Genomic DNA, 55,139 nt, shown 5'->3' on the forward strand with positions numbered 1-55,139 from the left:
CTGTAAATGGGGGAAGGTGTGTTGTCTGCGCTGATGGCGGCTTGGTTTGCTTTGTGCGCTGGCTTGCCTGCATCGCAGGCAAGCCAGCTCCCACAGAAAAGCAGATCTCAGGTGTATGCAAATCCGCTTTTCGCTTTTGATCCAACCACTCAGGTCGGCTACTAGGCTGCCGTAAAGAGACACCTCAAAAAGGCACCTTCCCCAAAATCATGTCGCGATACATCACAAAATCCCCCAGCAAACTGTAGAAGGGATGTTGAAACGTTGCAGGCCGGTTCTTTTCGAAGAAGAAGTGCCCGATCCAGGCAAAGGTGTAGCCGGCGACCGGTAATGCGAGCAGTAACCCCAACGAGCCACGGCCAATGGCATAAGCCAGAATCCCAATCACCAGGGTGGTGCCAATAAAGTGCAGGCGCCGGCAGGTGCTGTTGGCGTGCTCGCTCAGGTAATAAGGGTAGAACTCAGCGAAACTGTTGAATTGCTTGACGTTTTCCACAGTGATCGGCCCTGGGCTGGTGATGCCGCCCAACAGATGTTCGGCGGGGAGCTTATTTGAGTCTAGAGTGATCAGTGGTAACAGCCAGTGACAATAGATGCCACTTTAGTATCCTTGGCTTCCTGGCTGCCGTTTAAGCCTGCTTTTTTCAAGAAGACGCCATGAGCGAACGAACAACTTCTGCAAGCTGGGCAATGGGCATCGTCAAAGCGTTGGAAATGGACGGCCTGGATTGCCGCGTCCTGTTCAAGCAACTGGGCCTGGACTACGCCGCGCTCAGTGACCCTGATGCACGTTTTGCGCAAGACTCCATGACCCGGCTGTGGCAGCGCGCTGTCGAGCTGTCAGGCAACCCCGCGATCGGCTTGAACATGGGCAAGGTGGTGCGCCCGGCGTCGTTTCATGTGGCGGGTTACGCCTTGATGTCCAGCAACACCCTGGCCGAAGGTTTTATGCGCCTGGTGCGTTACCAACGCATCATCGCCGAAAGCGCCGACTTGAGTTTTCGCCTGTTACCTGAAGGCTATGCGCTGATTCTGACGGTACATGGCGATCACCTGCCGCCGACCCGGCAAAGCGCTGAAGCCTCGTTGGCCAGTGCCCTGGCATTATGTGGCTGGCTGACTGGCCGCACCCTGCAGCCACGCAAGGTAATGTTGCAAGGTGACCAACCGGCCGATCTGGCGCCCTATAAGCAAGCATTCCATGCGCCTATGGAGTTCAATGCGCCCTATGATGCGCTGATTTTCGAACAGGCCGACATGGATGCACCGTTGCCCACCGCCAATGAGGCGATGGCGCTGCTGCATGATCGGTTTGCCGGTGAATACCTGGCGCGGTTTTCCGAGAGCCGCGTGACCCACAAGGCGCGCCAGGTGCTGTGCCGCTTGTTGCCCCAGGGGGAGCCCAAGCGCGAAGTGGTGGCACAGACCCTGCACTTGTCTCAGCGCACGTTACAGCGGCGTTTGCAGGAGGAGGGCACCAGTTTCCAGACGTTGCTCGACGATACGCGTCGCGAGCTTGCCGAACAGTACCTGGCGCAGCCGAGTATGACCTTGCTGGAAATCGCCTACCTGTTGGGCTTTGCCGACCCGAGTAATTTCTTCCGCGCGTTCCGCCGCTGGTTCGACGTCACGCCCGGCGAGTACCGGGTGCGGCTGCTGCAGGCATCGACGGTCAGTGGCGCCAAAACGCCGGAATGCACAGAACAAACACGGTAATAATCTCCAGCCTTCCCAGCAGCATGCCGAATGACAAGATCCACTTGGCCGCATCCGGCAGGCTGGCGAAGTTACCGGCCGGGCCGATGGTTTCGCCCAGGCCCGGGCCAACACCGGACACGGTGCTGGCGGCACCGGTCAGTGCGGTCATCCAGTCCAGACCCAGCAGTGACAGGGCCAGGGCGATGGCGCAGATGGTGATAGCGAAGAAAAACGAAAAGGTCAGGATCGAGCGCACGATCTCTTCGTCGAGACGGTGGCCGTTGTACTTCTGCTTGATCACTGCGCGTGGGTGGATCAGTTGGTTCAGGTTGGCCTTGAGCAGGATGTAGGCGACCTGGAAGCGGAAGATCTTGATCCCGCCCGCCGTCGAGCCCGAACAGCCGCCGATAAAACCCAGGTAGAAGAACAGCATCAGCGAGAAATTGCCCCACAGGCTGTAGTCCCCCAGCGCAAAGCCGGTCGTGGTCACCACCGACGTAACGTTCAGGGCAACATGGCGCAGGGCATCCAGCCAGTGCAGGTTGGTCGTCCACCAGTACCAGGTGCCGAGTACCAGCCACGTCACGATCAGCAGACCGAGCAAGCCTTGCACTTGCTGATCCTTGATCAGCGCCCGGCGGTTGCCGCGCAATGTGGCCACATACAGGGTGAACGGCAAGCTGCCGAGGATCATCACCACCACCGCTACCCAGTGCACCGCCGGTTGTTTCCAGTGGGCCAGGGATTCATCGGAGGTGGAAAACCCGCCGGTGGAAATTGCTGACATCGCGTGGTTGATCGCATCAAACAAGCCCATGCCGGCCCACCAGAACGCCAGACTGCCCAGGATGGTGATGCCCACATACGCTGCCACGATCAGGCGCGCCACCATGTGCGAGCGCGGCATGACTTTTTCTGAGCGGTCCGAGGATTCGGTCTGGAACAGGCGCATGCCACCAATGCGCAGCAGCGGCAGGATCGCCACCGCCATGCCGATAAAGCCGATGCCGCCCAGCCAGTGCAACATTGAACGCCACATCAGGATGCCAGGGGACATGCTGTCCAAACCGCTCAGGACGGTGGAGCCGGTGGCGGTGATGCCCGACATGCTTTCAAAGAACGAATCGGTGTAGCTGATGTGCTGGGTCAGCAGAAACGGCAGCGCGGCGAAGATGCACACCACCAGCCAGCTGGTGACGGTCAGCAGGTACATGTCCCGGGGGCGCAGGTGCACGTGTTCGGGGCGGCCGGGGATAACCAGGGCCAAACCCGCAAGGAAGGTGATCATGCTGGCCCACAGGAACGAGGGCAGGTCGCTGGTGCGTTCGAAGATCACCAGGGTGGCCATCGGGATGACCATGGCGATCGCGAGGGTGATCAGGAAGATGCCGATGATGAAACCGATGATACGCAGGGTCGGCAACGCCATGAAGAAAGCTCGGGTTTGAGAGAGTGGCGCCATTCTACCTGCGGTGCGGGTCTTGTAAACCGGGGTGTACGAGGCGAAGCAGTTCGACTGTGTGAGCTGGCTTGCCTGCGATGGCGACCTGTCAGCCACCCATCTGTAGCAGACCCATCGCTATCGCAGGCAAGCCAGCTCCCACAGTGGGTATGGGAAGGGGGGAACGCGCACAAAAAAGGCGACCCGAAGGTCGCCTTATTCAGCGCAGGATCAATCAGAACTCGTGATCAGCGTTATCCGGGTTCAAATCACTGATGCCCAGCTTGCCCGCGGCGGTTTCGATCGCGCCGGTCTGCTTGACCAGTGCCGCAATCGCGTCACGCACGATCTGGTTGCCCTTGTCGTTACCGGCCGCGATCAGTTGGTCGTAGTGCTCACCGGCGTTGGCCTGGTCAACCATGACCTGGATCTTCGCTTCGGTCGACGCCAGGTCGGCCTTGAGCGCCGAGTCGGCGGCTGGATCGGCCTTGGCCACCAGCGACGAGAGGCTTGCGCCGGTCATTTTGGTGCCGTCGGTGCGGGTGTACTCGCCCAGGTAGACGTTGCGGATGCCCTTGGCGTCGTAGAAGTGCGAGTTGTGGGTGTTGTCGCTGAAGCAATCCTGTTCGTCTTCCGGCGAGTTGGCTTCCAGGGAAACCTTCATGCGCTCACCGGCCAGTTCGCCCAGGGACAGGCTGCCCATGCCGAACAGCATTTTGCGCAGGCCGTCGGTGGCAGGTTCTGCTTCCAGAGTGGCGCGGTAGTTGTCGTCGACCTTGGGTTTCCAGTTGCCGACCATTTCTTCCAGGTCGCTGACCAGCAGTTGGGTCACAGCGCGCAGGTAAGTGCGACGGCGCTCATTGTTACCGCCGGTGGCACCGTCGCCGGTCATGTAGTCGGATGCCGGGCGGTTGCCTGCGCCTGGGCCGGTGCCGTTGAGGTCCTGGCCCCAGAGCAGGAACTCGATGGCGTGGTAGCCGGTGGCGACGTTGGCTTCGGAACCGCCCAGTTCATTGAGGCTGGCGAGTTTTTCCGGGGTGATTTCCTTGACGTCGACCTTGTCTTCGCCCACCTGGATCTCTGTGTTGGCGATGATGTTGGCGTTGGCGCCCGGGTTACCCAGCGCGTGCTCGTAGGATTTGTCTACGTAGTCGATCAGGCCTTCGTCCAGGGGCCAGGCGTTCACTTGGCCTTCCCAGTCGTCGATGATGGTGTTGCCGAAGCGGAACACTTCACTTTGCAAGTACGGCACACGGGCGGCGACCCAGGCGTTGCGGGCTGCTTTCAGGGTGTCGTCGCTCGGGTTGGCGAGGAAGGTGTCGATTGCGGTTTGCAGGGTCTTCGCGGTGGATTCGGCGTCGCTGTACACCGCGAACACCATGTCGGCGTAATGCGCGACAACGGCCTTGGCGGCTGCTTCGTCGACCTGGCCGGCAGGCGTGGCAGCCGCTGGAGCGGTGGTGCTGACTGCCGGGGTCGGCGCGGCGGCCTTGTCTTTACCTTCGCCGCAACCGGCGAGAGAAATGGCAATGGCCAGCAGACTGGCGGTGGCCAGGGGCATACGAATCATGGCGAACATCCTGCTTCGGTTGTTGATAGGGCGCGCGGGGAAGCGCAAAAACTGCGACATAATGCGAAAGATTTGCATTTTGTGTAAAGGTTTATGCGAGGGAAATATTTGGTATCGATTTGTCGGTTCAGAGAATCGCCGCGTTGTTGCGCTCGGACTGTTTCAAAAACGCCGCCAGCTCACGGGCCTGCAGCGGTTTGCTGTAGTGGTAGCCCTGGCCCTCATGGCACCCTTCGGAAATGATATAGGCCTCCTGCTCGGCGGTTTCCACGCCTTCGGCAATCACCTGCATGCCCAGGCTTTTGCCCAGTTGGATAATGGCGCGCACGATGGTTGCATCGTCGTCGTCATCCAGCAGGTCCTGGACGAAGCTCTTGTCGATCTTGATCTTGTCCAGCGGCAGGCTCTTGAGGTAGCTCAAGGATGAATAGCCGGTGCCGAAGTCATCAATCGCGATCAAGGCACCGGAGCGGCGCAGGCTCAGCAGGTGCTGGGCGGCGGTGCTGATGTCCTCCATCAGGCCGGTCTCGGTCACTTCCAGCTCCAGGCTGCGTGGCGGCAGGCGATAGATCTGCATCAGGTTGTTGACCACCCGTGGCAACTCGGTGTGGTGCAACTGCACGGTGGACAGGTTGACCGCCATGCGCAGTTCGGTGAAGCCCAGGTCATGCCATTCGCGCAACTGCCGGCAAGCCTGGTCCAGCACCCATTCACCAATCGGAATAATGGTGCCGTTCTGTTCCGCCAGCGGGATAAACAAGTCCGGCGGCACCAGGCCGTGTTCCGGGTGCTGCCAGCGAAGCAACGCCTCTACGCCCACCACACGGTGGTCGCGGTAGCTGATCTGCGGTTGGTAGACCAAGTGGAACTGCTCGCGACCCAGGGCATCGCGCAGGTCTTTTTCCAGTTCGCGGCGCCGGCGCATTTCGCTGTCGACACTGGCGATATAGAACTGATAGCGGTTGCGCGAGCGGCTCTTGGCCAGGGTCATGGTCTGTTCGGCTTTTTGCAGCAGCTTCTCGGTGCTGTCGCCGTCCTCCGGGAACAGGGTGATGCCGATGGTGGCGCGCAGGCGAATCTGGTCCTGGTCGAGGGCGAATTCGGCTTCCAGGTCGTCGAGGATACTTTGCGCCAGCTCGGCGGCCTCGTAAGGCTGGTCGATATCGGCCTGCACCAGTGCAAACTGGTCGCCGCCCAAGCGGGCGAGGGCGCCGAGGCGGCCGCTGTGGGCGCGCAGGCGGTCGGCCAGGGCCAGCAGTAATTTGTCGCCGGCCTGGTAGGTGAACTGTTCGTTGACGCTTTTGAAGTCATCCAGCCCCACGCACAGCACCGCCACCCGGCGCTGTCGGCGGCCGGCATCGGTGAGGATCTTGTCCAACTGCTCCTGCAGCTTCTGACGGTTCGGCAGCCCGGTCAGGAAGTCGTACTGGGCCATGCGCAACAGGCTCGATTCCGCCTCATGCCGCAAGTGCGTATTGCGCTCGATGGACTCGAGCAACTGGTTGGCAGTGTTGATCCACAGCCCCAGCTCGTTGCGTTCATGGCCCTTGAGCTGGGGGATCTTGTGTTCGCTGGGGCGGTCGGGGTTGATTGAGGTCAAGTGCTCGATAATCCGCGACAACGGCTTGGTCAGCAGCCAGTGATACACCAGGTACAGCACCAGGCCCATGGCCAGGGCGCGCAGCACGCCGGAAATAAAGATGATCACCGAGCTGACAATAAAACCTTTGCCGTAGGTGGCTGTGTCGAGGGTAATGCTCAGGTCGCCGTAGTACTCGCTATAGGGGCCTTTGCCAACCAGTGCAGTCGTAAAGGTGCGTTCCTGGCCAAGAATCAGGTCGGTCAACCAGCGGGTGGGTGATTGCTGCAAGGCGCGGCTTTTTTCCGCCAGCATGGTTTCGTTGGGGTGGCCGATGGAGGCCATGCGCACGGCGTCGTCCTGAAACAGGCCCTCGATCACCTGCATGCCCATCTCGCGGTCCAGGCTGTAGACAGCCTGGGTTGAGGGGTCGCGAAACATGTCGAGGATCCGCTGCGCGTCACCGGCCACGGCCTGACGCGTCTTGTAGGCATCAAACACGATCTGCGCCACGCTCAGCGTCACGCCCACGATCAATGCCGAGAGCAGCACAACCCGTAGCAACTTCACCGACAAGCTGTTTTTGAGTTCCAGCTTCAAAGGGTCATTCCTTGTTCCGTGCGGGTAGCCTCAATATGCCATGAGTATTGGCAATCTCGGGATGGCAGTCAAAGGGACATTGCTGCTAAGGCTTCTGGAGGCTGTAAAGGGCGTGTCTGGAAGGAAGAGGGCGATGATATCCATCGCCCTCGGGTACCGCGCAGGAAAGGAAGGGAATGCCTTCGACATCCCGACATCGAGTGTTGCGGGCTTAAGATAATTTGATCGAGTTTTCGTTTACGTTGTTGAACGTGATCTGATGTTCGTTCTTCTGGTGGGCATCACCGCCGATTTTACCTTGCGCCCTGCCGGCGGCCTGACTGGCTGAATTGACCAGCGTGCCCAGCAAGTCCATGCCCTTGCTCACCAGGTCCATGCCTTTGCCTGCGAGTGGCAACACTGAAGACACAGCTGACATACCCATCGATAACGGATCCATTGCGGACTCTCCTACAGGATAAAATGAGAGAGTTATTTCTCTCGCATGCTGGGTGGCCTGTTCCTCTCGGTGAGTTCCACACATTCTGCATTACGTCCAGTTTTCGTCGGCCACAAAAAAGCCCGGCAATTGCCGGGCTCTTTCTACTGCAAACGTTGCTCAGGCAGTAAAGGTTTTGCCTTCGAACTGCTCAGCCACGAACTTCCAGTTGACCAGATTCCAGAACGCTTCCACATACTTTGGACGCACGTTGCGGTAGTCGATGTAGTAGGCGTGTTCCCACACGTCGCAGGTCAGCAGCGGGGTGTCGCCGCTGGTCAGCGGGTTGCCGGCGCCGATGGTGCTGGCCAGGGCCAGGGAACCGTCAGCTTTTTTCACCAGCCAGCCCCAACCGGAACCGAAGGTGCCGACGGACGTCTTGGTGAACTCTTCCTTGAACTTGTCGAACGAACCGAAGGCTGCGTTGATGGCTTCAGCCAGTGCGCCGGTCGGTTGGCCACCGGCGTTTGGCGCCAGGCAGTTCCAGTAGAAAGTGTGGTTCCAGACCTGAGCGGCGTTGTTGAAGATGCCGCCCGAAGAAGACTTGACGATTTCTTCCAGGGTCTTGCCTTCGAACTCGGTGCCAGGCACCAGGTTGTTCAGGTTCACGACATAGGTGTTGTGGTGCTTGTCGTGGTGGTACTCCAGGGTTTCCTTGGAGATGTGCGGCTGCAGGGCATCGTGTGCGTAGGGCAGCGGCGGCAATTCGAAAGCCATGATGATTCTCCTAATCAGGTCAGTTGCGGTGAGCGCAAGGCCGATCACGGGCGGCCAAACAAGCGCCGGGGAGTTTGTACTCTTTGCGGCGCAGGGTCCGGATCATAGCACCGGGGGTGCGGCAAAACCACGCAACAACTGTGTGGGATAGAGGTTCCAGAGCGTTTTGGAATATTCATCCGGCACTGATCAATTGGTAGGCCACGCTGAACATCATCACCGCGACCAGAAGGTCGAGCAGGCGCCAGGTCGCCGGGCGCGCCAGCCAAGGTGCCAACCACGCCGCGCCGAGTGCCAGGGTGGCGAACCACAGGAACGAGGCGCTGGCAGCGCCGGCCACATAGGCGCCGGGCTCGGTTTGTTGCGCGCCCAATGAGCCGATCAGCAGCACGGTGTCCAGGTACACATGGGGATTGAGCAGCGTTACTGCCAAGGCACTGAGCAACACGGCGCGCAATGAACGCACCTTGAGGTGTGCCCCCTGTTCCAGGCTTTGTCGGGAACACGCTCGACGCAACGCCAAGGTGCCGTACCACAGCAGGAATGCCGCACCACCCCAGCGGGCAACGGCCAGCAGCAGCGGGTTTTGCGCCAGCACGGTAGCCAGGCCAAATACCCCGAGTGCGACCAGAATTGCATCACACACGATGCACAGCGCCGCCACCGGCAAGTGATGTTCACGGCGCAGGCTTTGCGCCAATACAAACGCGTTCTGGGTGCCGATCGCCATGATCAGGCCGAGAGCCACCAGCAGCCCGTTTACGTAGCTTTGCCACATAGCCATTACTCCGCGTTTGCTGCCAGTTGGCGCAATACATCCATGGCCCGCTCGGCATCGGCGCGGCCTACGAACAAGTGGTCGTGATAAAACCCGGCAATCACGTTGCAACTGATACCGGCGCTGCCCAGCGCGCTGGCAAACGCCGCCGTCAGGCCCACGGCTTCAAGGGCCGAATGCACATTCAGGGTGATCCAGGCGGCCACATAGTCGAAGGCCAGCCCGGCGTGTTCCGCCTGCTCACGCTCCACAATCAGGGTCAAACCTTCCTGCTCGCGAAAGCTGCCGATGATCTCGCAACCTGCCGGGATACGTGAGTCGGGCAGAGTGCAGAACACGTAGTCGCCTTCGTTTAGATGAGGGCTCATGCTGCGCAGCAGGGTTGCCAGGGCGGTTTCGCCAGCCATGTGTGGATTCCTTTAATAAAGAGAAGCAATGCTGGTCATTCTCCCGGCCCACGCTGTATAAGAAAAACCAATATTGCTGATCGCTCATTAGAGAAACTGATGTTCGACTATAAATTGCTTTCCGCCCTGGCGGCGGTGGTGGAGCAGGCCGGCTTCGAGCGTGGCGCGCAGGTACTGGGGCTTTCTCAGTCAGCGATTTCCCAGCGCATCAAGTTACTGGAGGCGCGTATTGGCCAACCGGTGCTGGTGCGGGCCACGCCACCTACACCCACCGACATCGGGCGACGTTTGCTCAACCATGTGCAACAGGTGCGCTTGCTCGAGCGCGACCTGCAAAGCCAGGTGCCAGCGCTGGACGAGGAGGGCATGCCCGAGCGCCTGCGCATCGCCTTGAACGCCGACAGCCTCGCCACCTGGTGGGCCGAGGCCGTCAGCGACTTTTGCGCCGAGCAGCATTTGTTGCTGGACCTGGTGGTGGAAGACCAGACCGTGGGCCTCAAGCGCATGCGCGCCGGTGAAGTGGCGGCCTGTATCTGCGCCAGCGAACGCCCGGTGGCCGGGGCGCGCAGTCTGTTGCTCGGTGCCATGCGCTACCGTGCGTTGGCCAGCCCTGCATTTATAACGCGGCATTTTCCCGAGGGCGTGCGTGCCGATCAGTTGGCACGCACGCCGGCGCTGGTGTTCGGCCCGGACGATTTCCTGCAGCACCGCTACCTGGCATCGCTGGGCGTGGACGGCGGTTTCGAGCACCATTTGTGCCCGTCCTCCGAAGGTTTTATTCGCCTGACCGAAGCCGGACTGGGTTGGGGCCTGGTGCCGGAATTACAGGTGCGCGACCAGTTGCAAAGCGGCGCTTTAGTCGAGTTGTTGCCAGATAAGCCCATCGACGTGCCGTTGTACTGGCATCATTGGCGCAGTGGTGGGCAATTGTTGGGGCTGCTGACCGATCACTTGGCCCAGGCCTGTGGCCAATGGTTGGTGCCGTTGGACTGATGGCGTGCGTCAAGGCAACAGCGATGAAAAACGAAAGAGCATGGGGTAACAAATGAAAATTCTGGTCACCGGCGCAAGCGGCTTCATCGGCGGGCGTTTTGCACGTTTCGCCCTGGAGCAGGGCCTGGACGTGCGGGTCAACGGGCGGCGTGCCGAAGGTGTGGAGCACCTGGTAAGGCGCGGCGCCGAGTTTATCCAGGGTGATCTCAATGATGCCGACCTGGTGCGCGAGCTGTGCCGCGATGTCGAAGCCGTGGTGCATTGCGCCGGCGCCGTCGGGTTGTGGGGCAAGTACCAGGACTTCCACCAGGGCAATGTGCTGGTCACCGAAAACGTCGTCGAGGCCTGCCTCAAGGAGCGTGTCGGGCGCTTGGTGCACTTGTCGTCGCCGTCGATCTACTTTGATGGCCGCGACCACCTGGGGCTGACCGAGGAGCAAGTGCCCAAGCGCTTCAAGCATCCCTACGCCGCCACCAAATACCTGGCGGAGCAGAAGGTGTTTGGCGCCCAGGAGTTCGGCCTCGAAGTACTTGCGCTGCGCCCGCGTTTTGTCACCGGGGCCGGCGACATGAGCATCTTCCCGCGCCTGCTTAAAATGCAGCGCAAGAACCGCCTGGCTATCGTCGGTGATGGTTTGAACAAGGTCGACTTCACCAGTGTGCACAACCTCAATGAGGCACTGCTCAGCAGCTTGCTCGCCACCGGCTCGGCGTTGGGCAAGGCCTACAACATCAGTAATGGCGCGCCGGTGCCAGTGTGGGATGTGGTCAATTATGTAATGCGCCAGATGGACATGCCCCAGGTCACCCGGTATCGGTCGTACGGTTTGTCCTACAGCGTGGCGGCGTTGAACGAGGCATTCTGCGCAATGTGGCCGGGCCGCCCGGAGCCGTCGTTGTCGCGCCTGGGCATGCAGGTCATGAACAAAGATTTCACCCTGGACATCAGCCGTGCCAGGCATTATCTCGACTACGAGCCCAAGGTCAGCCTGTGGACGGCGCTCGATGAGTTCTGCAGTTGGTGGAAAGCTCAGGAGCCGGGGCTGAAATAAGCTCACAACCAGCAACACATCGGGAACCGAATTCAGGCTTCCGGGTCGATCAATGCGGCGCCAACGGGGTTTATACTCCGCTCGCTCGGCTTTTCCGGTCGCCATCTCACCGATTCAGGGTTGATTCATGCGTAACGATGCCAAAGACGATTTCGACAACGTTCCCAGCCTGCGGGCTGACATCGGGGACGATGATGATTTCGAGCCGACTCCCGCCACCTCCGTGCGCTCGCGCACAACCAAGGTGGTCAAGGTCAAGAGCGCCAGCGCCGGCCCCCTGTGGGCCTTGGTCGGCGCGCTGCTGATCGCCTTCGCCGGCCTTGCCTGGTGGAGCTTCCAGCAGATTTCCCTGATGGGCCAGCAGTTGGTCGCCACCCAGGAAAGCTTTGCACGCATCAGCGAAGAAGCGGCGGGGCGCCTGCAAGACATTTCCGGCAAGGTGGTGGCCAGCGAGGCCAACGTCAACAACGGCAGCGAAGCCCTCAAGTTGCAGATCAAGCAGTTGGAAACCCAATTGCTGGAGCAAGGCAAGCAGCAAGTCGGCGTGGCCGGGCAGGCAACCGAACTCGACCAGCGCCTGGCACAGATGAGTGCCAGCACCACTGAACTGTCGAGCGCGAATGCCAAGCTGCAAGGCCAGGTGCAGGCGCTGACCGATGCCGTGGCCACACTTAAGGCGGCGCAGGGTGAGGTCAAGGATCTGTCTGCCGACGTGGCGGCCCTTAAAAAGCAAGGCAACCCGAGCGCGGCCATCGCCCGCCTGGAACAGGACCTGGTGGTGCTCAAAAGCGCGCAGGAGAACCAGCCCGCCAATAGTGATGCGCCAACCAATAAAGAGTTTGATGTGTTCCGCATCCAGACCACGCGCAACATCACCACGTTGCAGAGCCAGGTGCAGAACCTTAACCAACAGCTCAACGCGCCAGCGCGGGTCACCCCACTGGGCCAATAACCCAATGATCGTTCCCACGCTCTGCGTGGGAATGCCGCCATGGACGCTCCGCGTCCCGCTGTGGCGCAGAGCGCCACGGGCTGCATTCCCACGCGGAGCGTGGGAACGATCGACGGGCTCTGCGTGGGAACGATCAAATGTCACCAGGTGGTGACATTTCCCATCCCCTTCGTTACTTGCCCCCATCGCGCCCTTGTTTAGACTCCGGTCATCCCATAAAAAATAAAAAGGGCTACCCATGACCATGCAACCACTGCCTGCCAGCAGTTGGCTGAACGCACCTGCCCATCACGCCTGGCTCGCCAGCGAAGGCCAACGCCTGCTGGCGTTCGCCAAAGCCTCACGTCTGCCAGACGGCTTCGGCAACCTTGACGATACAGGCCAACTGCCGGCCGACGCCCACGCCGAAACCATGAACACCGCGCGCATGATCCACAGCTTTGCCATGGCCCATGCCATGGGGGTGCCGGGTTATGCCGACCTGGTTGCTCATGGCGTTGCCGCCCTCAGTGGCCCCTTGCGCGATAGCGAACACGGCGGCTGGTTCGCCGCGCCCAACGCCTTGGATGGCAACCGTGGCAAAGCCGCTTACCTGCACGCGTTCGTTGCCCTGGCTGCCAGCTCTGCCGTAGTGGCCGGCGCACCCGGTGCGCAGAACCTGCTCAACGACGCTGTGCATATCATCGACCAGTTCTTCTGGAGCGAGGAGGAGGGCGTGATGCTCGAGTCCTTCGCCCAGGACTGGAGCGGCGTCGAAGCCTATCGCGGCGCCAACAGCAACATGCACGCCACCGAAGCCTTCCTGGCACTGGCCGATGTCACTGGTGAAACACGCTGGCTGGACCGCGCGCTGCGCATTGTCGAGCGCGTTATCCACACTCACGCTGCCGGCAACCAGTTCATGGTAATCGAGCATTTCGACACGCACTGGCAACCCTTGCTCGGCTACAACGAAGACAACCCTGCCGATGGCTTCCGCCCGTATGGCATCACCCCCGGCCACGGTTTCGAATGGGCACGTTTGGTGCTGCACCTGGAAGCCGCACGCCTGCAAGCCGGGCTGGCCACGCCGGACTGGCTGGTGAGCGACGCCCGCGGCCTGTTCGCCAGCGCCTGCGAATACGCCTGGGCCGTGGACGGCGCTCCCGGCATCGTCTACACCCTGGACTGGAAGCACCAGCCAGTGGTGCGCGAGCGCCTGCACTGGACCCACGCCGAAGCCAGCGCGGCGGCCCAGGCTTTGCTCAAACGCACCGGCGAGCTGCATTACGAAACCTGGTATCGGCGCTTTTGGGAGTTCTGCGAAAGCCACTTTATCGACCGTATCAACGGCAGCTGGCACCACGAACTCAGTCCGCACAACCAGCCCAGCAGCAAGATCTGGGGTGGCAAGCCGGACCTGTACCATGCCTGGCAAGCGGTCGTACTGCCTGCACTACCCTTGTCACCGAGTATGACCAGCGCATTGGGTCAAGGATGTTATGTCACCAAGTGGTGACATTTGTGCGTCCCTTTGTTACCTGCGCGCTAAAAATCCATGTTTAAACTCCGTGCAGCGCAAGCTCTAGACTTGCATGCATAACAACAAGAAAAGGTATTCAGATGAACGCGATTAATCGCCTCGCCGTTGCTATTTCCATTGCCTCGTTGTTTCCCCTCAGTGCATTTGCCGCCGACTCGAAAGGGACGGTTGAAGTTGTGCATTGGTGGACCTCAGGCGGTGAAAAAGCAGCAGTAGACGTACTGAAGGCTCAAGTTGAGAAAGATGGCTTCGTCTGGAAAGACGGCGCCGTAGCCGGTGGCGGTGGCGCCACAGCAATGACTGTGCTGAAAAGCCGCGCAGTCGCTGGCAACCCGCCAGGCGTTGCCCAGATCAAAGGCCCGGACATTCAGGAATGGGCGTCCACTGGCTTGCTCGACACCGACGTGCTTAAAGACGTCGCCAAAGAAGAAAAGTGGGACTCGCTGCTCGACAAGAAAGTCTCCGATACCGTGAAGTACGAAGGTAACTACGTTGCCGTGCCGGTCAACATTCACCGCGTAAACTGGCTGTGGATCAATCCGGAAGTCTTCAAGAAAGCCGGTATCACCAAGAACCCGACCACCCTCGAAGAATTCTACGCAGCCGGCGACAAGCTCAAGGCCGCAGGCTTCATCCCGCTCGCCCACGGTGGCCAGCCTTGGCAGGACAGCACCGTATTTGAAGCGGTCGTACTGTCGGTGATGGGTGCCGACGGCTACAAGAAAGCCCTGGTTGACCTGGATAACGACGCGCTGACCGGCCCGCAAATGGTCAAGGCCCTGACTGAGCTTAAAAAGGTCGCGACCTATATGGACGTCGACGGCAAAGGCCAGGACTGGAACCTGGAAGCCGGCAAAGTCATCAACGGCAAGGCCGGCATGCAGATCATGGGTGACTGGGCCAAGTCCGAGTGGACTGCCGCCAAGAAAGTCGCCGGCAAAGACTACGAGTGCGTAGCTTTCCCAGGTACCGACAAAGCCTTTACCTACAACATCGACTCCCTGGCGGTGTTCAAAGTTAAAGACAAGGGCACTCAGGAAGGTCAGAAGGACATCGCCAAAGTGGTACTGGGTGAAAACTTCCAGAAAGTCTTCAGCATCAACAAAGGCTCGATCCCGGTTCGTACCGACATGCTCAATGAAATGGACAAGCTCGGTTTCGACTCCTGCGCCCAGACCGCTGCCAAAGACTTCCTGGCGGACGCCAAGACCGGTGGCCTGCAGCCAAGTATGGCCCACAACATGGCCACTACCCTGGCGGTACAAGGTGCGTTCTTTGATGTCGTGACCAACTACATCAACGACCCGAAAGCCGACCCGGCCGACACCGCCAAGAAACTCGGCGCTGCGATCAAGTCTGCCAAGTAACGGTTAGCACGGCTGGTCCTTGTGAGGGGAAACCCCCTGACCCCTCACAAGGCTTGCTCCTGTAGTCCTTTTTCCCTGTACTGGATTTTCCCATGAGTTCTGTTGCTGTGTTCAGCAAGGCCTCGCCGTTCGATGCGCTGCAGCGCTGGCTCCCTAAGCTGGTGCTGGCGCCGAGCATGTTCATCGTGCTGGTGGGCTTCTACGGCTACATCCTGTGGACATTCGTGCTGTCGTTCACCACGTCCACGTTCCTGCCCAGCTACAAATGGGCTGGTCTTGCACAATACGCGCGGTTGTTCGACAACGACCGTTGGTGGGTGGCGAGCAAGAACCTGGCGCTGTTCGGCGGGATGTTTATCGGCATCACCTTGGTGATCGGCGTGACACTGGCGATTTTCCTCGACCAGAAAATCCGCCGCGAAGGCTTTATCCGCACCATTTACCTGTACCCGATGGCGCTCTCGATGATCGTGACGGGTACGGCCTGGAAATGGCTGCTCAACCCGGGCATGGGCCTGGACAAACTTCTGCGTGACTGGGGCTGGGAAGGCTTCCGTCTCGACTGGCTGATCGACCCCGACCGCGTGGTGTACTGCCTGGTGATTGCCGCCGTGTGGCAAGCCTCGGGCTTCATCATGGCGATGTTCCTGGCCGGCCTGCGTGGCGTTGATCAGTCGATCGTGCGCGCCGCGCAAATCGATGGCGCCAGCCTGCCGCGCATCTACTGGAGCGTGGTGCTGCCAAGCCTGCGCCCGGTGTTCTTCAGTGCGGTGATGATCCTCGCGCACATCGCGATCAAGAGCTTCGACCTGGTAGCGGCCATGACCGCCGGCGGCCCGGGCTACTCGTCCGACCTGCCTGCGATGTTCATGTACTCGTTCACCTTCAGCCGTGGCCAGATGGGCATGGGCTCGGCCAGTGCAATCCTGATGCTCGGCGCGATCCTCGCGATCATCGTGCCTTACCTGTATTCCGAGCTGAGGACCAAGCGCAATGACTAGTCTCGCCTCCAAACCTGCCATCAGCCTGAGTCGCATCGCGATCTACGCGGTGCTGATCCTCGCCGTGCTGCTGTACCTGGTGCCGCTGGTGGTGATGCTGCTGACCAGCTTCAAAACCCCCGAAGATATCAGCACCGGCAACCTGCTGAGCTGGCCGACCGTCGTGACCGGCATCGGCTGGGTCAAGGCCTGGGCCACCGTTGACGGTTACTTCTGGAACTCGATCAAGATCACCGTTCCGGCGGTACTGATCTCCACCGCCATCGGCGCGTTGAACGGCTATGTGCTGTCGTTCTGGCGCTTCAAAGGTTCGCAGCTGTTCTTCGGCTTGCTGCTGTTCGGCTGCTTCCTGCCGTTCCAGACCGTGCTGCTGCCGGCCTCGTTCACCCTCGGCAAGATGGGCCTGGCCAGTACCACCACGGGCCTGGTGTTTGTGCACGTGGTCTACGGGTTGGCGTTTACTACGCTGTTCTTCCGTAATTACTACGTGAGCATTCCGGATGCTCTGATCAAGGCGGCGCGACTGGACGGTGCAGGTTTCTTCACCATCTTCCGGCTGATCATTCTGCCGATGTCGACGCCGATCATCATGGTCTGCCTGATCTGGCAGTTCACCCAGATCTGGAACGACTTCCTGTTTGGCGTGGTGTTCTCCAGCGGCGACTCGCAGCCCATTACGGTGGCGCTGAACAACCTGGTCAACACCAGCACCGGGGCCAAGGAATATAACGTGGATATGGCGGCGGCGATGATCGCCGGGCTGCCGACCCTGCTGGTCTATGTGATCGCAGGCAAGTATTTCGTGCGCGGCCTCACGGCCGGCGCGGTCAAGGGGTAATCATGGCTACGCTCGAACTTCGCAATGTAAACAAGACCTATGGCGCCGGCCTGCCCGACACCTTGAAGAACATCGAACTGTCGATCAAAGAGGGTGAGTTCCTGATTCTGGTCGGCCCTTCGGGGTGCGGTAAATCCACGCTGATGAACTGCATCGCCGGCCTTGAGACCATCACCGGCGGCGCGATCATGATCGGCGACCAGGACGTGAGCGGCATGAGCCCCAAGGACCGTGACATCGCCATGGTGTTTCAGTCCTACGCGCTGTACCCGACCATGAGCGTGCGCGAGAACATCGAGTTCGGCCTCAAGATCCGCAAGATGCCCCAGGCGGATATCGACGCCGAAGTGGCGCGCGTGGCCAAGCTGCTGCAGATCGAGCACCTGCTTAACCGCAAGCCAGGTCAGTTGTCCGGTGGCCAGCAACAGCGTGTGGCCATGGGCCGCGCCCTGGCACGTCGGCCGAAGATCTACCTGTTCGACGAACCGCTGTCCAACCTCGACGCCAAGCTGCGTGTCGAGATGCGCACCGAAATGAAACTGATGCACCAGCGCCTGAAAACCACCACCGTGTACGTCACCCACGACCAGATCGAAGCAATGACCCTGGGCGATAAAGTGGCGGTGATGAAGGACGGCATCATTCAACAATTTGGCACGCCGAAAGAAATCTATAACGACCCGGCCAACCTGTTTGTGGCAAGCTTTATCGGTTCACCTCCAATGAACTTCATACCTTTGCGCCTGCAACGCAAGGACGGTCGCCTGGTGGCACTGCTCGACAGCGGCCAGGCCCGTTGCGAGCTGCCGCTGGGTATGAGTGATGCTGGGCTTGAAGATCGCGATGTGATCCTGGGTCTGCGCCCGGAGCAAATTGTTCTGGCCACGGGTGAAGCGAATGGGTCGTCGAGCATTCGTGCCGAAGTCCAGGTCACTGAGCCAACCGGTCCGGACACGTTGGTGTTTGTGCAACTCAACGACACCAAAGTCTGCTGCCGCCTCGCGCCGGACGTTGCACCGCAGGTCGGTGAGACCCTGACCCTGCAATTCGACCCGGCCAAGGTATTGCTGTTCGACGCCAAAACCGGCGAACGCTTGGGCACTGCTGCCTCATTGCCTGCACACGGGCATGCCGACAACGTGGCCCAATTCAAAGGCCGCTGAAGCAGATAACTTGTTGTTTTGGTTAAAAAAAGTAACCCGCGTTAGATAAAAACAGTTAAATAACAATAAAGACGAGGATGTAGGGATGAAAAAGCAACACAACAACACTCGGCTGATCTGCCAACTGTCAGCAGCAGCAGCCCTGGTATTGTCCGCCAATGCGATGGCGGCCGATGCATTCAGCGCCGATTCCAAGTGGATGACCGGCGATTGGGGTGGCGAGCGTACCAAGCTGATCGAGCAAGGTATCGACATCAAGGCTGACTACGTAGGGGAAATGGGCGCCAACCTGCACGGCGGCTATAACGACGACAAGACCGGCCGTTACTCCGACCAGTTTGGGTTGGGCGTAGCGCTCGATCTGCAAAAGCTGTGGGGCTGGGACAACACCCAGGCCAAGATCCAGTTGACCAACCGTAATGGCCAAAACATCTCCAACGACCGTATCGGTGACCCGCGTGCCGGCACGCTGAGTTCGTCGATGGAAGTCTATGGTCGTGGCCACATGGTGCGTCTGACCCAGTTCTGGATTCAGCACCAGATGTTCGATAACAAGCTGGACGTGAAACTCGGTTACTTCGGTGAAGGCGAAGACTTCAACACCTTCCCATGCGACTTCCAGAACCTGTCGTTCTGCGGCTCGCAGGTGGGTAACTATGTAAACACCTGGTACAACTGGCCGGTCGCCCAGGCCGCTATCCGCGTGAAGTACAACATCACGCCTGAGCTGTATGCGCAGATCGGTGCGTACAACCAGAACCCGTCGCAGCTTGAGCACGGCAATGGCTTCAAACTCAGCGGCAGCGGCACCAAGGGCACCGTGATTCCGGTGGAGTTGGTCTGGTCGCCGAAGGTCAATGGCCTGCCGGGCGAATACCGCGTGGGTTACTACAAGAGCGCCGCGGATGCCAGCGACGTACGTGAAGACGTTAACGGCAACGATGCCGCCACCTCAGGCTTGGCTTACCGTACCCGTAGCAGCAAAAGCGGCTATTGGGGCGTTGTGCAGCAGCAACTTACCACCCATAACGGCGACGCGTCGCGCGGCCTGAACATCGCGGCCAACGCCACCTTCCACGACAAGGACACCAACCTCGTCGACAACTATCAGTCGTTGATGCTGGTCTACAAAGGCCCGTTCGATGCGCGTCCAAAAGATGACGTCGGTATCGGTTTCTCCCGCATCCATGTCAACCAGGACGTGAGGAAAAACGCAGAGTTGCTGAACGCAGCCGGTGGTTTCACCGACTACGATCAGGTGGGCTACGCGCCGCTGCGTGACACCGAGTACAACACTGAAATCAACTACGGCTTCCACGTCACCAACTGGCTGACCGTGCGTCCTAACCTGCAATACGTTACCCACCCAGGTGGCGTCGATAAAGTCGACAACGCGTTGGTAGCGGGCCTGAAAATTCAGTCTACGTTCTAACGCTGTTGCGATAAGCTCCTTCTCTCTGTGCGCATTTTGCGGGTAGCCATGGCTACCCGCTTTTTTTGGGGCGCGCTGCACTACCCATGTGGGAGCTGGCTTGCCTGCGATGCAAACGACGCGGTCTGCCTGGATGGCCGAGGCGATGCCATCGCAGGCAAGCCAGCTCCCACAGGGTAACCAAGCTTGAGCAACCATGAACTCCAGGACCGTGGCACATGCATGAGCATCCGCTGCAACGCTTTTTCAAATCCCTGCGTGAACAACCGGTGTTCGCCTGGGAGCGCTTTCAGATGCGCGATGTATTGGTGATCGACCATCCGCTGTGCCAGGCGGTGTTCAGCCGCCAGGGTGCGCAATTGCTGCACTTTCAGCCCACAGGCCAGAAACCCTGGCTGTGGTGCGCAGCCAAGTGGCCACAAGTCGGCGCCATCCGTGGTGGCGTGCCGGTGTGCTGGCCCTGGTATGGGCGCCATCCGAGCGAAAACGCCTGGCCGTCCCATGGCTGGGCGCGGCTGATCGACTGGAAACTGCTCGACAGCAGCACCGACGATGACGGTGTGCGCCTGCACTGGCAATTGCAGCTGTGCGACTGGCAGGTCGACCTGCACGCGCACCTGGGCGAAACCCTTGAGTTGCGCTTGAGCACCGAGCACCAGGACGAATTGCCGTGCCAGTTGAGCCATGCGTTGCACGCTTACTGGCGTATTGGTCACGTCGACGAGATAGCGCTGTCTGGGCTCGATGGCGCGCAAGGTTATGACCAGCTCAGCCGCCAGGTTTGCCAGCAGGAAGGTGAACTGCGAGTGGATGGCGGCTGCCAGCGGGTGTTCCAGCATGAGGGTGAACTGCAGCTCAAGGACCACGCCTGGCAACGTGAGCTGTGCATCGACACCGGCGACAGCGCTGACACCGTGGTGTGGCATCCAGGCAGCCGGCCGTTGTTGGGCGTGAGCTTTAACGAGGCGTCGGGGTTTGTGTGTGTGGAGTCGGCGATGGCGGCAGCCAGTCTGGCGCCGGGGGAGCGGGCGCATTTGAGTTTGCAGGCGCGGGCCGGGGTTTAGTGGTGGAGCTTATGGCGCTATCGCAGGCAAGCCAGCTCCCACAGGGGAATGCATTCCAAATGGGCAGCTCGGTTCACTGTGGGAGCTGGCTTGCCTGCGATAGGGTCGGTACTGCTGGTGGAGATTGCTGCTAGTTAAACTCATCCCCCACCGGATACCGGCTGTCATTCAAGCTCTCTTTGATCTTGCGCAGATGCGGCTGGAAATCCACCCCACGGCGCAAGGTCATGCCGGTTGCCAGCACGTCCAGCACCGTTAACTGAATGATCCGCGACGTCATCGGCATGTAGATGTCAGTGTCTTCCGGCAATGGAATGTTCAAGCTCACCGTACTGGCCTTGGCCAAGGGCGAGTTCTCGGCAGTCACGCCCAGTACCGACGCACCGTTTTCGCGGGCGATACGCGCCACTTCCACCAGCTCCCGCGTGCGCCCGGTGTAGGAAATGATCACAAACAGCTCGCCCGTATGCGCCACAGACGCGATCATGCGTTGCATCAGCACGTCGGCATGGGCGGTCACGGCCAGGTTGAAGCGGAAGAACTTGTGCAGCGCATCCATGGCCACCGGTGCCGAAGCGCCGAGGCCGAAGAAATGGATCTGCCGCGCCTGGATCAACAAATCCACGGCCTTGCTGATCAGCGCCGGGTCGAGGGCCTGGCAGGCGCTGTCCAGGGAGGCAATGGCGCTGCCAAAGATCTTCTGGGTGTAGGCCTCAGGGTTATCATCGGCCTCCACGGCGCGGCTGACATAGGCCGCACCACTGGCCAGACTTTGCGCCAGCTGCAATTTAAGTTCAGGGTAACCGCTGACGCCGAACGAACGGCAGAAACGGTTGACCGTCGGTTCACTGACCGAGGCGGCTTGGGCGAGGGCGGCGATCGAGAAGCGGGTCGCCTGCTGAGGGTTCAGCAGGATGACCTCGGCGACTTTTTTCTCGGCCTTGTTCAATTCTTCGAGGCGGTTCCGGATCTGTTCCAGAAGATTTCGCACGCGGTCCATTCAGTCTTTCCTTCGGGCGACGATGCAAATAAAGGGCGGTAACCCATCGACGAGTGGCCCTTTGCGGTGGCCTATCCTACTGAGGGTAGCTGAACACCACCACTCGGAATGCGTATTTCGGGAAAATGTTGTGGTTATTACTACATTTTTCCTTGAGTGATGCCTTGAAAAAAGGTATTTGTAGCTTAACTTGATAAAAGAACAAACATCATGCCTTCGATAACCGTAGAACCCTGCACCTTTGCCCTGTTTGGCGCCTTGGGTGATCTGGCGCTGCGCAAGTTATTTCCTGCCCTCTACCAACTCGATGGCGCCGGGCTGCTGCACGACGATACGCGCATCCTGGGCCTGGCCCGTGAAGCCGGTTCCGAGCAGGAGCACCTGGCCCATATCGAAAAAGAACTGCGTAACTACGTCGGCAAGGAACTCGACGAAGCTGTGGCCGCGCGCTTCCTGGCGCGTCTGGCCTACGTGCACGTCGACTTCATGAAAGCCGATGACTACGTCGCTCTGGCCGAAAAAGTCGGCAGCGACCAACGCCTGATCGCCTATTTCGCCACCCCGGCGGCGGTGTATGGCGCGATCTGCGAGAACCTCGCCAAGGTCGGCCTGGCGGACAACACCCGCGTGGTGCTGGAAAAACCCATCGGTTCGGACCTGGAATCCTCGCGCAAGGTCAACGACGCCGTGGCGCAGTTTTTCCCGGAAAACCGCACCTACCGCATCGACCACTACCTGGGCAAAGAAACCGTACAGAACCTGATTGCGCTGCGTTTCGCCAACAGCCTGTTCGAAACCCAGTGGAACCAGCACTACATTTCCCACGTGGAAATCACCGTGGCCGAGCAGGTCGGTATCGAAGGCCGTTGGGGTTACTTCGACAAGGCCGGCCAACTGCGTGACATGATCCAGAATCACTTGCTGCAGCTGCTGTGCCTGATCGCCATGGACCCACCGGCCGACCTGTCCGCCGACAGCATCCGTGACGAGAAGGTCAAGGTGCTCAAGGCCCTGGCGCCGATCAGCCCGGAAGGCCTGACCACCCAAGTGGTGCGCGGCCAGTACATCGCCGGCTACAGCGCCGGCAAGCCGGTGCCAGGCTACCTGGAAGAAGAGAACTCCAACACCCAGAGCGACACCGAGACGTTCGTCGCCCTGCGTGCCGATATCCGCAACTGGCGTTGGGCTGGCGTGCCGTTCTACCTGCGTACTGGCAAACGCATGCCGCAAAAGCTGTCGCAGATCGTCATTCACTTCAAGGAACCGTCCCACTATATCTTCGCCCCCGAGCAGCGCCTGCAGATCAGCAACAAACTGATCATCCGCCTGCAGCCGGACGAAGGTATTTCCTTGCGCGTGATGACCAAAGAGCAAGGCCTGGACAAGGGCATGCAACTGCGCAGCGGCCCGCTGCAACTGAATTTTTCCGACACCTATCGCAGTGCACGGATTCCCGATGCCTACGAGCGGCTGTTGCTGGAAGTAATGCGCGGCAATCAGAACCTGTTTGTTCGCAAAGATGAAATCGAAGCCGCGTGGAAGTGGTGTGACCAGTTGATCGCCGGGTGGAAAAAATCCGGTGATGCGCCCAAGCCGTATGCGGCGGGGTCCTGGGGGCCGATGAGCTCAATTGCACTGATCACGCGGGATGGGAGGTCGTGGTATGGCGATATCTGAATTGAAACTGCCTCAGGGCGTGACTGCCCATGAGTACCGCACGCCGGTGTTGCTGGCCGATGGTCTGGCCACTGACGTGGCCGAGCAACTGCGCGCGGCCATCAGTGCCCGTGGCGAAGCGACCCTGGTCGTGTCCGGTGGCCGCAGCCCCGTGGCGTTTTTTCAGAACCTGGCCAAACAAGGCCTGGACTGGTCCAAGGTCACCATCACCCTGGCCGACGAGCGCTGGGTGCCGGTGGAACATGCCGACAGCAATGCCGGCCTGTTGAAAAAGTATTTGCTCCAGGGCCCGGCGGCCAAGGCCAAGTTCCTCAGCCTGTACAACGTTGCCGCGAACCTGGAAGACGCCGCCGAACTGGCCGATCGCCAGTTGGCAGAGCTACCCGCGATCGATGTGCTGGTACTCGGCATGGGCGATGACGGCCACACCGCATCGCTGTTCCCCAACAGCCCCAACCTGGGCGAGGCGCTCAAGCCTGAAGGCACGCGCCGTTGCTGGCCGATGCTGGCGCCGACTGTGCCGCACCAACGCCTGACCATGAGTCGCGCGCTGCTGGCCACGGCCCATTACACCGTGCTGTCGATTTCCGGCAGTTCGAAATTGACCACCTTGAGCGCCGCGCTGGCCAGTGACGACGTTGCTGCCATGCCGATTCGCGCGTTTTTGCAACCTACTTTAGAGATTTACTGGTGCCCATGAGCCAAGGATCAGCCGCTATGAAAAGCCCTCAACCGACCGTGTCCATGGCGGACAAAGTTGCCCTGATCGACAGCCTCTGCGCCAAGGCGCGGATCCTGCCGGTGATCACCATCGCCCGCGAACAGGACATCCTGCCGCTGGCCGATGCCCTGGCAGCCGGCGGTTTGACCGCATTGGAAGTGACCCTGCGCTCCGAGTTCGGCCTCAAGGCCATTCAGGTACTGCGCGAGCAACGCCCTGAACTGTGCACCGGTGCCGGCACCGTACTCGACCGCCACATGCTCGAAGCGGCCGAGGTTGCCGGTTCGCAGTTCATCGTCACCCCCGGCATTACCCGTGACCTGCTGGAAGCCTCGGTGCACAGCCCGATTCCGCTGTTGCCTGGCATCAGCAATGCTTCCGGCATCATGGAAGGCTATGGCCTGGGTTATCGCCGCTTCAAGCTGTTCCCGGCCGAAGTCAGCGGCGGCGTGGCTGCAATCAAGGCCCTGGGCGGCCCGTTCGGCGAAGTTAAATTCTGCCCAACCGGCGGCGTTGGCCCGGCCAACATCAAAAACTACATGGCGTTGAAAAACGTGATGTGCGTGGGCGGTAGCTGGATGCTGGACCCTGAATGGGTCAAGAACGGCGACTGGGCCCGTATCCAGGAAGTCACCGCACAGGCGCTGGCACTGCTGGACTGATCTGATTTACCGAATCGTTGTTGCTGTGCTTAACGGCATTTTTGCGGTGCACTTGGTCGGTGTACCGCTTTTTTTTGCCTGCAAAAAACTCACATTCAACTCCGATCAACTGTGGGAGCTGGCTTGCCTGCGATAGCGGTGGGTCAGGTTAGGATGTTTCTACTGATACACCGCCATCGCAGGCAAGCCAGCTCCCACAGTTTTAGTCCGTGCTTAACTCAGTTATTGCGTTGACCAACACATCGATGTCTGCCGCCGACGTCACTAGCCCAGGCGTCACCCGAATACAGGTTCCAAACGCCGCACCTGTGCGCGTGGTGGTAAACAGGTCGTACTCCTTGAGCAACCGATCCGCCATCGCCGTCTGATCCCGCCCAGTAAACTTGAACGCCGTAATCGCGCAATACAGCCGCGGATCATCCGGTGTCAGCACCTCAATCCCCGGCAACCCGCGCACCTGGCTGACCCAGCGATCACGCAGGTAATTGACGCGCGCACCCTTGGCCGCCGAGCCGCCGAGGTTGCGATGTTCCTCCAGCACCAACGGCAAGGTCATCAACGCCGGAAAATTCGGCGTGCTGTAGGAGGTGCGCGCACGCACGTCGCTGGCGGGGTAGTGAAACTCACCCATGTCCGGGTCGATATCGACCAGGCGCTCCGGGGCGATGTACAGAAAACCCAGGGTCAGCGGCGCGCCGATCCATTTATGCAGGTTGAACCCGGCGAACTGAATGCCCATTTCGGCGAGGTTGAAGTCAATCTGGCCCAACGCATGGGCGCCATCAAGAATCACGTCCACGCCATGCTCACGGGCCGCTTTAGCGATGGCTGCGACCGGCATCACCAGGCCGGTGCGGTGGGTGACATGGGTCAGCGCCATCAGCTTGAGGCGCGGGTACTGCACGAACGCATCGCGATAGGTCTGCACCAGGCTGTCGAAACTGGCCGGGTGGGCGTGGGCAAGTTCGACTACCTCCACACCGCGAACACCAGCCAACCAACGCATGGCACCTTTGACCGTGTCGTATTCCAGATCACTGATCAGCACCTGATCGCCTGGTTGCAGGCCGTTGTAGTTGCGGATCAGCGATTGCAGAGCCTCGGTGGCGTTGCGGGTGAAAGCGATCGCCTCCGGATCCGCATCGATCAGCCCGGCCAGTTGCCGACGGATCTCGACATTTTCACCTTGCTCAAAGCGCTGACGCACATACAGCGAGTTGCTGCGGTTGATAAAGGCCACATGCTCCAGATACTGCGCCTGCACAGCACGGCTCATGCGCCCGAAGTAGCCGTTTTCCAGATTGATCGGGCCAGGCTCCAGCTCATAGCGCTGGGCGATGGCGTGCCAGTGACGTTCGTTGTCTGCATTCCTTGGCATAACGTGCGCTCTTTAATGACGGGGGGCAGGTTTGCCGTGTTTTACGCGCAGCGGCTCCAGCAGTTCGGACAGGCCGTTGTGGTCGATTTCCTGCATCAAAGCGAGCAAACCGCCCAGCTCGCCGTGAGGAAAACCCTCACGGGCAAACCAGTTCAGGTAGGGGCCGGGCAGGTCGGCGATGATGCGTCCCTTGTACTTGCCGAAGGGCATTTCGCGGGTGATCAGCAATTCGAGTTTTTCGGGGTTCATGGGCTTCAAGGGTTGGCGTCGAGTCCTTGGAAAATACAGGCATTCTGCATGAAGGCCAAATGACAGATCATGCAAATAACGTACATACAGATGGTTCAATATTTCGTAAGTAACTGATATACATCAATAAATTAATTTTTCAAAACCTGGCACGGGCGCTGCAATCATTAAGACAACCTTCTAACCTGCACAAGGAATTGAAAAATGACTGACATCAACAAAGAATCGATCTCCGTACTCAACGACCTGATCGAAACCAGCAAAGACGGCCAGAAAGGCTTCGCGACTTGTGCTGAGGACATCAAGCATCCGGAGCTCAAGGCGCTGTTCCAGAAACGCTCTGCCGATTGCGCCACTGCCGCAGCCGAGCTGCAAACCGCCGTGCGTGCCCTGGGTGGCGATCCGGAAGAATCCGGTTCGGTTGCCGGCGCTCTGCACCGTGGCTGGGTCGACGTGAAGTCGCTGGTCACCGGTAAAGATGAAGAGGCAGTACTGAACGAAGCCGAGCGCGGTGAAGACCACGCCCTGAAGGCTTACAAGGAAGCGATCGAGAAAATCAACAAGCACAACCTGCTGGGTATTCGTGACCTGGTTGAGCGTCAGTTCCACGGCGCACAACGTAACCACGACCAGGTGAAAGCCCTGCGTAACCAGGCTCGCGCTAACTCGTAAGCCCTGTGTTGTAACTGCCTAAGCTGTAACTGAATGTGGGAGCTGGCTTGCCTGCGATAGCATCACCCCGGTGTAACTGATACGCCGAGGTGTGTATCGCAGGCTAGCCAGCTCCCACATTTGCTTTGTATTGATTTTGAGATTTCTATCAGCCAATGCTGATCGGCGGCAGCTCAGTCAACGTAACAACCTGTTGCTTGCGCGGCGCAAGAATTTCAGCCTCACCGTCCACCACCAGCTCATCGCGCTGGTTGAAGACGCGCGTGGCGATGCGCACACGAAACTTGGGCAACTTCTCCAGGATCTCCAGGCGCACGGTCAAGGTGTCGCCGATTTTTACCGGCTTCTGGAAGCTCATCTGCTGGCCGATGTAGATAGTGCCCGGCCCAGGCAGCTCGCACGCTACCGCTGCACTGATCAACGCGCCGCTGAACATGCCGTGGGCGATACGCTCCTTGAACATGGTCGCCTTGGCGTACTCGGCATCCAGGTGCACCGGGTTGTGGTCGCCGGACATCGCCGCGAACAGCTGGATATCGCGCTCTTCGACGGTCTTGCTGTAGCTGGCGGTCTGGCCGACTTCGAGGGCTTCGTATGGGGTGTTGGTAACCTGGGTCATCTAAAGGTGCATCCTGTGGCTAATCGGTAATTTAATAGATTGATTTTAAAGGAAAAAGTTACTCGCAGCGCGCCGGCCTGCGTAACGTCAAGGCCTGGTCGAGCCACTTCAGAACATCCGCTGTCACGTCATCGCGGTTGGTTTCGTTGAACACTTCATGACGCGCCTGCGGGTAGATATTCAATTGCAGGTTCTGGCAACCAGCCTCACGCAGGGCATGGGCCAGGCTTTTGAGACGTTTGCCTTCACTTACCGGATCACATTCGCCGCCCATTATCATAATTGGCAGGCCCGGATCGATCTGTGCGAGGTTGGACGCTTTGCTGATTTGCTGCAAGCCGCCGAGCAAGTCGATCCACAACTGGTTGGTGCAGCGAAAGCCGCACAGCGGGTCATTGATGTACTTGTCCACCTCCAGCGGGTCGCGGCTTAGCCAGTCAAACGCGGTGCGGTTGGGCTTGAATGCCTTGTTGAATGAGCCGAACGACAAAAAGTCGATCAATGCACTGCGCCCGCGCAGGCCTTGGCGTGCGCGCTCCAGTCGGGCAATGACGCCGGCGGCGCGGTACAGCGCCACCGGCTGGTAATTCGAACCGCTGAGAATCGCCCCATTCAGGCTCGCGCTATGGTGCAACAGGTACGCCTGGGCGATATAGCTGCCCATGCTGTGGCCCAGCAAGATGATCGGCAGGCCCGGTTGCTGCTGGCCGATGTGCTGGTTGAGGCTGGCGAGGTCGCCCACCACTTTATTCCAGCCATCCTTTTCGGCGTACAGGCCCAGCGTGCCTTCATCGGCGGTGCGGCCATGGCCACGCTGGTCCGGCGCGTACAGGCCGTAGCCGGCTGCGCACAGCGCTTCGGCCAGGCGTGCATAGCGCCCGCTGTGTTCGGCCATGCCGTGGGACAGCATGATCATGGCCTTGGCGGGCCCGTCCGGCAGCCATTGATTGACGTACAGACGGCTGCGGTCATTCGCGGTCAGCCAGAAGGTGCTGTGATTCATAGCGCTTCCTTTGCTCAGGGTCGTTGCAGTGTATAGCTCATCTGGCCGGGGCTGGTGTATCTGCCTACACGTTAGGGGCAAGATTCATACAATAAATGACACAGTTGCGCGTATTTGCCTGTTTGGCCATAGCTGCTAACGTCCCCAAAGCTCCGCTTTTTATACCAATGAGAAAGCGGCCGGACACACTCAGGTACGAGGACAAGAATAATGCAACCTGATTTCTGGAATGACAAACGCGCGGCGGGCGTTCCCAATGATATCGACCTCACTACCTACAAATCGGTGATCGAAGTCTTTGAACGCTCCTGCAAGGCCTTTGCCGACCGTCCGGCGTTCAGCAACATGGGCATCACCCTGACCTACGCCGAGCTTGAGCGCCAGAGTGCCGCGTTCGCCGGCTACCTGCAAAACCACACCGACCTCAAGCCTGGCGAGCGCATCGCGGTGCAGATGCCCAACGTGCTGCATTACCCGATTGCGGTGTTCGGCGCGCTGCGCGCCGGGTTGATCGTGGTCAACACCAACCCGCTGTACACCCCGCGTGAGATGCGCCACCAGTTCAAGGATGCCGGCGTGCGCGCGCTGGTCTATCTCAACCTGTTCGGTTCGCGGGTGCAGGACGTGTGCACCGACACCGAGATCGACTACCTGATCGAAGCCAGGATGGGCGACTTCATGCCCGCCGCCAAAGGCTGGCTGGTCAACACCGTGGTCGACAAGGTCAAGAAAATGGTCCCGGCCTACAGCCTGCCACGTGCGGTGTCGTTCAAGCGCGCCTTGCGCATGGGCGCGGGCCAGGCGGTGGTTCGCCACCCGATGACGCTGGATGATATCGCCGTGCTGCAATACACCGGCGGCACCACCGGCCTGGCCAAGGGCGCGATGCTCACCCACGGCAACCTGGTGGCGAATATGCAGCAGGCGCGGGCGTGCATGTCCCAGGTCACCGATGACGGCCAGCCGCTGGTGAAAGAAGGGCAGGAGGTGATGATTGCGCCGCTGCCGCTGTACCACATCTATGCTTTTACCGCGAACTGCATGTGCATGATGGTGACCGGCAACCACAACGTGCTGATCACCAACCCGCGTGACATCGGCGGGTTTATCAAGGAGCTGAAAAAGTGGCGGTTCTCCTGCTTGCTCGGGTTGAACACGCTGTTCGTGGCGCTCATGGATCACCCCGACTTCAAGACCCTGGATTTCTCCCATCTCAAGATCACCAATTCGGGTGGCACTGCGCTGGTCAAGGCCACCGCCGAGCGCTGGAAGGCACTCACCGGTTGCTCCATCGGCGAAGGTTACGGCCTCACCGAAACCTCGCCGGTGGCCAGCACCAACCCCTACGGCAGCCAGTCGCGGCTGGGCACCGTGGGCATTCCGGTGCCGGGCACGGCGATGAAAGTGATTGATGATGAAGGCCGCGAGCTGCCCCTGGGCGAGCGCGGCGAGCTGTGCATCAAAGGCCCGCAGGTGATGAAGGGTTACTGGCAGCAACCCGTGGCCACCGCCGAGACCCTGGACGCCGAAGGTTGGCTCAAAACCGGTGATATTGCGGTGATCGACACCGATGGTTTTGTCAGCATCGTCGATCGCAAGAAAGACCTGATCATCGTCTCGGGCTTCAATGTGTATCCCAACGAGATCGAAGACGTGGTGATGGCGCATCCAGCAGTGGCCAACTGCGCGGTGATCGGCGTACCGGACGAACGCACCGGCGAGGCGGTGAAGCTGTTTGTGGTGGCGCGCGCCCAAGGTGTGAGCGTTGATGAGTTGAAGGCGTACTGCAAGACCAACTTCACCGGGTACAAGGTGCCCAAGCACATTGTGTTGCGTGAGTCGTTGCCGATGACGCCGGTGGGCAAGATTTTGCGCAGGGAGCTGCGCGACATCGCCTGATGTGAAATGCAATAAAAAATGTGGGAGCTGGCTTGCCTGCGATAGCGATATATCAGTCACCCGATTTATCGACTGATTCACCGCTATCGCAGGCAAGCCAGCTCCCACATTGCTATTTATCGCTCCGTAAAGCCCATTCCAGAGCGATTTCCTGGCTTATAGAATCTTTGCTCTAAAAATGACCATTAGATATTCTTGAGTCATGTTTATGACTGTGGGGCCTTCTTTTGGCTCTAGGCGGCCCTTGGCAAAGCTGCTACTCTCGGCGCGCTTTGTGACTTCTCGGCCTGCTTGAAAGCGCCAGATTCACCTAAAAAAACATACACCAATAATAATCGCATCAAATGCGATGATGAATTCGCGTCGCTGAGGAGTGGGCTTCCATGAACGAAGACTTTTGGAAGGATAAGTACCCCGCCGGGATTGCTGCAGACATCAATCCAGACGAGTATCAGAATATTCAGGCGGTACTGAAACAGTCCTGCCAGCGCTTCGCCGACAAACCGGCTTTCAGCAACCTGGGCAAGACCATCACCTACGGTGAACTGTACGAATTGTCCGGCGCCTTCGCCGCCTACCTGCAACAGCATACCGATTTGAAGCCCGGCGATCGAATCGCCGTGCAACTGCCCAACGTCCTGCAATACCCGGTGGCCGTGTTCGGTGCCATCCGTGCCGGGCTGATCGTGGTCAACACCAACCCGCTGTACACCGCGCGGGAAATGGAACACCAATTCAATGATTCCGGGGCCAAGGCCCTGGTCTGCCTGGCAAACATGGCGCACCTGGCTGAAAAAGTCGTGCCCAAGACTGCCGTCAAGCACGTGATCGTCACCGAAGTCGCTGACTTGCTGTCGCCGTTCAAGCGCCTGCTGATCAACAGCGTCATCAAGTACGTGAAGAAAATGGTCCCGGCCTATCACTTGCCCAAGGCGATCAAGTTCAACGACGTGCTGGCCAAGGGGCACGGCCAACCGGTTAACGACGCCAGCCCGGCCAGCGGCGATGTGGCTGTGCTGCAATACACCGGTGGCACCACCGGCGTGGCCAAGGGCGCGATGCTCACCCACCGCAACCTTGTCGCCAACATGTTGCAGTGCAAGGCGCTGATGGGCTCCAACCTCAACGAAGGCTGCGAGATCCTGATCACACCGCTGCCGCTGTACCACATCTATGCGTTCACCTTTCATTGCATGGCGATGATGCTGATCGGCAACCACAACATCCTGATCAGCAACCCGCGCGACCTGCCGGCGATGGTCAAGGAACTGTCGAAGTGGAAGTTCAGCGGCTTTGTCGGCTTGAACACGCTGTTCGTGGCGCTGTGCAATAACGAGGCGTTCCGCAAGCTGGACTTCTCCGCACTCAAAGTGACCTTGTCGGGCGGCATGGCCCTGCAACTGGCTGCGGCTGAGCGCTGGAAAGCCGTGACCGGCTGTGGCATCTGTGAAGGTTACGGCATGACCGAAACCAGCCCGGTGGCCACCGTCAACCCGATCCAGCATATCCAGATCGGCACCATCGGCATTCCGGTGCCTTCCACCCTGTGCAAAGTCATCGCCGACGACGGCACCGAGTTGGCGCTGGGCGAAACCGGCGAGCTGTGTGTGAAAGGCCCGCAGGTGATGAAGGGCTACTGGTTGCGCGACGACTCCACCGCCGAAATGCTCGACAACGAAGGCTGGTTGAAGACCGGTGACATCGCGATCATCCAGCAAGACGGCTACATCCGCATTGTCGACCGCAAGAAAGACATGATTCTGGTCTCCGGTTTCAACGTCTACCCCAACGAACTGGAAGACGTGCTGACAAGCCTGCCGGGCGTGCTGCAATGTGCAGCCATCGGCGTGCCGGATGAAAAATCCGGTGAGCACATCAAGATCTTTATTGTGGTCAAGCCAGGGGCGACCCTGACCAAGGACCAGGTGATGGAACACATGCGCGCCAACGTCACCGGCTATAAGGTGCCCAGGGCCGTGGAGTTCCGTGATGCATTGCCGACCACCAACGTGGGCAAGATCCTGCGCCGTGAGTTGCGCGATGAAGAGCTGAAGAAGCTCGGCCTTAAAAAGTAACCGATAAAAAACCCCGCTGATGCGGGGTTTTTTTTGGCCCGAACTGGAATGCAGTCCAAGGTGGGAGCTGGCTTGCCTGCGATAGCGGTGGATCAGCTAGCCCAACTGTGACGGGTATACCGCCATCGCAGGCAAGCCAGCTCCCACATGTTTTAATCGAGTTGTTACAAGGCGAACTGCGCGAAGCCCACGCCAGCACCTGCCGGGCGCACATCCTTCAAGAACGAATCCTTATCCGCGCTCAGCTCCAGGGTAATCTCCGGCTTGCGCTTGCCTGCGTTGCGCACCACCAGCCCTTCGATGTGTTCGCGCAGGAACGCCGTCGGCACTTTCAGGTGCAGCAACTGGTCAGTCTCGGCGTTGTGCATCAACAAGTGAACCCACTCGTACTGGCCCACACCAATGCGCACCAGCGGCAGGTCGAACCACCAGATGTTGCGTTTGCTGTCCAGGTCGGTGAAGTGGCAGTTGTTGACGCCGAGTACGGCACCGCCCAGTTCCTGGTTTCTGCGGGCGATGGCCTGTGCTTTATTGAGTTTCATAACCTTCCTACGGGATCTGTTATTCAGCGTTATAGCCTGAATGTGCCGGGCATTCTCGTGGGTTGGCGGCAAAACATAAAGCCAAACCTGTCGCCGGCGATGAAATGCGCGCTGAAAATAATTGAAACTCTGCCGAACGGCCTCGGGTCAATCTTTAGGTAATGACCAAAACCCTTGATTGTTCTTTCGGAGAAATACCATGAGCAGCACATCGGATAAGGCAAAAGGTTTGAAAGATGAACTTGTCGGCAACATCAAGCAAGGTGTCGGCAAAGTCACCGGCAGTGACAAGCTGCACGCTGAAGGCGTTTTGCAGGAGAAGAAAGGTCAGGTCGAAAAAGCCGTCGGCGACACCAAAGATGCGGTAAAAAAAGCCGTCAAGTAACACTGAATCGCCGGCTGGATTCATGCAGCCCGACGGCCATCTACGGATGGCCGTTTTTATGTGAAGCGTGCAACTAAAGTTTGGAAATTGTTTCAAAGTCGCCAAATGGGCTACTTTGATGTAGAAAACGGCCCCTGAGTCGCCCACGACCTCACCCTTTTGCGGCGAAAGGAGACGCTATGATTTTTCCGGTACTAGACGGCCTCAAGCTCCACAAAGTGCTGCTGCGCACCGTCAAGGAATTCGTCGATGACGAAATGCCCACCTACGCCTCGGCACTGGCCTACCAGATGCTGTTCTCGCTGTTTCCCTTCCTGCTGTTCCTCATTGCCCTGATCGGCTTCCTGCACCTGCCGGACTTTTTCACCTGGCTGCGCATGCAGTCGGAACTGGTGTTGCCGCCCCAGGCGCTGGAGCAGGTCAACCCGGTGATCGACCAGTTGCAGCAGTCCAAGGGCGGTTTGCTCTCGGTGGGTATCGTGATCGCGCTGTGGACCGCCTCGGCCGGCGTGCGCCTGATGATGAGCGCGATGAACGCCGCCTATGACGTGGTCGAAGGCCGGCCGATCTGGAAGCGCTTCCCGCTGTCGATTTTCTACACCGTCGGCATCGCCGGCATGTTGCTCGCTGCTGCCGCACTGATGGTGCTCGGCCCGCAAGTCATGGAATGGCTCGCCGGGCAGATCGGCATGCAGGAATTCGTGGTCACCTTATGGACCATCCTGCGCTGGCCCTTGATCGTGATTCTGCTGATGTTCGCCGTGGCCCTCATGTACTACGTGATGCCCGATGTTGAGCAAAAATTCCGCTTTATCACCCCAGGCTCAGTGCTGGCCGTGGTGGTGTGGATCATCGCCTCGCTGGGCTTTGGTTATTACGTCAAAACCTTTGCTGACTACAACGCGATGTATGGCAGTATCGGTGCGATCATCGTCCTGCTTCTGTACTTCTATATTTCCGCCGCTGTGTTGTTGCTCGGCGCGGAGATGAATGCCGTGATCGAGCACATGTCGGCCGAAGGCAAGGACCCAGGTGAAAAGGAATTTGATGAAGACAGCCACACGAATGAAAAACAGCACGTCTCAGGCCTGGGCCGGGACCACTCCAAGCCCACTACCGATGAAGTCTGATCGATGATCCGTGAAATCCTGAAAATGGGCGACGAGCGCCTGCTGCGCATCGCGCCACCGGTTCCGCCGGAAATGTTCGACAGCCCTGAGCTGTGGCAGTTGATTGATGACATGTTCCAGACCATGGAACACGTCGGCGGTGTCGGCCTGGCCGCGCCGCAGATTGGTGTGGACCTGCAGCTTGTTATCTTTGGTTTCGAGGCCAGCGAACGCTACCCGGATGCGCCGCCGGTGCCGCAGACCATCCTGATCAACCCGCTGATCACGCCGCTCAGCCCGGTGCTCGAAGAAGGTTACGAAGGTTGCCTGTCGGTGCCCGGCCTGCGTGGCGCGGTGGATCGTTACCAGCAGATTCGCTACGAGGGTTTCGATCCCAAGGGCGAGCCGATCGTGCGCGTTGCCGACGGCTTCCATGCACGGGTGGTGCAGCATGAATGCGATCACCTGATCGGCCGGCTGTATCCCTCGCGGATTACCAACTTCAGCAAGTTCGGGTTTATCGAAGTGATGTTCCCGGATATGGATCCAAACGCTGACGAGTAACCCTTAGGAACGCTCATATCTAAATGTCGGAGCGCGCTTATGTGGGAGCTGGCTTGCCTGCGATAGCATCGCCTCGGTGACACTGATAAACCGAGGTGCCTGCATCGCAGGCAAGCCAGCTCCCACACAAGCCAGCTCCCACATTTGGAATGCATTCCAAACAGAGTTATCGGGCGGGTTTAACGAACCGCAACGTCATCCGATCCGACTCGCCAATCGCCAGATACCTGGCCTTATCCTGCTCCCCATACCGCAACGACGGCGGCAATGTCCATACGCCGCCCGGGTAGTCCTTGGTGTCCTTGGGGTTGGCATTCACCTCGCTCTGCCCGGCCAGCTTGAACCCGGCGTCCGTCGCCAGCTTCACCACTTGCGCCGTGGTCAGGTAGCCGCTGTCCTTGATCGCTTCCAGGTCCGCGCCGTCTTTGGCCCGGTGATCTTCCACGCCCAGCACACCGCCTGGTTTGAGCACGGTGTAGAACGCGCTGAAGGTCGCTGGCGCGGTGCCTGCGTCTACCCAGTTATGCACATTGCGAAAGGTCAGCACGGCGTCCACCGAAGCCGGTTTGCCGAGCACCGGGGCCTTGGGGTTGAACTCGACGACTTCGGCCTTGGCATAGCGCGCAGGGTCGGCGGCGAATTTGTTTTTCAGGTTCTGTTCGGACGTCGCAGCATAAGCACTGCTGCTGGCAGCTTGCACGGCGGCGATGTAATGCCCGTGGTCCTTGAGCAGCGGCGCGAGAATTTCGCTGAACCAACCGCCACCCGGGGTGATTTCGATCACGCTCTGTGTGGCGCTCAGGCCGAAGAACTCCAGGGTTTGCTGCGGGTGGCGGTAACCGTCACGCGCGCTATTGGCCGGGTCGCGCCAACTGCCGGCCAGCACGCTGGCGTATTGCTCGGCGGTAATCGGCGCATTCGCTGCCTGGCTTAAAGCCGGAGCGAGGAGGGCGGTAAGAGACAGCGCTGCAAGCGTGGTTTTCATGATCATCCTGTAAGGGGCCACTGTGCTGTCGAGGCTAGCACGGGCCTTGCACGGGCCGATCACACATTATCCGCAGTGGACCTCACTAAAAGGTCTAAGCCCATGGCGATCATTGGCTTGTTGCGTTTGTAGCGCGCCAGGCGCTCACCCAGCGATTGGGGCAGGGTGGTTTCCTGGGTGAAACCCATACGTTGATAGAGCCCTTCCAGCTGCGGATGACACAGCAACCACACCGTGCCTTCCACATCGGCCACTGCCGCAGCAATCAACCGCGCCGCCAGCCCGTGGCCGCGATAGGCCGGGTCAACAAACACGCCGGTCAGCCATTGCCCTCCCACCACAGGCGTAAGGCACAACCCGGCGACAATCTCGCTGTCACGCGCCACCCACAAGCGGCCGCCCTTGAGGGCCTTCATCGGCGAATTATGGCGGCGGTAAAACTTGTTCAGCAGCGGCCACAGTGGCTCTGCCAGCAGTTGGATGTGCAGTTCGGGCATGGTGTTTGAGCAACGTAATCAAGGGCCGCCGATTATAAGCGCCTTCTGCCGGGCAATAGGTGGTATACCCAGTGTTACATCCCCTTCACGTGGAGCATGCATCATGGCCAAAGGTATGGATTCAAAGAAAGCCGCGAAGAAAAAGCCGGCAAAGACCGCCGATGAAAAACGCGCCGACAAAAAAGCCAAAAAGACTGAAACCGGCCTGTTCGGTCACTGAGTTACAAGCTTAGAACCAAACGATCTGCAAGATTTTTGCGCCTCACTGCACAGAGCAGGAAACACCTGCTCTGAGCTACCGATGGCCAACTACCTTGATCTGACCCAACGCCGGGAAATCGAAGCCCTGGCACGCAGTTTTACCGCAGTCACCGAATGGCCGACCTGGCTGTTGCTGATCGGCGTATATACCGGCTGGTTCGCCGTGATCCTCGCCAGCCACTGGCTGGGCCTGTGGCTGAGCACGGTGTTGCTGATCCCGTTGGTGACACTCTGGCTGTCGGTGCAACACGAATTGCTGCATGGCCATCCCACCCGTTCGCCCCTGATCAACAAACTGCTCGGCTACGCGCCGTTTGCCGTGTGGTATCCCTACACGCTGTACCGCGACAGTCACCTGTTGCACCATAACGACGAAGACCTGACCCTGCCGGGCATCGACCCGGAAAGCCGCTACCTCAATCAACACCAGTGGGATAACAGCTCGTTGCTCAAGCGCGGCGTTCACTGGCTGACCAAAACCCTACTGGGGCGTTTTCTGCTGGCATCGCCGCTGGCCATCGCCCGATTGGCGCGTCATCAACTCCGATTCCTGCCCCAGGTGTGGCCAATGTGGCTGGCCCACGGCGGCGTGACAATCCTGATGCTCGGCGTTATCGCCCACTCCAGCGCCATCCCGGTATGGCATTACCTGCTGCTGGTGACCGCGCCAGCCTTGTCCCTGGCGTCGATCCGTTCCTACTATGAACACCGCCCGCACCCGCAGCCGGAACAGCGTACGGTGCTCAACGAAGCGTCCTGGCCGTGGACCTGGCTGTTCCTCAATAACAACCTGCACCTGGTGCACCACGACTTGCCCAAGTTGCCCTGGTATCTGCTGCCAACGGTCTACCGGGCGCGACGTGAACAATGGGTCGCGCGCAGTGGCGGCTTTCTGGTGCAGGGTTATGGCCAGTTGATCAGCCGCCACGGCCTCAAGGCCATCGACAGCCCAAGGCACCCTTTTGCGTGAGAGACGACCATGAGTGACCACTACGCCGAGCTGCGGATGTACGTCGCGCCCGCAGCGGTGCAACAGGCCAACCAAGCGTGGCTGACGCGTATTTTTGAGCGCCTGAACCTGACGCGCCGTAACGCTGACCACCTCGACCTGCACGGCCTGTGGCTCGCGCCCGAGCTGCTGGTGACGCAAACCTGTGGCTACCCGCTGATGACCCAACTGCGCGGCAAAGTGCGCGTGATCGGCCGCCCGCGCTATGAGCTGGCCCACAGCAGCCAGGGCGAACATTGCAGCCTGCTGCTGACCCGCGAGGACAGCTCGCTTAACGAACTGGCGGACTTCTACGACAGTCGCGGCGTGATCAACGGCCACGACTCCAACAGCGGCATGAACCTGCTGCGTGAACGCCTGGCCCCGCTGCAACGCGACGGCCGTTTCTTCGCCAGCGTCGGCATCAGCGGCGCCCACCGCGAAAGCCTGCGCTGGCTGCGCGAAGGCCGCGCCGACCTTGCCGCCGTCGACAGCGTGACCTACGACTACCTCGCCCGTTTCGCCCCCGAAGAAGTGGCGGGGCTGCGCACCGTCACCCGCAGCGCACCGAGCCCGACCTTGCCCTTTATCGGCCCGCTGCACTTGAGCGATGAGCAAGTGGCGCACATTCGTGAGGTGATGAATCAGGCGTTGCAGGATTTACCGCACGTGGTCGCAACCCTGGGCATCCAGGCAGTTCTGCCTGCCAGCGAAGACGACTATCAAGTCCTGCTGAACTATCAACAAGCCGCCGCCACTGCCGGCTACCCGCACCTACGCTGATCGTGCGAACGATCGGTTATATAAGAATGAATTTTAAATATTATTAAAGAATAAGCGGCCTTGCTAGGATCGCTCCACCGGAACACCGGACATAACGCGCAACCTTCTCAGATGGAGCCACTATGTCCGGCGCCGACACTTCTCACAGCGATTACGTGGGCGGATTGTTCCGCAGTCATTACGACTGGCTGTGCAGCCGTTTGCACCGCCACCTCGATTCCCGCGCACACGCCGAAGACATCGCCGCCGACACCTTCGTCCAACTGCTGAGTTCGCCCGGCGTGCTGCCGATTCGTCAGCCCCGCGCCTTGCTCACCACCATCGCTCAGCGTTTGATGTACCAACTGTGGCGTCGCCGTGACCTGGAACGCGCTTATCTCGGCGCCCTGGACAACGACGAAACCTGCAACGCACCGTCGCCTGAAGACCTCGCGCAAATGCTCGAAGCCCTGCAGGCCCTCGACCAATTGCTCGACGGCTTGCCGGCCAAGGTCAGGGCGACCTTTTTGCTTTCGCAGCTCAATGGCCTGACGTATCCCGAGATCGCCGCCAAATTGGGGATTTCCCAACGCTCGGTCAGCGGCTACATGGCCCGCGCCCTCAACCGTTGCCTGCGCCAGACGCCCGGCCAGCCATACAGCTACACGCGGCTCAGTTATGACTTTTAAACAACTTGAGTGGCACACCGATCCAGTGTGGGAGCTGGCTTGCCTGCGATAGCGATGTTGAAGCCACCATCGCCATCGCAGGCAAGCCAGCTCCCACCGTTGATCTCCTGTGTTCCGGAAAATGAGGTTCTGCATGAAAACAATTAAAAACCTGCTCGGTGGCTCGCTGCTGGCTCTCGCTGTCCTGACGCAGCCAACCCAGGCCGCCGAGGCCATCAAACCCATCCACTTCGGCGACATCACCTGGGAAAGCGGCAGCCTGATCACCGAAGTGCTGCGCCTGATCGTCGAGAAAGGTTACGGCCTGCCCACCGACACCTTGCCAGGCAGCACCGTGAGCCTGGAAGCCGCCCTGGCCAAGGACGACATTCAGGTGATCGGCGAAGAATGGGCCGGGCGCAGTCCGGCGTGGGTCAAGGCCGAGGCCGAAGGCAAAGTGTTCGGCCTGGGCGACACGGTCAAAGGTGCCACCGAAGGCTGGTGGGTGCCCGAATACGTGATCAAGGGTGAGGCCGAACGCGGCATCAAACCGCTGGCGCCGCAGCTTAAGTCAGTGGCTGACCTGGCGCGCTACAAGGACGTATTTCGCGACCCTGAAGACCCGAGCAAAGGCCGCTTCCTCAACAGCCCCACCGGCTGGACCTCGGAAATCGTCAACAGCCAGAAGCTCAAGGCCTATGGCCTGACCGATACCTTCGTCAACTTCCGCACCGGTTCCGGCGCGGCGCTGGATGCTGAAGTGGCCTCCTCGATCCGCCGTGGCAAACCGGTGTTGTTCTACTACTGGTCGCCGACGCCACTGCTGGGCCGCTTCAAGCTGATCAAGCTCGAAGAACCGCCGTTCAACGCCGACGCCTGGAAAACCCTGGCCGACGCCAACAACCCGCACCCCATTGGCACCCGTTCGATGCCTGCACACTTGGCGATTGGTGTGTCGGCGCCGTTCAAGGCGCAGTACCCACAGTTAGTCACCTTCTTTGAAAAAGTCGACCTGCCGATCGACCTGCTCAACGGCATCCTTGCGCAAATGAGCGAGAAACGTGAACAGCCGCGCCAGGTCGCGCTGGCGTTCCTCAAAGAGCAGCCGCAAGTGTGGCAGCAATGGGTGCCTGCGGATGTCGCGGCCAAGGTCAAAGCTGGCCTGTAGCTGATCGTTCCCACGCTCCGCGTGGGAATGCCGCCCAGGACGCTCTGCGTCCTGTTTTTACGCCGTGACGCAGAGCGTCACAGGATGCATACCCACGCAGAGCGTGGGAACGATCGAGGTGATAGAGATGGTTAAGTTTTTCAGTGTGGTTCTGGCTTCACTTGTGTTTTCGGCAGCGGTGTCTGCGGCCGAACCGTCCACCTTGCGCATCGGCTACCAGAAAAGCTCGGTGAGCATGGTACTGGCCCGTGAGCACAAACTGTTCGAAGAGGCGCTGCCCGGCACCCAGGTGCAGTGGACTGAATTCCTCGGCGGCCCGCCACTGATCGAAGCGCTGAACGCCGGCAGCCTGGACATTGGCAATATCGGCGACATCCCGCCGATCTTCGCCCAGGCCGCCGGCATCGACTTGCAGTACTTCGCTGTCGAGCCCAATGAAGGCAAAACCGAAGCGGTGCTGGTGCCCACAGCCAGCAGCATCCAAAGCGTGGCCGAACTCAAGGGCAAGCGCGTGGCGCTGCTCAAGGGCTCCAGCGCACACAACCTGTTCCTCAAAAGCCTGCTGCGCGCGGGCTTGCAGTGGAAGGATGTGAATGTGGTGTACCTGTCGCCGTCCGATGGCCGTGCTGCGTTTGAACAAGGCAAAGTCGACGCCTGGGTGGTGTGGGACCCGTACTACTCGGCGGCCGTGGTCGATGGCTCCGCCCGCGTATTGGGCGACGGCCAGGGCCTTAACCCGGCCGGCAGTTTCTTTGTGGTCAACAGCCCGTTTGCCAAACAGTACCCGCACGCCGTCGCCACCATCATCAAGACGCTCGGCAAGGCCCAGCGCCTGTCTCTGGACCAGCCCGAAGAAAGCATCGCCTTGATGGCCAAGACCCTGGGCCTGCAACCGGCGGTGGTCAAAAGCTACTTCGAACACCGCTCGCCGGAGCCGATTCGGCCGCTGCAGGCCATCGACATCGCCAATCAGCAGCGCACCGCCGACCTGTTCTTCGCCAACGGCCTGATCCCGAAAAAGGTCGATGTGCAGCAAATAGTCTTCAAGGCTCTAAACCAATGAACATCAACTGTGGGAGCTGGCTCGCCTGCGATAGCGCTGGCCCAGACAGCACATCATTGCCTGACACACAGTCATCGCAGGCAAGCCAGCTCCCACAGTGGATTGCATTTCAGGTCATGGATTTTCAGCGGCCAGCGCTGCAATCACGGCAGGCCGTGCGCCAGCGCGTTGCATAAACGCCGTCAACGCCGGCCACGGCTGCAGATCAATGTCATGAACCGCCGCCCAGCGCAGCAGCACAAACAAATACGCATCCGCTACCGAGTACTGCTCGCCCAGCAAATAATCCTGACGCTCCAGCGTCTGCACCAGAAACTCAAAGCGCTTGAACAACTTGGCCACAAACGTGGCTCGCACTTCGCCTTGGATCGCCGGGTTGAAGAAAATCCCCAGCCCGCCGTGAATCTCGCTGGCGATGAAATTCAGCCATTCCTGCAAACGCACACGCTCCCAACTGCCATTGGCCGGGGCCAACTGGGCGGCGGGTTTCAGGTCGGCCAGGTATTGCAGGATCGCACTGGCTTCGGTCAGCACCTGGCCGTTATCCAGTTGCAGCGCCGCCACATAGCCCTTGGGGTTTATTTGCAGGAAGTCTGCGCCATCGGCAGTGGTTTTGGCCTTGTTATCGACCCTTACCAAGTCGAACGGCAGCGCCAATTCGCGCAGCACGATATGGGGGGCGAGGGAACAGGCATTCGGGGAGAAATACAATTTCATGTGGGGCTACTCGGTTGAATTTGCGCCAGTCTCGCGGGCATGGCACCGTGGGTAAAATTAAACCTTCAGACCCCACCCATAAGGACAGCTACTGCCATGATGAACCTGATGCACTGGCGCTTGCTGGTGGCCGTGGCCGATCAAGGCAGCATTACGGCGGCTGCCGAGCAGGTGGGCATGACCCAGTCCGCCGCCAGCCAGGCCATGGCCAACATGGAGGCGACTTTGGGTGCGCAATTGTTCACGCGCGAGCCGCGCAAGACCTTGCCCACCGCGCTCGGGTTGAGTGTGATCGAACAAGCGCGCGTGATGATGGGGGCGTTGCAGGCGATTCGTACAACGGTCGACGACGCTCGGCCGCTGCTGCGTGGGAGTATTCGCATCGCCAGTTTCCCGATGGTGATGGCGACTTTTCTGACGCCGCTGCTGCAGCGTTTTCGTCAGCTGAACCCCGGTATTGAAGTGACCACGCTGGATGTCACGGACAGTGAAGTGCTCACCTTGCTTGACGCCGGCCTGATCGACCTGGGCGTGGTGCTCAACCCCAGGCCCGAGCGCAACGCCAGCGTATTGGGGCGAGATTGCTGGATGGCCGTGTTGCCGACCGATCATCCCTTGGCGCAGCGCCCGGCCAACGCCAGCGTGTCGTTTGAGGAACTGCTGGAGCAACCCTTTGTACTTGCCACCGGCGGTTGCACCGCCAGTGCCCGCAGCTTGGCGGGCGCTGCGGGGCTTACCCTGCGCGATATTCGCGTGGAAGTACGCGAGTGGAACAGCGCCTACAGCCTGGTACGCGAAGGCGTCGGCGTCACGCTGGTACCTGAAATGGCCTTGCCGGTAAAGCGCAATGGCTTGCGCGTGATGCCGCTGACCGTCCCGCTGTATCGCGAATTTGCCTTGGTCGGCTCGCCCGCCCGGCCGCCTTCAGCCGCGGCAAGCGCATTGTTAAAAATGCTGGCTGACTAGTGGCCTTGCATAGCGCCAAGCCCTGTCTATGCTCACCCAGAACCGTTGATGACGTTTGGCATATAAAGCGTTTCGGATGGTTATTTCCCCATGAAGGTTAGCCAGCACTATCCAAAAAATGAATGGAATGCGCCTTTCAGGCGCCGGGAATCAAGGGTGATCTGACCATGTTCAACCGCCATCACAAATCCGACCTGCAAGAAATCGAACGTTTCTCCTGTGCCCTCACCGAAGCCAACGCCAAACTCGCCGCCATCAGCCGTTCCATGGCAATGATCGAGTTCGACCGCAACGGCATCATCCTCGATGCCAACGACAACTTCTGCCAAGCCATGGGCTACAACGTGGAGGAAATTCGCGGCAAGCATCACCGCATTTTTTGCGAGGATGCCTACACCCACACCGAGGCCTACACCAAGCTATGGCGTGACCTGGCGCGGGGCGAAGCCCTCAGCGGCACCTTTATGCGCCTGAACAAGCGTGGCGAAGAAGTGTGGCTCGAAGCCAGTTATATGCCGGTGCTCGACAGCAACAACCAGGTGCAGAGCGTGATCAAAGTGGCTTCGGATATTTCGGCGCGGGTCCACCATGAACATGAGAACCAGAGCCTGATCGACGCCATCAGCCGTTCAATGGCGGTGATCGAGTTCACGCCCCAGGGCCAGATTCTCAACGCCAACGACAATTTCCTGCGCACCGTGCAGTACTCGCGCGAAGAAATCATCGGCCAGCACCACAGCATGTTCTGCCACCGTGCCGAGGTTGAGTCGCCGGCCTACAAGGCGTTCTGGGCCTCGCTCAACCGTGGGGAATATCATTCCCATCGCTTCGAGCGTAAGAACAAATACGGCAAGACCCTGTTTCTGGAAGCGTCCTACAACCCGATTTTCGACACCAACGGGCGCCTGTACAAAGTGGTGAAATTCGCCAGTGACATCACCGACCAGGTCACCACCCTGCGCACCGCCGCCGATTCGGCGCATGCCACCTCGGTACAAAACGATGCCTGTGCGCGCAAAGGTTCGGAGGTGGTGCAGCAAACCGTGCAGATCATTGAAGAGATTTCCAGCGACTTGAATCAGGCGGCCCAGAGTATCGATGCGGTGAGCAAGCAATCGGACATCATCGGCTCCATCGTGCAGACCATCCGCAGCATTGCCGAGCAGACCAATATGCTCGCGCTTAACGCAGCCATTGAAGCGGCGCGGGCGGGTGAGCATGGGCGTGGTTTTGCGGTGGTGGCCGATGAAGTGCGCAGCCTTGCCGCACGCACCAGTCAGGCGACAGTGGAGATTGTGGATGTAGTGCGCAAGAACCACGACCTGTCGCTGAGCGCGGTGTCGAGCATGCAGTCGAGCCTGAGCCGTACGGGGCTGGGTGTGGAATTGGCGAATGAAGCGGGGCAGGTGATCCTGGAGATTCAGGAAGGTTCGCGGCATGTGGTGGATGCGATCAGCCAGTTCAACTCAACGTTGCAACTGCAGTAAGGCTGGGGGCTCAAGATCGTTCCCACGCTCCGCGTGGGAATGCCTCGCTGGACGCTCCGCGTCCGCTCTTGGGACGCGGAGCGTCCTTGGCTGCATTCCCACGCGGAGCGTGGGAACGATCATCCGATCATCAGCGGTGTCGGTCAGATCGCGGCCAGGGTTTCTTTAACCGCCTGCGCCGGATCAGTGGCCTTCGCCGCTACCTGCTGATCTTGCTGCTGCTTCACGCGTTCAGCCACTTGCTTGGCAATCGCGTCCTGTTTTTCCTGCGGCATTGCTTGCACTTGCGCCTCGGTCAAACCCTGTTCCTTGAGCAACTGCTCGCGGATGCGTTCGGCGGGGGACTTGTTCATGTAGTCGGTGAAGTCGGCGCGTGCGGTGCTGGTGCTCGAACCGGCTGCCGGCACATCCGTCGATGCGGTAGGGGCGGCGGTGGTGGCTTGCAGCTGCACACGGGTCTTGGCGAAGGCTTCGTCGATGCGATCGTTGGCCTTGTCCAAATCCTTTTGCGCGGCCGGCACGGTCACGCTTTGTTGCGCCGCTTGCAGGGCGCCGCTGTACAGCGTGCTGGCGGCAGCGTTGGCCGGGTCCATGTCGGGACGCTTGAGCTGTTGCACGGTCGATACGGCTTGGGCGTTGTTATTAACCAGCATGATCGGTCACCTGTGGAAATGTTCGGTGCGACAGCTGGAGCAAATAGCATGCCGAGTGCACCACCCCCGGTTTTGTTGGGGATGGCGCGGGCGTCGCGGCAATCATTGTCCCGCAGGCGGCCAACTGTTGCCGTCAGTGCGCAATATTCTCCAACGCCAAATTGCGCGTGCGCGGCCCGAACCAGCTGATGGTGATCATCACAATCAACATGCTGCTGGCAATAAACGCCAGCACGCCCGGCGTGCCCAGGTGCTCCAGAATAAAACCGATCAACAAGCTGCTGAACACTGTGGACAAGCGGCTGAACGAATAGCAGAACCCCACCGCCCGTGCGCGGATATTGGTCGGGAACAACTCGCTCTGGTACGAGTGATAACTGAAGCTCAGCCAGGCGTTGCAGAAGGTGATCATCACCCCGCAGATCACCAGCCCCACGGCCGTGGTTTGCAGGGCAAACAGGCTGCCGAAGATCATCGCGCCCATGGCTGAGCCGACAATCTGCCATTTGTTTTCAAAGCGATTGGCCACTTTTACAAACAGCAACGGCCCCAGCGGGTAGGCGAGGGTGATGATGAAGGCGTACATCAGGCTGTGGGTCACGCTCACGCCCTGACCCGACAGCAACGCCGGCAACCAATTGCCGAAGCCGAAAAAGCCGATGGCCTGGAACACGTGAAACACAATCAGCATCAGTGCGCGACGCCGGTACGGCGGTTGCCAGATATCGGCAAAACGGCCGCTGCCTTGCACGCCGACGGCCTGCGGTTCAGGTTCATCCAGCGGTTTGCCGTGATCCTTTTGGCAGCGCGCCTCCAGGTTGTCCATGATCTGCCCGGCTTCATCAAAGCGACCTTTTTGCGCCAGCCAGCGCGGTGATTCCGGCAGGCGCTTGCGCAGTTGCCAGATAAACAGCGCAAACACTGCACTGCTGAGCACCACCCAGCGCCAGCCGGACACCCCGAATGGCGCCTGGGGCACCAACCACCACGACATCAACGCCACCGCCGGCACCGACAGAAACTGGATGAAAAACGCGAAGGCGAACGCCGAACTGCGCATGCGCTTGGGCACCAGTTCCGACAGGTAGGCGTCGATGGTTACCAGTTCGATCCCCAGGCCAATGCCCACCAGAAAACGCATGCCGATAATGCCCAGCGCCGAGGTTTGAATGCCCATCAACACCGTGGCGACCGTGTACCAGATCAACGCAAAGGTAAAGATCGCCCGGCGCCCGAAACGGTCGGCGATAGGGCTGAGCAGGCTGGCGCCGAGGAATAGGCCCAGAAAGGTTGCCGAGGCGAACGCGGCCTGGTCCGAGAAGCCGAACACGCCCTCGCTGCCGGTGTGGAAAATACCGTCGCTGATCAAGCCGGGGCTGATATAGGCGGTCTGGAACAGGTCATACAGCTCAAAAAAACCACCGATCGACAGCAGCGCCACCAGGCGCCAGACGGTGGCGACGGCGGGCAGGCGGTCAATGCGCGCGCTGATGTGGGCAGCACGGATCGGGTCGATGCCGTCGGCGGTGGAGAGTGCAGGCATGGGCAGAACTCAATAAGTAATCGGGATTTCAAATGCTTGGAATGCATCATCGACCGGATGGTAACCCAACACCCGCGTGGTTTCGCTCAGGTCCAGGCGCTTGAAACGGTTATTGGAAATGCCATGGGCGATCAGGTGCTTCACGCCCTCGGCCTCCACCGAGCGTTGCAGCAATTGCACCGCGTCCCGTGGGCTGAGCCAGGCGCTGAGGTCGCGGGCGTTGTTGAGGTCGTGGGTTTCGGGGAACTCAAAGGCGCCGATGCGCAGGGCAATGGTCGACAGTGGCGTCTTGGCTGCGTAGTAGCCGCACAACGCCTCGCCGTAGCATTTGCTCACGCCATACAGGTTGGCGGGCATTACCTGCATGCCGGGCGTGATCTGCCGGTCTACCGGGTAGCCTTCGATGGTTTGTGCGCTGCTGGCGAATACCAAACGCTTCACGCCGGCGGCCACGGCGGCTTCGAACAGGTAAGTCGTAGCGAGGATATTGTTCGGTAGCAACTCGTCGAACGAAGCGCTGGCGTGGGGGATGCCCGACAGGTGCACGACCACGTCGATGCCATCAAGCAGCGCAGCCAGGCTGGCTTTGTCGCTGAGGTCGGCGTGGACGAAACGGTGCTCGCCCAGGTCGAACGCCGGCGCGATGCGGTCCGTGAGGGTGAAGCGGTAGCGGTCTTTCGAGGCTTCGAAAAATGTCTTGCCGATTCTGCCGCAGGCGCCGGTAAGCAGTACGTTGAGTCCTTTCACAGTGAGTCCTTGTTTTAGTGATGGCCGTCGAGGGCGAAGGTCTTGAAGCCCTGGCGTTGGCTCAGGCGTTGGTAATACGCCGCAATGGCAGGGTAGGGCGGGCGCTGCATGGGCGTGTTCTGCCAACGGTGCACCGAGAGGCCGATCAGGATATCGGCGAGGGTGAATTCATCTCCGGCCACATAGGCGCCGGTTTTGGCCAGCTGTTGTTCCAGCAGGCCCATCTTGTCATTCCACACCTGCACGGCGGCGGCAATCTGCGCCGCGTCGAGGTTGTCGGGGTTATTGCGCACCAGCGCGGTGAAGGCATCGCCCCAGGCGCGGTTGAGTTCCACGGCTTGCCAGTCCACCCATTGCTCGACCCGCGCACGTGGCGCGGGTTCGGCGGGGAGCAGGTCGGTGCGTTGGTAGAGGCCGATCAGGTAGCGGCAGATGGTGTTGGATTCCCACAACACACCGTGGTCGTCGATCAGCACCGGCACCTGGGCGTTGGGGTTCAGGGCCAGGAATTCGGCTGACTGGGTGGGCTTGAAGCCGATGCCCCAGTCTTCACGTACGTAGTCGATGCCCAGTTCCTGGCAGGTCCAGAGCACTTTGCGCACGTTGATGGAGGACGTGCGGCCGAGGATTTTCAGTGAGTGTCCCATGGTGCTTCCCTGACGATGGCGAGCGGTCAATCTAGCAGGGGCAGGACTTTACGGCGATATCTTAAGTGGGCACGGACAACATGTGGGAGCTGGCTTGCCTGCGATAGCGGTGTGTCAGGCAATGATGTGCCGACAGGTCTACCGCCATCGCAGGCAAGCCAGCTCCCACAGGGTTAACCGAGTTAGGCTTTAGGTGCGTGGTGTTTGCTGGTCCATGGCTTTGCCGACCATCAAGACTGATAACTCGCTGAGTTGATGAATGGCGAGAGCCACGTCGCGGTGTTTGCCGGTGAGGTCGTTGGACAGGTCGAGCAGCAAGGTGCTGACGGAGCACACGGTTTCGTAGCTGTTGATCAGTAGGGATTCGAGGGGTGTGTCGGGTGTGAGAGTGAAGAGCGTAGTTGGGGGATTGACGCTTTGCATGGTTGAAGTACCTGGTTTGTGCCACACCCGCATCGCTACTAAACAAGTTGGGTGGCAGCTGTGCGCAGGTTAGTAGACCGGTAATCCCACACAAACCCGGCGCGCCCGAAGGCGCCCTACGCACAGCCGCCATAATTGGCTTGTGCATATTGTGTTGGGAAGTTCGGGCTACTAAACCCGATCACCGAGAAATTCAGTGACCGACCCACCTTAGAGACCACCCCCCAAGCGCACAAGCCGGCGGATTCTGACGTAAGCGTAGGCAACCGGGCAAGGCGCTTACGGCAATGTCAGCCGCGTCCTACAGCCTTCCTACATCTCAAGCGAGCACGGTAAAAAAATGTGGGAGCTGGCTTGCCTGCGATAGCGGTGTGTCAGGCAACGATGTGCCGACAGGTCTACCGCCATCGCAGGCAAGCCAGCTCCCACAGTTTGATTGTGTTTGGGCTTTGAAAGTTACGTGCTTTCGCGCACCTGCAACGCAAACCCCATGTCCACCACCGGCTTGGCAATCTTGTTGCCTGCCATGATCGTCAACAAATGCTCCGCCGAGCGCCGCCCGATCGCTTCCCGTGGCGTGCTGATGCTGCTCAAACGCGGCACCATAAAAGACGATGCCGGCAAGTCGTTAAAGCCCAGCACCGCCACGCGCTCCGGGACGTTGATGCCGTGTCGCATGGCCTCCAGCAGTGCGCCCTGGGCCAGGTCGTCGTTACCGAAGAAAATCGCATCCACGTCCGGATGCGCCGCCAGCAGCTGCAAAAACAACTCACCACCCAAGCCCACGGAGGAGGGGCGTGGCGTCAGCAGTTCCAGCGCCGGGTCGTACATACCCGCCTGCTGCAGGGCGCGGCGGAACCCTTCACCGCGCAGCAACGTGCGCTGGTCCAACTGCGCGCCGATATACGCCAGGCGCTTGCGCCCACGGGAGAGCAAATGCGCTGCGGCTGTTTCGCCTGCGCTCAATTGCGAAAACCCCACGCAATTCACGCCCGCGTTCGGGTCCAGATCCATCATGTACACACAGGGCACATTGCTGGCCTCGACCATCCGTCGTGCGCTTTCGGTGCGATCAAACCCGGTCAGCAGCAAACCGCGTGGCTGGTAGGCCATGTAGTTGCGCAGCAGGTTTTCTTCTTCATCACGCGAATAGTGCGAGTTGCCGATCAGTACTTCAAAGCCCTTGGGCCGCAGCACTGCGTGGATGGCTTCGAGGGTTTCGATAAACAACAGGTTGGACAGCGACGGCACGATGACCACCACCGAATGGCTTTGCGCCGAGGCCAGGGCGCGAGCGGCGGGGTTGACGACGTAATTCAGTTCGGCAGCGGCCAGTTGCACTTTTTCCACCAGCTCGGTAGCAACCGTGCTGACGCCACGCAGTGCGCGGGAGGCGGTAATGGGGCTGACACCCGCCAGGCGGGCCACTTCATTGAGGGTCGGGCGACCGGTGGTGCGCAATTTTTTATCGTTCTTGGAGGTCATCAGGCTGTTGCCAAACAAAAATCGAGGCACTAAGGTAGCGCTGTCTCCAAATGGCTGCAAATTATTGAACGTTGGGTTGCCTGATCCTGTTCAAACAGTTGGAGAGGATGCACGCGTCACTCCATAAAAATGACAAGTCGGCGCGGGAAAAGCCTGTTTTTGCACTAGCCTTACAGCGTGCAAAGGTAGCGCTATCTGCGTCCTGAGGTGTTTCATGAGTCAACCTGTTACCGCCCTGGTCATCATGGGTGTTTCCGGCTGTGGCAAGTCCAGCGTCAGCGAAGCCCTGTGCCGCCTGAACGGCGCCACCGCCATTGAAGGCGACAGCTTTCACCCCGCCGCCAATATCGAAAAGATGAGCGCCGGCCACCCCCTTAACGACGACGACCGCGCCGGCTGGCTCGATATCCTCTGCGATGAACTGCGCCGCTCGCTCAAAGCGGGCGAGCATCCGGTGCTCACCTGCTCAGCCCTCAAAAAGAAATACCGTGACCACCTGCGCGAAGCCGCGCCGGGCCTGGGGTTTGTGTTCCTGGAGCTGACCCGCGCCGTGGCTGCTGACCGCGTGTCCCATCGCCCCGGCCATTTCATGCCGGCAAGCCTGATCGACAGCCAGTTCGCCACCCTCGAATCGCCCGTGGGCGAGCCGCTGACCCTGGCGCTCAATGCCAGCGAAGACAGCGTTGAGGACTTGGCCAAGCAAACCAATGCCTGGTGGCTGCAACACGGCTTTGAACCTACTCATTAATTTTTTGCCGGAAAAGGTAGCGCTACCCCCGGCGAAAGATTCAATACCCGCTTTAATAACAACAACAAACAGGAGAGACCCCCCATGTTTGGCATGTCCCACGAGTCCTACCTGCTGCTAGACGCAGTGGTCACAATCATCGGGTTGATCGTTCTGATCACCCAATTCAAGGTGCACCCGTTCATTGCACTGATCATCGCGGCCGGCTTTCTCGGCCTGACCTCGGGCATGCCCGTGGACAAGATCATCAAGGCGTTCCAGGACGGTTTTGGCGGTGTGCTTGGTTTTGTCGGCATTATCCTCGCGCTGGGCACGATGCTCGGCAAGATGATGGCCGAGTCCGGCGGCGCCGATCAGATCGCACAGACACTGATCCGTGCCTTCGGCAAAGACAAAGTCCAGTGGGCGATGATGTTCGCTGCGTTCCTGGTGGGCATCCCGCTGTTCTTCGAGATCGGTTTTGTACTGCTGATCCCGCTGGTATTTATCGTCGCGCGCCGCACCGGCGTGTCGCTGATCAAGATCGGCATCCCGCTGCTCGCCGGCCTGTCGGCGGTACACGGCCTGGTGCCACCGCACCCTGGCCCGCTGCTGGCCATTGGCGTGTTTGGCGCAGACATCGGCAAGACCATCCTGTACGGCCTGATCGTCGCACTGCCGACCGCCATTATTGCCGGGCCGATTTTCGGCACGTTTATCGCCAAGTACATTCCGGGCAACCCGTCCCAGGAACTGGTCGACCAACTGGCCCGCGAGCCAGAGTCAAAAAGCCTGCCGAGCTTCAGCATCACCCTGATCACCGTGCTGCTGCCGGTGTTCCTGATGCTGCTCAAAACCTTCGCCGACGTCGCGCTGCCGGACGGCCATGCCATCCGCAACTGGATGGACATGATCGGTCACCCGATCACTGCGCTGCTGCTGGCGTTGCTGCTGTCGCTGTACACCTTTGGCCATCGCCAGGGCATTCACTCCAAGCAAATCCTCAAGCTGCTCGACGCCAGCCTCGCGCCGACCGCTGCGATCATCCTGATCATCGGCGCCGGTGGTGGTTTCAAGCAGATGCTGGTGACCAGCGGCGTGGGCGACGTGATCGGCCACATGGCGGTGAACGCGCAGATCAACCCGATTTTGCTGGCGTGGCTGGTGGCGGCGGTGATTCGTGTGGCCACAGGCTCCGCGACGGTCGCGACCATTACCGGCGCAGGCATTGTGGTGCCGGTGGTCGGGATGATTCCAGGCGTTAACCGTGAGCTGCTGGTGTTGGCGACGGGGGCGGGGTCGTTGGTGTTGTCTCACGTCAACGATGCGGGGTTCTGGCTGGTGAAGCAGTACTTCAATATGACCGTGGTCGAGACGTTCAAGACCTGGACGGCGATGGAGACCATTCTGTCGGTGGTGGCGCTGATCTTTATCATGTTGCTGTCGTTGGTGGTGTAACAGGCGCACCACAAAACCTATGTGGTAACCCAATCAAATGTGGGAGCTGGCTTGCCTGCGATGGCGGTGTTGGATTTACCATCGCCATCGCAGGCAAGCCAGCTCCCACATTGATTCGGTTTCTTCAGGTCGTTCAGGATCAGGCTTTATCCGCCCGGAACATCCCGCGAATCCCGCGTACCGCCTGGCGAATCCGGTCCTGGTTCTCGATCAGCGCAAAGCGCACATGATCATCCCCGTACTCACCAAACCCAATCCCTGGCGACACACACACTTTGGCTTCCAGCAGCAGCTTCTTGGCAAATTCCAGCGAACCCATGGCGGCATACTGCTCGGGGATTTTTGCCCAGACGTACATCGACGCCTTGGGATTCTCGACCATCCAACCCAGCTCATGCAGGCCTTTGACCAGCACGTTACGGCGCTGGCGATACTGCTCGGCAATGTCCTTCACGCACTGCTGATCACCTTCCAGCGCCGCAATCGCGGCCACTTGCAGCGGGGTGAAGGTGCCGTAGTCGTGGTAGCTCTTGATCCGCGCCAGGGCGTTGACCAGTTCCGGGTTACCGACCATAAAGCCGATGCGCCAGCCGGCCATGTTGTAACTCTTGGACAGGGTGAAAAACTCCACCGCAATGTCCTTGGCGCCCGGCACTTGCATGATCGACGGCGCTTTCCAGCCGTCGTAGACGATGTCGGCGTAGGCCAGGTCGTGGACAACAAGCACGTCGTACTGCTTGGCCAGGGCGATCACACGTTCAAAGAAGTCCAGTTCCACGCACTGCGCGGTGGGGTTGGACGGGAAGCCCAGAATCATCATTTTCGGCTTGGGGATCGAGCCACGAATCGCCCGTTCCAGCTCGGCGAAGAAGTCCACGCCCGGCACCAGCGGCACCGAACGCACCTGGGCGCCGGCAATCACGGCACCGTAGATGTGAATCGGGTAGCTGGGGTTGGGCACCAGCACGGTGTCGCCCTGGTCGAGGGTGGCCAGCATCAAATGCGCCAGGCCTTCCTTGGAACCGATGGTCACGATGGCTTCGGTTTCCGGGTCGATATCCACTTCGTAGCGGTCTTTATACCAGCGCGAAATCGCCCGGCGCAGCCGCGGAATGCCTTTGGAAGTGGAGTAGCCGTGGGTATCTTCACGCTGGGCGACGGTGACCATTTTTTCCACGATGTGGGGAGGCGTGGCGCCGTCAGGGTTACCCATGCTCAAGTCGATGATGTCTTCGCCGCGCCGACGCGCAGCCATCTTCAGCTCGGCAGTGATATTAAAAACGTAAGGGGGGAGTCGATCTATGCGCGCAAAGCGGCGCGGCGAACCTTGGTCTGCCATTGTTGCCTCGAGGTACGTAAGCGCCCGGAACCGTCCGAGCGACGTCGGCCACTGCGGTGGCCTGCGGGGCAGACAATACGGTCGATGATGGCCAGTTGTCCAGATGTGTAGGAAAAATTTCTACTTGGAGTGAAGCCTGGATATGCCCCTATACTCGATGCGGGTTTGTTCCCTCATAAGAAGGAGACTGTTCGTATGGATCAGCAGACAAAACAACCGTTAGAGCCACGCATGGAAGCCGGTAAAGCCTTGGTAATCGCCGGGGTACAAGGGCGTTATTCAAAGGCCACAGTGGGTGATATCCCAAAGCTGTGGGAATTGTTCGACACTTGCATCAAAGACATTAAAAAGCGCGTCGGTGGCGTGACCTATGGTGTGTGCCATAACCCCCACCATGGCGAGTTCGACTACATGGCCGGGGTTGAAGTCCCGACTAAAAGCGACGTGCCGAGCAACTTCGAGTTCATCGAAATTGCGCCGCTCAACTATGCCGTGTTCCCACATTACGGGCCGGTGCAGGCACTTGAGCAAACCTACGAACGCATCATGTTCGAGTGGTTGCCGCACTCGGGCTACAAGGTGATGGGCGCGGATTTCGAACGCTACAGCGCCGATTTCGACGCGCGCAAGGGTACGGGGACGGTGGAGATCTGGCTGCCGGTTGGCGAAAAGGGCTGACGGCGGTGCTGTCAGCGCCGGCAAGCCGGCGCCGACAGACGTATCAATACAGCGTGTTTTTGACCCGTTCCGGCATCTCTCGGTCATAGGCCTCGGCATCAAACTGCCCAGCATTGAGCCGCTTGTGAAACGCTCCGGCCGACGGCAGTGCCGAGCGGTCCAAGTGCTTCTCGGGGTTCCAGCAATCCGAGCGCACAAAGACTTTGGAGCAGTGGAAATACGCGGCCTCCACCTGCACCAGAATCACCGAACGCGCCGGTTTGCCATTCACCGCAAAACTCTCCAGCAGCTCGGGCTCGATGGAAATCTGCGCCCGGCCATTCACGCGCAACGTTTCGCCAACCCCCGGGATGATGAACAGTAAGGCAATGCGTGGGTCTTGCAGCAGATTGCGCAGGGTGTCGAGCCGGTTATTGCCCGGCCGGTCCGGGATCGCCAAGGTGCGCTCATCCACAATCCGCACAAACCCTGGCACATCACCGCGCGGTGAGCCGTCAATGCCGTCCGGCCCGGATGAGCTCACCACCACCAGGGGCGACGCCCGCACCATGGCCTGGTAATCCTCGTTGAGAAACGCGATCTCCTTGCGCACCGCCCGCTCGTGGGGGAGGCCGTAGAGGGTTTCGAGTTGTTCGAGGGTTGTCAGCATATTCACCACCTTGTCCTTGGAT

Annotated in this window: 55 protein-coding genes; 30 read left to right on the forward strand and 25 right to left on the reverse strand. The window is 59.8% G+C overall.

Annotation, left to right across the window (positions count from 1 at the left end; all coding sequences use genetic code 11):
* Positions 1-184 precede the first annotated feature (184 nt).
* Positions 185-496, reverse strand: a complete 312-nt coding sequence (locus HBO23_RS21945; protein WP_099550496.1) for a DUF962 domain-containing protein — start codon at positions 494-496, stop codon at positions 185-187.
* A 161-nt stretch (positions 497-657) separates the two neighbouring features.
* Here HBO23_RS21945 and HBO23_RS21950 point away from each other — a divergent pair, with 161 nt between their 5' ends.
* A complete protein-coding gene (locus HBO23_RS21950; RefSeq protein WP_017139172.1) occupies positions 658-1,716 on the forward strand; it encodes an AraC family transcriptional regulator in 1,059 nt (352 codons plus the stop codon).
* Here the strand turns inward: HBO23_RS21950 and HBO23_RS21955 are convergent.
* The 7 genes from HBO23_RS21955 to HBO23_RS21985 form a co-directional block, all read right to left on the reverse strand.
* Positions 1,673-3,127 (reverse strand): TrkH family potassium uptake protein, encoded by a 1,455-nt coding sequence (locus tag HBO23_RS21955; protein ID WP_017139173.1) that lies wholly within the window; start codon positions 3,125-3,127, stop codon positions 1,673-1,675. The two genes, HBO23_RS21950 and HBO23_RS21955, sit on opposite strands and share 44 nt — an antisense overlap.
* Positions 3,128-3,374: 247 nt before the next feature.
* Positions 3,375-4,709, reverse strand: a complete 1,335-nt coding sequence (locus HBO23_RS21960; protein WP_170039754.1) for an imelysin family protein — start codon at positions 4,707-4,709, stop codon at positions 3,375-3,377.
* A gap of 127 nt (positions 4,710-4,836) precedes the next feature.
* Positions 4,837-6,888: a GGDEF domain-containing phosphodiesterase gene (locus HBO23_RS21965; protein ID WP_138449653.1), complete on the reverse strand. Its 2,052-nt coding sequence runs from the start codon at positions 6,886-6,888 to the stop codon at positions 4,837-4,839.
* A gap of 211 nt (positions 6,889-7,099) precedes the next feature.
* On the reverse strand, positions 7,100-7,327 hold the full coding sequence (locus HBO23_RS21970; RefSeq protein WP_017139176.1) for a hypothetical protein: 228 nt from the start codon (positions 7,325-7,327) through the stop codon (positions 7,100-7,102).
* A 159-nt stretch (positions 7,328-7,486) separates the two neighbouring features.
* The gene (locus tag HBO23_RS21975; RefSeq protein ID WP_003212997.1) at positions 7,487-8,083 is read right to left on the reverse strand and encodes a Fe-Mn family superoxide dismutase; all 597 of its coding nucleotides are present in this window, start codon (positions 8,081-8,083) and stop codon (positions 7,487-7,489) included.
* Positions 8,084-8,258: 175 nt separating this feature from the next.
* Positions 8,259-8,861: a LysE/ArgO family amino acid transporter gene (locus HBO23_RS21980; RefSeq protein ID WP_026013850.1), complete on the reverse strand. Its 603-nt coding sequence runs from the start codon at positions 8,859-8,861 to the stop codon at positions 8,259-8,261.
* A gap of 5 nt (positions 8,862-8,866) precedes the next feature.
* A complete protein-coding gene (locus HBO23_RS21985) occupies positions 8,867-9,268 on the reverse strand; it encodes an ACT domain-containing protein (protein WP_017139178.1) in 402 nt (133 codons plus the stop codon).
* Positions 9,269-9,367: 99 nt separating this feature from the next.
* Between HBO23_RS21985 and HBO23_RS21990 the strand changes: the two genes are divergently transcribed.
* The 10 genes from HBO23_RS21990 (at position 9,368) to HBO23_RS22035 (ending at position 20,651) form a co-directional block, all read left to right on the forward strand.
* The gene (locus tag HBO23_RS21990) at positions 9,368-10,261 is read left to right on the forward strand and encodes a LysR family transcriptional regulator ArgP (RefSeq protein ID WP_017139179.1); all 894 of its coding nucleotides are present in this window, start codon (positions 9,368-9,370) and stop codon (positions 10,259-10,261) included.
* Positions 10,262-10,313: 52 nt separating this feature from the next.
* The gene (locus tag HBO23_RS21995; protein ID WP_099550447.1) at positions 10,314-11,312 is read left to right on the forward strand and encodes an NAD(P)-dependent oxidoreductase; all 999 of its coding nucleotides are present in this window, start codon (positions 10,314-10,316) and stop codon (positions 11,310-11,312) included.
* Positions 11,313-11,439: 127 nt separating this feature from the next.
* Positions 11,440-12,264 (forward strand): ATPase, encoded by an 825-nt coding sequence (locus tag HBO23_RS22000; RefSeq protein ID WP_170039756.1) that lies wholly within the window; start codon positions 11,440-11,442, stop codon positions 12,262-12,264.
* Positions 12,265-12,502: 238 nt separating this feature from the next.
* Positions 12,503-13,762, forward strand: coding sequence for an AGE family epimerase/isomerase (locus HBO23_RS22005; protein ID WP_170039758.1), 1,260 nt, complete (start codon positions 12,503-12,505; stop codon positions 13,760-13,762).
* 104 nt (positions 13,763-13,866) lie between these two features.
* Positions 13,867-15,153, forward strand: a complete 1,287-nt coding sequence (locus HBO23_RS22010) for an ABC transporter substrate-binding protein (protein WP_017139182.1) — start codon at positions 13,867-13,869, stop codon at positions 15,151-15,153.
* Positions 15,154-15,245: 92 nt separating this feature from the next.
* Positions 15,246-16,154, forward strand: a complete 909-nt coding sequence (locus tag HBO23_RS22015) for a sugar ABC transporter permease (RefSeq protein WP_017139183.1) — start codon at positions 15,246-15,248, stop codon at positions 16,152-16,154.
* Positions 16,147-16,992: a carbohydrate ABC transporter permease gene (locus HBO23_RS22020; protein WP_017139184.1), complete on the forward strand. Its 846-nt coding sequence runs from the start codon at positions 16,147-16,149 to the stop codon at positions 16,990-16,992. The genes HBO23_RS22015 and HBO23_RS22020 overlap by 8 nt, the downstream gene beginning before the upstream one ends.
* Positions 16,993-16,994: 2 nt before the next feature.
* The gene (gene ugpC, locus HBO23_RS22025) at positions 16,995-18,155 is read left to right on the forward strand and encodes a sn-glycerol-3-phosphate ABC transporter ATP-binding protein UgpC (protein ID WP_017139185.1); all 1,161 of its coding nucleotides are present in this window, start codon (positions 16,995-16,997) and stop codon (positions 18,153-18,155) included.
* A gap of 85 nt (positions 18,156-18,240) precedes the next feature.
* Positions 18,241-19,587, forward strand: a complete 1,347-nt coding sequence (locus HBO23_RS22030; protein WP_017139186.1) for a carbohydrate porin — start codon at positions 18,241-18,243, stop codon at positions 19,585-19,587.
* Between the two features lie 218 nt (positions 19,588-19,805).
* The gene (locus HBO23_RS22035; RefSeq protein WP_017139187.1) at positions 19,806-20,651 is read left to right on the forward strand and encodes a D-hexose-6-phosphate mutarotase; all 846 of its coding nucleotides are present in this window, start codon (positions 19,806-19,808) and stop codon (positions 20,649-20,651) included.
* 130 nt (positions 20,652-20,781) lie between these two features.
* Here HBO23_RS22035 and HBO23_RS22040 read toward each other — a convergent pair whose 3' ends face one another.
* The gene (locus HBO23_RS22040; RefSeq protein WP_170039859.1) at positions 20,782-21,642 is read right to left on the reverse strand and encodes a MurR/RpiR family transcriptional regulator; all 861 of its coding nucleotides are present in this window, start codon (positions 21,640-21,642) and stop codon (positions 20,782-20,784) included.
* Between the two features lie 219 nt (positions 21,643-21,861).
* Between HBO23_RS22040 and zwf the strand changes: the two genes are divergently transcribed.
* From zwf to HBO23_RS22055, 3 genes are read left to right on the forward strand one after another with little or no spacing between them, the layout of a single operon-like run.
* Entirely contained in the window at positions 21,862-23,328 is a 1,467-nt protein-coding gene (zwf, locus tag HBO23_RS22045) for a glucose-6-phosphate dehydrogenase (protein WP_099550450.1), read from the forward strand.
* Entirely contained in the window at positions 23,315-24,028 is a 714-nt protein-coding gene (gene pgl / locus HBO23_RS22050) for a 6-phosphogluconolactonase (RefSeq protein WP_170039760.1), read from the forward strand. The genes zwf and pgl overlap by 14 nt, the downstream gene beginning before the upstream one ends.
* A 17-nt stretch (positions 24,029-24,045) precedes the next feature.
* Complete coding sequence (locus HBO23_RS22055; protein WP_026013852.1) at positions 24,046-24,711, forward strand: bifunctional 4-hydroxy-2-oxoglutarate aldolase/2-dehydro-3-deoxy-phosphogluconate aldolase; 666 nt, start codon at positions 24,046-24,048, stop codon at positions 24,709-24,711.
* Positions 24,712-24,913: 202 nt separating this feature from the next.
* Here the strand turns inward: HBO23_RS22055 and HBO23_RS22060 are convergent, their stop codons facing one another.
* Both HBO23_RS22060 and HBO23_RS22065 read right to left on the reverse strand, forming a co-directional pair.
* Positions 24,914-26,089 carry an aminotransferase class V-fold PLP-dependent enzyme gene (locus HBO23_RS22060; RefSeq protein WP_170039762.1) on the reverse strand — a complete coding sequence of 392 codons (1,176 nt, stop codon included), beginning with the start codon at positions 26,087-26,089 and terminating at the stop codon, positions 24,914-24,916.
* Between the two features lie 12 nt (positions 26,090-26,101).
* On the reverse strand, positions 26,102-26,338 hold the full coding sequence (locus HBO23_RS22065; protein WP_017139191.1) for a DUF3820 family protein: 237 nt from the start codon (positions 26,336-26,338) through the stop codon (positions 26,102-26,104).
* Positions 26,339-26,542: 204 nt separating this feature from the next.
* On the opposite strand from HBO23_RS22065, the gene HBO23_RS22070 reads away from it, so the two are divergent.
* The gene (locus tag HBO23_RS22070; RefSeq protein WP_017139192.1) at positions 26,543-27,010 is read left to right on the forward strand and encodes a PA2169 family four-helix-bundle protein; all 468 of its coding nucleotides are present in this window, start codon (positions 26,543-26,545) and stop codon (positions 27,008-27,010) included.
* 148 nt (positions 27,011-27,158) lie between these two features.
* On the opposite strand, the gene HBO23_RS22075 is transcribed toward HBO23_RS22070, so the two are convergent.
* Entirely contained in the window at positions 27,159-27,629 is a 471-nt protein-coding gene (locus HBO23_RS22075; RefSeq protein ID WP_003175719.1) for a MaoC family dehydratase, read from the reverse strand.
* A gap of 58 nt (positions 27,630-27,687) precedes the next feature.
* Positions 27,688-28,632: an alpha/beta hydrolase gene (locus tag HBO23_RS22080; RefSeq protein ID WP_099550453.1), complete on the reverse strand. Its 945-nt coding sequence runs from the start codon at positions 28,630-28,632 to the stop codon at positions 27,688-27,690.
* A gap of 210 nt (positions 28,633-28,842) precedes the next feature.
* Here HBO23_RS22080 and fadD2 point away from each other — a divergent pair, with 210 nt between their 5' ends.
* Positions 28,843-30,531: a long-chain-fatty-acid--CoA ligase FadD2 gene (fadD2, locus tag HBO23_RS22085; protein WP_170039764.1), complete on the forward strand. Its 1,689-nt coding sequence runs from the start codon at positions 28,843-28,845 to the stop codon at positions 30,529-30,531.
* A gap of 383 nt (positions 30,532-30,914) precedes the next feature.
* Complete coding sequence (gene fadD1 / locus HBO23_RS22090) at positions 30,915-32,606, forward strand: long-chain-fatty-acid--CoA ligase FadD1 (RefSeq protein ID WP_170039766.1); 1,692 nt, start codon at positions 30,915-30,917, stop codon at positions 32,604-32,606.
* 164 nt (positions 32,607-32,770) lie between these two features.
* Here the strand turns inward: fadD1 and HBO23_RS22095 are convergent, their stop codons facing one another.
* On the reverse strand, positions 32,771-33,148 hold the full coding sequence (locus HBO23_RS22095; RefSeq protein WP_017139196.1) for a hypothetical protein: 378 nt from the start codon (positions 33,146-33,148) through the stop codon (positions 32,771-32,773).
* A gap of 199 nt (positions 33,149-33,347) precedes the next feature.
* On the opposite strand from HBO23_RS22095, the gene HBO23_RS22100 reads away from it, so the two are divergent.
* The 3 genes from HBO23_RS22100 (at position 33,348) to def (ending at position 35,206) form a co-directional block, all read left to right on the forward strand.
* Positions 33,348-33,533, forward strand: a complete 186-nt coding sequence (locus HBO23_RS22100; RefSeq protein WP_170039768.1) for a CsbD family protein — start codon at positions 33,348-33,350, stop codon at positions 33,531-33,533.
* Positions 33,534-33,712: 179 nt separating this feature from the next.
* A complete protein-coding gene (locus HBO23_RS22105) occupies positions 33,713-34,663 on the forward strand; it encodes a YihY/virulence factor BrkB family protein (protein WP_017139198.1) in 951 nt (316 codons plus the stop codon).
* Between the two features lie 3 nt (positions 34,664-34,666).
* Positions 34,667-35,206: a peptide deformylase gene (gene def, locus HBO23_RS22110; protein ID WP_099550456.1), complete on the forward strand. Its 540-nt coding sequence runs from the start codon at positions 34,667-34,669 to the stop codon at positions 35,204-35,206.
* Positions 35,207-35,372: 166 nt separating this feature from the next.
* Here def and HBO23_RS22115 read toward each other — a convergent pair whose 3' ends face one another.
* Together HBO23_RS22115 and HBO23_RS22120 are read right to left on the reverse strand one after the other, a co-directional pair.
* On the reverse strand, positions 35,373-36,191 hold the full coding sequence (locus HBO23_RS22115) for a class I SAM-dependent methyltransferase (protein ID WP_017139200.1): 819 nt from the start codon (positions 36,189-36,191) through the stop codon (positions 35,373-35,375).
* 59 nt (positions 36,192-36,250) lie between these two features.
* Positions 36,251-36,688: a GNAT family N-acetyltransferase gene (locus tag HBO23_RS22120; RefSeq protein ID WP_017139201.1), complete on the reverse strand. Its 438-nt coding sequence runs from the start codon at positions 36,686-36,688 to the stop codon at positions 36,251-36,253.
* A gap of 301 nt (positions 36,689-36,989) precedes the next feature.
* Between HBO23_RS22120 and HBO23_RS22125 the strand changes: the two genes are divergently transcribed.
* The 5 genes from HBO23_RS22125 (at position 36,990) to HBO23_RS22145 (ending at position 41,598) form a co-directional block, all read left to right on the forward strand.
* The gene (locus HBO23_RS22125; protein WP_170039770.1) at positions 36,990-37,919 is read left to right on the forward strand and encodes a fatty acid desaturase; all 930 of its coding nucleotides are present in this window, start codon (positions 36,990-36,992) and stop codon (positions 37,917-37,919) included.
* A 9-nt stretch (positions 37,920-37,928) separates the two neighbouring features.
* A complete protein-coding gene (locus tag HBO23_RS22130) occupies positions 37,929-38,720 on the forward strand; it encodes a PhnD/SsuA/transferrin family substrate-binding protein (protein ID WP_170039772.1) in 792 nt (263 codons plus the stop codon).
* A 122-nt stretch (positions 38,721-38,842) separates the two neighbouring features.
* Positions 38,843-39,388, forward strand: coding sequence for a sigma-70 family RNA polymerase sigma factor (locus HBO23_RS22135; protein WP_017139205.1), 546 nt, complete (start codon positions 38,843-38,845; stop codon positions 39,386-39,388).
* A gap of 133 nt (positions 39,389-39,521) precedes the next feature.
* On the forward strand, positions 39,522-40,535 hold the full coding sequence (locus HBO23_RS22140) for an ABC transporter substrate-binding protein (protein ID WP_099550461.1): 1,014 nt from the start codon (positions 39,522-39,524) through the stop codon (positions 40,533-40,535).
* Between the two features lie 127 nt (positions 40,536-40,662).
* On the forward strand, positions 40,663-41,598 hold the full coding sequence (locus tag HBO23_RS22145) for an aliphatic sulfonate ABC transporter substrate-binding protein (RefSeq protein ID WP_017139207.1): 936 nt from the start codon (positions 40,663-40,665) through the stop codon (positions 41,596-41,598).
* A gap of 114 nt (positions 41,599-41,712) precedes the next feature.
* On the opposite strand, the gene gstA is transcribed toward HBO23_RS22145, so the two are convergent.
* Positions 41,713-42,315 (reverse strand): glutathione transferase GstA, encoded by a 603-nt coding sequence (gstA, locus tag HBO23_RS22150; protein ID WP_170039774.1) that lies wholly within the window; start codon positions 42,313-42,315, stop codon positions 41,713-41,715.
* Positions 42,316-42,411: 96 nt separating this feature from the next.
* Here gstA and HBO23_RS22155 point away from each other — a divergent pair, with 96 nt between their 5' ends.
* Entirely contained in the window at positions 42,412-43,281 is an 870-nt protein-coding gene (locus HBO23_RS22155) for a LysR family transcriptional regulator (protein WP_169985101.1), read from the forward strand.
* Between the two features lie 167 nt (positions 43,282-43,448).
* Positions 43,449-44,768, forward strand: coding sequence for a PAS domain-containing methyl-accepting chemotaxis protein (locus tag HBO23_RS22160; RefSeq protein WP_170039776.1), 1,320 nt, complete (start codon positions 43,449-43,451; stop codon positions 44,766-44,768).
* 143 nt (positions 44,769-44,911) lie between these two features.
* Here HBO23_RS22160 and HBO23_RS22165 read toward each other — a convergent pair whose 3' ends face one another.
* The 6 genes from HBO23_RS22165 to HBO23_RS22190 form a co-directional block, all read right to left on the reverse strand.
* Positions 44,912-45,421: a hypothetical protein gene (locus HBO23_RS22165; RefSeq protein WP_017139210.1), complete on the reverse strand. Its 510-nt coding sequence runs from the start codon at positions 45,419-45,421 to the stop codon at positions 44,912-44,914.
* Positions 45,422-45,554: 133 nt separating this feature from the next.
* The gene (locus HBO23_RS22170; RefSeq protein WP_017139211.1) at positions 45,555-46,964 is read right to left on the reverse strand and encodes an MFS transporter; all 1,410 of its coding nucleotides are present in this window, start codon (positions 46,962-46,964) and stop codon (positions 45,555-45,557) included.
* Positions 46,965-46,973: 9 nt separating this feature from the next.
* Positions 46,974-47,711: an NAD(P)-dependent oxidoreductase gene (locus tag HBO23_RS22175; protein ID WP_017139212.1), complete on the reverse strand. Its 738-nt coding sequence runs from the start codon at positions 47,709-47,711 to the stop codon at positions 46,974-46,976.
* Positions 47,712-47,725: 14 nt separating this feature from the next.
* Entirely contained in the window at positions 47,726-48,358 is a 633-nt protein-coding gene (locus tag HBO23_RS22180; RefSeq protein WP_017139213.1) for a glutathione S-transferase family protein, read from the reverse strand.
* Between the two features lie 189 nt (positions 48,359-48,547).
* The gene (locus tag HBO23_RS22185; protein WP_099486528.1) at positions 48,548-48,781 is read right to left on the reverse strand and encodes a DUF6124 family protein; all 234 of its coding nucleotides are present in this window, start codon (positions 48,779-48,781) and stop codon (positions 48,548-48,550) included.
* A gap of 456 nt (positions 48,782-49,237) precedes the next feature.
* Positions 49,238-50,269, reverse strand: coding sequence for a LacI family DNA-binding transcriptional regulator (locus tag HBO23_RS22190; RefSeq protein WP_170039861.1), 1,032 nt, complete (start codon positions 50,267-50,269; stop codon positions 49,238-49,240).
* Between the two features lie 211 nt (positions 50,270-50,480).
* Here HBO23_RS22190 and HBO23_RS22195 point away from each other — a divergent pair, with 211 nt between their 5' ends.
* Together HBO23_RS22195 and HBO23_RS22200 are read left to right on the forward strand one after the other, a co-directional pair.
* Positions 50,481-51,014, forward strand: coding sequence for a gluconokinase (locus HBO23_RS22195; protein ID WP_169985094.1), 534 nt, complete (start codon positions 50,481-50,483; stop codon positions 51,012-51,014).
* A gap of 84 nt (positions 51,015-51,098) precedes the next feature.
* A complete protein-coding gene (locus HBO23_RS22200; protein ID WP_056859617.1) occupies positions 51,099-52,451 on the forward strand; it encodes a GntP family permease in 1,353 nt (450 codons plus the stop codon).
* Between the two features lie 139 nt (positions 52,452-52,590).
* On the opposite strand, the gene alaC is transcribed toward HBO23_RS22200, so the two are convergent.
* The gene (gene alaC, locus HBO23_RS22205) at positions 52,591-53,790 is read right to left on the reverse strand and encodes an alanine transaminase (RefSeq protein ID WP_017135427.1); all 1,200 of its coding nucleotides are present in this window, start codon (positions 53,788-53,790) and stop codon (positions 52,591-52,593) included.
* A 195-nt stretch (positions 53,791-53,985) separates the two neighbouring features.
* Here alaC and HBO23_RS22210 point away from each other — a divergent pair, with 195 nt between their 5' ends.
* Positions 53,986-54,468, forward strand: coding sequence for a GyrI-like domain-containing protein (locus HBO23_RS22210; protein WP_017135428.1), 483 nt, complete (start codon positions 53,986-53,988; stop codon positions 54,466-54,468).
* A gap of 43 nt (positions 54,469-54,511) precedes the next feature.
* On the opposite strand, the gene HBO23_RS22215 is transcribed toward HBO23_RS22210, so the two are convergent.
* On the reverse strand, positions 54,512-55,117 hold the full coding sequence (locus HBO23_RS22215) for a pyridoxamine 5'-phosphate oxidase family protein (RefSeq protein ID WP_170039778.1): 606 nt from the start codon (positions 55,115-55,117) through the stop codon (positions 54,512-54,514).
* Positions 55,118-55,139: the final 22 nt, after the last annotated feature.

The organism is Pseudomonas sp. WS 5532, from assembly GCF_012985445.1.
GTDB classification, from domain to species: Bacteria; Pseudomonadota; Gammaproteobacteria; order Pseudomonadales; family Pseudomonadaceae; genus Aquipseudomonas; species Aquipseudomonas edaphica.

What these genes read in the sequence shown, in the direction of transcription:
- HBO23_RS21950 (WP_017139172.1), top strand. Translation starts at nt 658, where the DNA reads ATGAGCGAACGAACAACTTCTGCAAGCTGGGCAATGGGCATCGTCAAA.
- HBO23_RS21955 (WP_017139173.1), bottom strand. Translation starts at nt 3,127, where the DNA reads ATGGCGTTGCCGACCCTGCGTATCATCGGTTTCATCATCGGCATCTTC.
- HBO23_RS21960 (WP_170039754.1), bottom strand. Translation starts at nt 4,709, where the DNA reads ATGATTCGTATGCCCCTGGCCACCGCCAGTCTGCTGGCCATTGCCATT.
- HBO23_RS21970 (WP_017139176.1), bottom strand. Translation starts at nt 7,327, where the DNA reads ATGGATCCGTTATCGATGGGTATGTCAGCTGTGTCTTCAGTGTTGCCA.
- HBO23_RS21975 (WP_003212997.1), bottom strand. Translation starts at nt 8,083, where the DNA reads ATGGCTTTCGAATTGCCGCCGCTGCCCTACGCACACGATGCCCTGCAG.
- HBO23_RS21980 (WP_026013850.1), bottom strand. Translation starts at nt 8,861, where the DNA reads ATGTGGCAAAGCTACGTAAACGGGCTGCTGGTGGCTCTCGGCCTGATC.
- HBO23_RS21985 (WP_017139178.1), bottom strand. Translation starts at nt 9,268, where the DNA reads ATGGCTGGCGAAACCGCCCTGGCAACCCTGCTGCGCAGCATGAGCCCT.
- HBO23_RS21990 (WP_017139179.1), top strand. Translation starts at nt 9,368, where the DNA reads ATGTTCGACTATAAATTGCTTTCCGCCCTGGCGGCGGTGGTGGAGCAG.
- HBO23_RS21995 (WP_099550447.1), top strand. Translation starts at nt 10,314, where the DNA reads ATGAAAATTCTGGTCACCGGCGCAAGCGGCTTCATCGGCGGGCGTTTT.
- HBO23_RS22000 (WP_170039756.1), top strand. Translation starts at nt 11,440, where the DNA reads ATGCGTAACGATGCCAAAGACGATTTCGACAACGTTCCCAGCCTGCGG.
- HBO23_RS22005 (WP_170039758.1), top strand. Translation starts at nt 12,503, where the DNA reads ATGACCATGCAACCACTGCCTGCCAGCAGTTGGCTGAACGCACCTGCC.
- HBO23_RS22010 (WP_017139182.1), top strand. Translation starts at nt 13,867, where the DNA reads ATGAACGCGATTAATCGCCTCGCCGTTGCTATTTCCATTGCCTCGTTG.
- HBO23_RS22015 (WP_017139183.1), top strand. Translation starts at nt 15,246, where the DNA reads ATGAGTTCTGTTGCTGTGTTCAGCAAGGCCTCGCCGTTCGATGCGCTG.
- HBO23_RS22020 (WP_017139184.1), top strand. Translation starts at nt 16,147, where the DNA reads ATGACTAGTCTCGCCTCCAAACCTGCCATCAGCCTGAGTCGCATCGCG.
- ugpC (WP_017139185.1), top strand. Translation starts at nt 16,995, where the DNA reads ATGGCTACGCTCGAACTTCGCAATGTAAACAAGACCTATGGCGCCGGC.
- HBO23_RS22030 (WP_017139186.1), top strand. Translation starts at nt 18,241, where the DNA reads ATGAAAAAGCAACACAACAACACTCGGCTGATCTGCCAACTGTCAGCA.
- HBO23_RS22035 (WP_017139187.1), top strand. Translation starts at nt 19,806, where the DNA reads ATGCATGAGCATCCGCTGCAACGCTTTTTCAAATCCCTGCGTGAACAA.
- zwf (WP_099550450.1), top strand. Translation starts at nt 21,862, where the DNA reads ATGCCTTCGATAACCGTAGAACCCTGCACCTTTGCCCTGTTTGGCGCC.
- pgl (WP_170039760.1), top strand. Translation starts at nt 23,315, where the DNA reads ATGGCGATATCTGAATTGAAACTGCCTCAGGGCGTGACTGCCCATGAG.
- HBO23_RS22055 (WP_026013852.1), top strand. Translation starts at nt 24,046, where the DNA reads ATGAAAAGCCCTCAACCGACCGTGTCCATGGCGGACAAAGTTGCCCTG.
- HBO23_RS22060 (WP_170039762.1), bottom strand. Translation starts at nt 26,089, where the DNA reads ATGCCAAGGAATGCAGACAACGAACGTCACTGGCACGCCATCGCCCAG.
- HBO23_RS22065 (WP_017139191.1), bottom strand. Translation starts at nt 26,338, where the DNA reads ATGAACCCCGAAAAACTCGAATTGCTGATCACCCGCGAAATGCCCTTC.
- HBO23_RS22070 (WP_017139192.1), top strand. Translation starts at nt 26,543, where the DNA reads ATGACTGACATCAACAAAGAATCGATCTCCGTACTCAACGACCTGATC.
- HBO23_RS22075 (WP_003175719.1), bottom strand. Translation starts at nt 27,629, where the DNA reads ATGACCCAGGTTACCAACACCCCATACGAAGCCCTCGAAGTCGGCCAG.
- HBO23_RS22080 (WP_099550453.1), bottom strand. Translation starts at nt 28,632, where the DNA reads ATGAATCACAGCACCTTCTGGCTGACCGCGAATGACCGCAGCCGTCTG.
- fadD2 (WP_170039764.1), top strand. Translation starts at nt 28,843, where the DNA reads ATGCAACCTGATTTCTGGAATGACAAACGCGCGGCGGGCGTTCCCAAT.
- fadD1 (WP_170039766.1), top strand. Translation starts at nt 30,915, where the DNA reads ATGAACGAAGACTTTTGGAAGGATAAGTACCCCGCCGGGATTGCTGCA.
- HBO23_RS22095 (WP_017139196.1), bottom strand. Translation starts at nt 33,148, where the DNA reads ATGAAACTCAATAAAGCACAGGCCATCGCCCGCAGAAACCAGGAACTG.
- HBO23_RS22100 (WP_170039768.1), top strand. Translation starts at nt 33,348, where the DNA reads ATGAGCAGCACATCGGATAAGGCAAAAGGTTTGAAAGATGAACTTGTC.
- HBO23_RS22105 (WP_017139198.1), top strand. Translation starts at nt 33,713, where the DNA reads ATGATTTTTCCGGTACTAGACGGCCTCAAGCTCCACAAAGTGCTGCTG.
- def (WP_099550456.1), top strand. Translation starts at nt 34,667, where the DNA reads ATGATCCGTGAAATCCTGAAAATGGGCGACGAGCGCCTGCTGCGCATC.
- HBO23_RS22115 (WP_017139200.1), bottom strand. Translation starts at nt 36,191, where the DNA reads ATGAAAACCACGCTTGCAGCGCTGTCTCTTACCGCCCTCCTCGCTCCG.
- HBO23_RS22120 (WP_017139201.1), bottom strand. Translation starts at nt 36,688, where the DNA reads ATGCCCGAACTGCACATCCAACTGCTGGCAGAGCCACTGTGGCCGCTG.
- HBO23_RS22125 (WP_170039770.1), top strand. Translation starts at nt 36,990, where the DNA reads ATGGCCAACTACCTTGATCTGACCCAACGCCGGGAAATCGAAGCCCTG.
- HBO23_RS22130 (WP_170039772.1), top strand. Translation starts at nt 37,929, where the DNA reads ATGAGTGACCACTACGCCGAGCTGCGGATGTACGTCGCGCCCGCAGCG.
- HBO23_RS22135 (WP_017139205.1), top strand. Translation starts at nt 38,843, where the DNA reads ATGTCCGGCGCCGACACTTCTCACAGCGATTACGTGGGCGGATTGTTC.
- HBO23_RS22140 (WP_099550461.1), top strand. Translation starts at nt 39,522, where the DNA reads ATGAAAACAATTAAAAACCTGCTCGGTGGCTCGCTGCTGGCTCTCGCT.
- HBO23_RS22145 (WP_017139207.1), top strand. Translation starts at nt 40,663, where the DNA reads ATGGTTAAGTTTTTCAGTGTGGTTCTGGCTTCACTTGTGTTTTCGGCA.
- gstA (WP_170039774.1), bottom strand. Translation starts at nt 42,315, where the DNA reads ATGAAATTGTATTTCTCCCCGAATGCCTGTTCCCTCGCCCCCCATATC.
- HBO23_RS22155 (WP_169985101.1), top strand. Translation starts at nt 42,412, where the DNA reads ATGATGAACCTGATGCACTGGCGCTTGCTGGTGGCCGTGGCCGATCAA.
- HBO23_RS22160 (WP_170039776.1), top strand. Translation starts at nt 43,449, where the DNA reads ATGTTCAACCGCCATCACAAATCCGACCTGCAAGAAATCGAACGTTTC.
- HBO23_RS22165 (WP_017139210.1), bottom strand. Translation starts at nt 45,421, where the DNA reads ATGCTGGTTAATAACAACGCCCAAGCCGTATCGACCGTGCAACAGCTC.
- HBO23_RS22170 (WP_017139211.1), bottom strand. Translation starts at nt 46,964, where the DNA reads ATGCCTGCACTCTCCACCGCCGACGGCATCGACCCGATCCGTGCTGCC.
- HBO23_RS22180 (WP_017139213.1), bottom strand. Translation starts at nt 48,358, where the DNA reads ATGGGACACTCACTGAAAATCCTCGGCCGCACGTCCTCCATCAACGTG.
- HBO23_RS22185 (WP_099486528.1), bottom strand. Translation starts at nt 48,781, where the DNA reads ATGCAAAGCGTCAATCCCCCAACTACGCTCTTCACTCTCACACCCGAC.
- HBO23_RS22195 (WP_169985094.1), top strand. Translation starts at nt 50,481, where the DNA reads ATGAGTCAACCTGTTACCGCCCTGGTCATCATGGGTGTTTCCGGCTGT.
- HBO23_RS22200 (WP_056859617.1), top strand. Translation starts at nt 51,099, where the DNA reads ATGTTTGGCATGTCCCACGAGTCCTACCTGCTGCTAGACGCAGTGGTC.
- alaC (WP_017135427.1), bottom strand. Translation starts at nt 53,790, where the DNA reads ATGGCAGACCAAGGTTCGCCGCGCCGCTTTGCGCGCATAGATCGACTC.
- HBO23_RS22210 (WP_017135428.1), top strand. Translation starts at nt 53,986, where the DNA reads ATGGATCAGCAGACAAAACAACCGTTAGAGCCACGCATGGAAGCCGGT.
- HBO23_RS22215 (WP_170039778.1), bottom strand. Translation starts at nt 55,117, where the DNA reads ATGCTGACAACCCTCGAACAACTCGAAACCCTCTACGGCCTCCCCCAC.